Here is a 57,671-nt window from a genome sequence, read left to right on the forward strand (position 1 = left end):
GGGTCGGAGACTGTGATGTTGACGGTGTAGTTCCCGATGTCGTCATTTGTCGGTGTGAAGTTGATTTCGGCGCTCTGGTCGCCACGCGGCGTAATGTCAAACAGCGGGCAGTCCTCGGTCCAGTTGAGCCTGTCGCCGTCAGCGTCCTCTGCGAAGATGAGCAGCTTGAAGTTCTTTCCCTGGCTTGCGACCTGGTCCATTATCGGGCTCAGGACCGGGTAGCGGTTCACGTAGAGCGTCCTTGAGGCGAGCGGTGTGCCCATGAGCGCCAGCCAGACGGTGTGGCTCCCGCCATCGGGAATCCATTTGAAGTTAACCTCAGTCTCGGCCTGCGGGGCCAGAGGGAGCTCCGTTGCGCATATCTCTCGCGAGCTCTCGAAGCTCTCTCCATCGTGTAGAGAGACCCGTATCTTAATTTCATCGAGCGCAGGGTTCTCGAATGTTGCGTTTATTTCGATCCAGTCCCCCTCGTTGAGCAGCGATGGGGTCACCGAGAAGCTTGTGAATCTCACCGAGCGCTCCTCCTGCCCGATTCTCACTGCCGGCTCCACGGGTGTGTACTTCCTGACCCTGAAGTTGTCGCACCACCCGACCTCATCGTTATTCCGGTGCTGCCAGAGACCCACTCCTGTGGTTTGGACCGAGAATCCAGGGTTGGCATTGTAGCTCAGGAAATTAATATTGACCACGTTTCCGGACGCGTCAATGGTTGCGCGCATTCTGTGATAAGTGTTCAAAACGCCCCCGCTCAGGCCTGTTGATATTACAATTCCCCTCTCCGTCCCCCCGCTGACCTGCCACCTAACGAGCTCTGCGGTGGTGCTCCTCCAGTAGATCGCGTTGTAGTTGCTGGCGTCCTGATAGCCGACAATTATCCCGGGGTGGGGGTTGTTCCCGGAAACCTCGTCCGCAATGTCCGCCTCCACGATTCTCGCGCCGCTATAAGAGGCACTCCTGATGAGCGCGGCAGAACTCCCCGTATCGTCCAGCCGAACCGCCCGGCTCTTGCTCGGTGGAGTGGTCAGAATCCAATCGCCTGATATCTCCTGCCAGTTGGGAATGTTGGTTCCGTCGTTGTAGGCCTCGAAATCGTCGAAGAACTCAAATGTTGCCTCCCCGCTAGAGACTGATGTTGCGGAGGCGTTTCCATAGTACGCATAAATAATCGCGCTCGAGCGAGAGGGTATGCTGGGCACGCGGACCCAGAAGCAGCTCTCGTTCTCCATATAGTAAGCGAGCTGCTTCTTGCCTTCCTGGTCAGCGAACCTCAAGTCGCCACGGTCCACCCTCATCTTTCCGGCGGTGACCAGCGCCTGTGTGTCGAGTTTAATAAAAATTTGGAAGTCTTTCAGGGTCTCGGCATTGTTTGTGTTGTCGATTGTGATGGGTAGTCTATACAGCCAGCCATAGTCCCACCAGGAGGCGTACCTCTCGCTCGGCCCGTTGCCCCCATCTTCAAGAGCCGCCGCGGCTGGGGTGTGCAGGGAACTGATGAGCATTAATACGGCAAGCAACCAGACCATCACCACTTTCCGAACTCCTGGATTTGAACTCCTTTTCATTGTCAAGCCGTTCAGCCCCCTGTCCTTGGAGGGGAACCAGACGATGGATTAATATTGCGACATTATAATAATTTTGCTATCTCTCCCTATGTTTGAACGGGGGGCCGTTTGTAGGTGGGTTACGAGCGAAAATAATAAAGAACCGCCCGCTCCTCTCATTTTCATGGCCGGGCATCTTCCCCCATGGCTAGAGGGCTGTGTCATCGCTCCGCCCCTCCCGAGCAGGAAGAACCTCGTTTTAAAAGTGAAGTGGAGCGGAAAGACCTGCGCTGCCAAGGTCTTCGGCCCTGGCTCCGGAGGAAGGGCTGCAACGGAGTACAGGGTTCTGGGCTTGTGCAGTGAACACCGGTTGCGCACGCCTCGCCCCATCGTCTTGAGGGACGGGGTGGTCATCATGAGCTGGCTCTCGGGTATGCCGGCGTTCGAAGTCTTCCTCAGCCGCCTGCGGAGTGCGGGTGGAGCGGACTCTCGCGGGAGGGGTGCGGAGTCATTTGAGGTGGAAAGGAGCCAAGTCGCGCCCGTTCTGGACGGTGTCGCGGCCTGGCTGGCCAGGTTCCACCGCGCCTTCAGATGCGAGCTGAGGAGGGGGGACGCCATTCTGAAGAACTTCATCTGCTCTGGAAAGGTGATTTATGGAATCGACTTTGAGGAGGCGAGAGAGGGGGACCCCCTCGAAGACGTGGGGCAGCTCTGTGCCCACATCCTCGCCTCCGGAGAGCGGTTCACGACCCCGCTCTTCGATGCGGCCAGATATTTTACGCTGAGGTACTGGGCCCGCCTCGGCGAGGACAGGTCGAGTGAGCTCCCGCACGCCGTGGCCTCGGGGCTGGAGCATTACGCTCGGTACAGGAAGGACGGTTCCCTGCTGAGGCGGTGGGCGTGGAGAATTCGGGACGAGGGACTGTAGGACGTCTCTTTAAGGGAGCTTTCCGGATCATGTGCCCGACCGTTTGCCCCAATCGCACTGGGGAGCGTCGGGCACAGCAGGCGAGGTGGCATGGCACCAAGCTTCCGGGCAGCACAGGCCCGTGCTGCCCGCCCGCGAAGCCTTCTTATTCCAATTTTCTTTGCACCAATAGCACAGATAAGAAAATTGGCCAGGTGCCGGCCGTAAGCCCCCTTCTGTTCTGGCGACATTCGACTGAGCGCCCCACTCGACGGTCACGGGCAGCTCATCCCGTCCTTTCGGGCTTGCTCCGGCAGGGAAGGCCGTTTCATCAATTCCGCGCGATCTCGACTCCGCGGCGGCCGCATCATCGCTCCCGCGCGGCTGTGTCGTTTCTGCGCGTTAACCGGGACTCTCGCCCCTCCGGCTTGCGCCGGACCGCCTCGCCCTGTGGAGGGGGGACTTTCCTCAGCGCCCTCTCGGGCACCGTCGGTCGCCCACCGGCTCCTGGCATTGCGATATTAGTATGGTGATAAATAATCATTATGGAGGCTTCTTTGGTCCGAGCCCGCCAAGAATTGATGTGTCTCTTTTTACGGGGGCCCGGTGGTTCCGGACGGGCACATCATCCTGCGGAGAGCGAGCCTCAGCTCACCGCATAGATGCCGACTACGGTCCCCATTCATTATCGCTCGAGAATATCTCTTCTCCACGAAAGCTACGAGCTCTTTGCCCCTGCGCTTCCACAAGTCCAACTCACCAGCGCCAACTGCAAAAACAAGCACATACCCCCCTCTAACCAACAGCAAACGCCTCGTCTCCGATTGAATCACTTTTGTCTCATCCTTATCTGTCCCCTCTTTCTCCATGATTTCCTGGATGGTCTGGAGGGTCGCCCTGAGAAGCACACTATTCATCATATCTCTATCGGAAATAGTTTCTCGCGCAATCAACTCCCCCATCTCCCGAGACGAGGAGAGCCTCATGGACCCCGGCCGGCTCCTCTCTCGCGCTTTGAAGCAGATGCCCAAGAGTACTTGGATGGTCTACTGTAAAGGTCGCTGGAGACTCCCGAACGTGAGCGGGAGCATCCGCTCGAGCTCCGACATCTTGAGAGCTCCATGCCTCGTCAGCGTCAGCATTATAACAAGCCTTCCGGGATGCGAGACCACTCGCTTCCCGCTCAAGAGCTCATGAATGGCTCTGTCGTTCATCCATCGCACCCTTTCATTTTAAGGCGTCTCCTTAAGCTCCGCCATGCCCAGATATATGATAGGAAGGCCACTGAAGAAAATATTACGAAGCCTGAGAGGGGGAGAAAGTATTCACAGAGTAGGGTGGAGGGAAGGGTTAGGAGCATAGCCCCTCCCGTCGCTCTTTGCTTTCTGGAGCCATCAAGGCCGGATATTGACATTAGGAGATCGCCCAGGCCCACAGCAAGCTGAATACCGGGGGGAATTCCGAACAATGGTGTGAGGGCATGGATGAAGTAAATCAGAGCGATGGCCAAAATGGATGAGACAATCCATCCAAGGAGTGTACTCTTTTCAAGGTTCTTGAAGAGAACCTCAAGTTTGCTCCGGTGTTCAGGGGGCATGCGCGCCAGTGACAGTGTCATAGAGGCCTGGGCTGCTTGAATGATTTTTATGAATATAAGAAGGGTAATGATTGTTCAGAAGGCTGCATGCAGCGCTCACTCCGAGGGGGATTTAAAAAAGATATGGATGAGGAGAGAGATTCCTCCACCCATGAGCATTCCGATGACTCAAAAGAGGTAGGCCTACGCCCCCGCTTCTGTTGAAACTCTCTCTAGGCAACTGTCGATGTCCCCAATTCCTTCGAGAAGCCTCGCGTCCTCCCGGCGGTTCCTCGTCTCTGGGATGCCCCTACACTCGCCTCTCATCTTCAATGCGCGGGAGGGAAAATAAATGGTGCAGAAACTCTATTTCGCAGAGTCGCGCGACTCCTAGTCTCCGGTTCTGAACCGGATGAATCTCTTCCCAATCTCTTCCCAACATCGAGCGAAGCCTTTTTCCCCGGTAATGATTCAATGTCCCTTTATTTGTCCACCAATCTGGATTTCTTTATAAAATATACCCCGCTTCCTCCGCTCCAAAGAATCTCGGCTTCCAGAATCTCGAGCCGTTTTTTAAACATCGGGGCGTCGAGAACGAGCGTCTCGAACTCCCCGCCCTCGCCGGCGAGTGAGAACCGGTGCCTCTCGCTCAACTCCCCCAGCTCCTCAATTGCAGACACGTCGAGTTGCCTTCCCAGCCATCCCGGGCCGAGACCCTCCGCGGCCACGGCGCTCACAATAACTTTGAACTTCCGCCGAACCATCTCAGCCAGAAGCTCTCGAGCTTCACTCCCCCAGAGCGGGCTCAAGCTCGCTAATCCAAGCTCGCTGGATATCCTGTCTATCCTCCTCTTCTGGTAGCTGGAGGCCACGGCCCCGCTGAGCACGCCCTCGATTCTGTACCTCTCAACGGCCTCTCTCAGCGCTTCCCTCAAGTCCCCGAGCTCCGCCTCCCTCTCGCCCTCGGTCTCACGGTAGATGATGGGGAGACCCATCGCCTCCGCCTGGAGCGGCGCAAGATGGATGTTGGCGACATGAAACATATAGGATTCCGGGTTTTTCGAGGCTAGAGTGACCAGAGCGGAGACCTCGTGCCCCTCCTCACCTGCGAGATGGATGGACAAGGTCGAGTCCTTCCCCCCCGAGAAAAGCCCCGCGAGCCTCACGCTCCCCGAAAACCGCCGAGGGGTGTATAAACCTATGGAGTTCTTTTATCCTGTGAAAATATATATCATATAGAGGCAGATTGGGGAGCATGCACCGGGGGTGTTGATTTCCCGGGTCCGGGGGGCTAGCGACGAAGAGGAGGGCGTCGGTGGTTTTCAGAGGCCGAGTCCAGGGCGTGTGGTTCAGGGCCAACACCCGAGACAAAGCTACGGCCGCCGGCCTGAGCGGGTGGGTCCGCAATCTCCCCGACGGCTCCGTGGAGGCGGTTTTCGAGGGAGAGGAAGAAGTCATCCAGCGAGTCTTGGCCGAGATTCGATCCGGGGAGGGCATGGGCGCGGCCCGCGTGACCGACATGAAGGTCGAGTGGTCGGAGTTCAGGGGCGAGTTCAGCGAGTTCACTGTGAGAAGGTGAGGAAGGAATTCAGTTCCGGTGGTAGCGGGAGGGGGTGGAGGGTGCGGCGGCGGAATTGCTGAGAATGCGGGTGTGAGAGAGGGTCCGGGGAGATGGAATGCAGGGCGGCAATGTGTGGGCGGAGGGGAGGGGCGACTCGACTAGGGCGAACAGCCATAGGGGCCCGAGGGCGCTGGCCTTCTCTTGTAGCCCTAGGGGCCGGAGGGGGGCGACGGAACTTGTGCTCAGGAGCTTTATCAGAGGCTTTGAAGAAAGCGGGGGGGTCGCGCGCCTCCTGAACCCCTACGAGCTCAATATCGAGCCATGCAGGGGCTGCTTCGCTTGCTGGACCCGCACACGGGGGAGGTGCGTGATTGATGACGACATGGCGCGTGTCCTTGATGGTATTCAAAATGCGGACGCCATAATCCTCGCAACCCCAGTATACCATTTCACATTCTCCGAGGGAATGAAGAGGCTTCTCGAGAGAACGATGCCCCTGCTCGAGCCTCGCGTTCAGCTCTCTCCAGACGGCCGGACCCGTCACCGCAGGCTCGGCCCCCGGGGCCAGTGGGCGGTCCTCATCGCAACCTGCGGTCTCCCCGAGCTCGAAGTATTCGATTCACTGCTACTGGCCTTCAGGGAGATTTGCGACATGATGGAGTGGAATCTGCGTGCCGTGGTCCTGAGAACAATGGCGGGGCTCCTCCTCTCCAAGGATGAGCGCCACCGCGATAAAATCGAGGCTTACCTGCAGCTCGTCAGAAGCGCGGGCAAAAAGGTTGCGGGCGGGGAGGTGCTCGAATCGGGATTCCGAGCGCATCTCGAGGCGGAACTCCTCCCCCGGGAGCAGTATCTCGAGGCCACGAACAGATTCCTGGGACTCTCTCCTTAGTGGCGCGGCCTGGCTCGCCCACGCTCCTACACTGGGCGAAGGCTCGGGAACTCGGTGAAATCTGGCCCCGGGCCCTAGACGCATCTGACCCACCTCCCGGGAGCGAGGGAAATAGGGCATAATTGGTCGATTCCCGGGATACTATTAATACGCCGGAAATCGTTATTGGGTCGATGAGGCTCGAGATAGACGGCTGGGCGACTGGCCTAAGGTTCTCGGCCTGCCACTTCCTTCCCGGCCATAGGAAGTGCGGGCGGCTCCATGGACATACCTATGCCGTGAATGTCAGGTTAGAGGGAGAAAGTGGTGAGGATGGCTACATCGCCGACTTCTTCGAAGTCAAGAGCGTTTTCAGGAAAATCATTGATGGCCTGGACCATAGAGTCCTCGTTCCGGCGCGGAGCAGGAGAGTTCGGGTGACGGTGAAAGGAAGGGTGCTTCGCCTGAGCGCGGGGCGGAAGGAGTACGAATTCCCGAGGGTTGATGTGGCACTGCTCGAAATTCCCCAAGTGACCGCGGAGGAGCTCGCTAGCTATATTCTCGAGAGGGCCGCCCCCGCCGTTGAGAAACTTGCAAGGGGAAGGCTGCGTGAGCTCCATGTGGGGCTCTACGAGGGAATCGGACAGGGAGCGTGGGCGGAGAAAATATTCCGGGCCACCGGCGGGTCTGTCGCGAGTGGGGGCGGAGCGGGACGGAACCAATAATTTATATCAGCACGATTTGATAGGGATTGGAGGCGTCGCCCATGGACCTGGACCTCTTCGCCCCCGATTATAAAAAAGAGCAGAAGGCCCTCGAGAAAACCCAGGAGCTGCTGGCAAGGGCCTCAAAAGCGGAGGCGGAAAAGAGACCCAACGCTCCCGAGCTCTACATCGAGGCTCTGGAGTATCTAAACACGAAAAAAGAAATCATGCTCCAGCACAGGAACTCGTTCTCCGATTGCTTTCTGGAGATATTTTCTGCTCTCAGGAGGGCTGGGCGCAAAGATGAGGCCTTCCGTGCGCTCGAGGCCGCGGTTCAGGTTGCGCCCGAGCACGCCCCCGCATGGGCGGCGCTCGGTAGGGCCCTCCTTCAAGAGCAGAAGTTCGAGGATGCGGCGGGCTACCTTGACCGGGCGCTCGTGCTGTCCCCGCGGGACCCGGAAATCTGGCAGGCGAAGGGGGATGCCATGCGCGCCCTGATGGAGTATGGCGAGGCGCGCCTGTGCTACGCAAAGGCGCTGGAGCTCGACCCACTGGGGGTCGAGACCTATGACCTTCTTCTGGAGATTCGACCGAACGACACCGAGGTTCTTAGAGGAAAAGCTGTGGCACTGTCCCTTCTCAACAGGCACGGGGACGCCCTCGAGACCTTCAAGGAGGCGCTGGCGGCCTCGCCCGGGGACCCTGCCACGCTAACGGAAATGGGGAGGGCTCTCGCCCGCGCCGGAAGACGCGACGAGGCCCTCCCCTACTTTGACAGAGCGCTGGAGAGCAGCCCGGCCTATAAAGCGGCGGCGATCGCAAAGGGTCTCGTGCTGATTGAAATGGGGAGGAGAGAAGAGGCCCTGAAGAGCTTAGAAGCAGTCCTAAGGATCGACCCATTGGACAGGGCCGCGCTGGAGGCCGCGGCCGATGCCCTCATCGCACTCGAGCGGTACTCCGAAGCCCTGGACTACCTCGAGCGCGCGCTCGAGCTGGACCCCGGCCGCACCCAGCTCCTCCTCAAGAAGGGCTCGGCCTTCGAGCAACTCGGGAGACACCGAGAGGCGGTTAAGGTCTATGAAGACGCAATAGCATCAAGTCCCGGGGAAGCGCAGGGATGGGCGGGAAAGGGCAGATGCCTCCTCTCGCTCGGGCGGGCCGAGGAATCACTGAAGTACCTCGAGAAGGCTCTGGAGCTAGACCCCCGGAATCCACACATCGGTCTATGGAAGGGTAGAGCCCTGTGCACCCTCGGAAGACACGCCGAGGCACTAGCGGCCTACGATATCGTTTTGGAGACCGCCCCCGAGCTTGTAGATGCCATCCAGGGCAGAGCCGAGGTGCTCTGCGCGCTGGGGAGAATTGATGAGGCCATCAGGGCATTCAACAGAGCGGGGGAGCTCGCGCCCGATATCGCGGCGGTCTGGGTGGGGAGGGCGAGGTGCTCGCTCCTGAAGGAGAGGTTCGATGAGGCCATAGCGTTTCTCGACCGCGCTCTCGCGATAGAACCCGGTGCGATCGAGGCTGCTTCGCTCCGGGAGAGCGCGCGCGCGATGAAGGAGAAAATGGAGCTGGAGGGATACGCCCGGGAAATTCTCAAGTTCGAACAGAAGGCGGGAAGGATGCCAACCCGCGAGGAGGCGTTCAGGGACTGCCGCGTCCCCTTCGAGCTTCTCGACAGAGTGCTCAGCTACCTCGAGGCCCCGGAAGAGGTTGACCTGAAAAGGCTATCCCCCGCAGAGGAGGGAGAGCTAGGGGGCCTCGCCTCCGAGCTCATCAGGCGCATCCCCCCACACCAGCCCTTGCGACTCTCGGATGCCGTGAGGCTCCTCCCGGGAGTGAGCGTTCTGCAGGCGAAGAGGGTTCTCGGGTTCATCGAGAGCGTCCGGACGATGCCAGTGCAGCTCGAGACTCCCCTCCGGCCTGAGACCGAGGAGCGGAGCCGGGCCGGACTCCATTTGCCGGAGGAGGAGCGGAACCTGTTCGGTATCGTGCGGGGTCTCAACCTGCCCCTCTTGGAGGCGAGGAGGGTAGAGGAGGTTATTGCGAGGCTTAAGACCGGTGCTCCACTGTCGCCGCCCCCGCGGGTGGAGACCCCCGCTGGCGGGGAAGAGGTGCCAGAGAGCGAGTTGGAAACATCGCCCGATGTAAGGGCACCGGACAGAGCGGCTGAAAAAAGGGCGAGACGGGGAAGGAGGAGACAGGCCCAGGCTCCCGCATCACCCCCAGCAACAGAGGCACCAGAGGAAGCAACGGGCAGCGGGAACGTGGAGCTCGCCCCCGGGGAGGGGGTGGGCGAAGTGCAGGGGACGGGTCCGGCCGGAAAAGAATGGGCGAGGGGGGAGGGTGGCGCGGCGGAAACCGAGGGAGGTGGTGGGGCAGGGCCCCCGGAGGAGGCACCTGGGGTCAAGCTTGAGGAAATCTCGGACAGCCTCAGGGACATCGTGACGAGCATCGAGAGGAGAGAGACGAGGAGGGAGGAGGCGCAGAAAGCTGGGGAGAGGCAGGGGGGGAGAGCTAGGACATACTGCTCTATCTGTCATTCGATCATCGCAACGATTCACCACGGCTGCGGCGCCCATCTCTGCAGCCGATGCGTGATCGATTTCAACAAGGATAGGCGCGCTGAGAAAAACCTGTGCCCGAAATGCCTTAGGCCGATAGAGGCGGTGCCTCCCGCCCCAGGAGCGAGGGCGGCCTGGCGCGACACGCTCTGAAATCGAAGGAGGGATAATGCTTCGAACGGGCGTGGCTGAGCTGCCTCTCCACGAGGGCCGGGCTCCCCCCTGGCTTTTCAAACGTATGGTCCGCCTCGCGGGTGCGATCTCGGCGGTGATAGTAGAAGAGAAAGGGTGCGATGAGCTCCTCAGGCGAATCTCCCACCCATACTGGTTCCAGGCCTTCTCGTGCGTTCTTGGCTTCGACTGGCACAGCTCCGGGACGACAACGGTGACGATGGGTGCGCTGAAGGAGGCTCTCAAGAGGGAGGAGCTGGGGGTCAGCGTTGTGGGCGGAAAGGGCGCGCTTTCGCGCGCTCTCCCCTCCGAGCTAGAGGAGCTCGGGAGGAGGTGGGGGTTTGGAGAGGAGGATGTGGCGAGGCTCACCCGCTCGAGCAGGATGTGCGCGAAGGTCGATACCAGCGCCATCCAGGACGGTCACCAGATATACCATCACACGATGCTCGTGAGCGATAAGGGGAAATGGGCCGTCGTCCAGCAGGGGATGGATGAGAGCTCCGGGTACGCAAGGCGCTATCACTGGCTATCCGAGAATGTGAGGGATTTTGTAAGCGACTCCGGCGAATTCATCGCAGGAGCTATAAAAAAGAGGGATGGAGAGGTGCTCGACCTAACAGCACCCGCGAGCGAGGAGTGCAGGAAAATCACTCTGGACCTCGTGGCTGAGGGGCCACGGAGACTTCAGGACATGGTGCGTGTCCTGCCCGACTCCACACGGCCCTTTGGGGTGGCGGGGACCGCTTCTAAGGTAGGGCTGAGGCGCGCTGGCCAGGCCTTTCTGGAGGACTTTGGCGGAGGGGCCCCGGGCAGGGTTGTGACGTTGAGAATGCCCCGGGGAATTAACTGGGATGTCCTCAGGAAGGCGTATGAGTTCAGGCCCTGCAACTATGAAGACTTCCTCGGGCTCAGAGGTGTGGGCCCTGCGACAGTGCGCGCCCTCGCCCTGATTTCAGAAGTGGTCTATGGTGCCCCTCCGAGCTGGAAAGACCCCGTGAAGTTTTCCTTCGCCGTGGGGGGAAAGGATGGGGTGCCTTTCCCCGTCGATAGGGCGGCGATGGACCGCTCTACGGAGCTCCTGAGGGAGGCTCTTGAGGCCGCCAGGGGGATCGATGGAAGGGAGAGGCTGGATGCGATCCGGAGGCTTCGAAGGATTGTCCCTTAGGCCGCGGGCTCACGCATCCGCAGATATTGACGCAGATATTGAATTTCACTCGGAATATTCAATGGTTGCCACACGTGGTCCTCCTCCCTCGCGGCGGCAATGAAAAGCTTGTTATAATCGATATCCCTCAGGCCGTTTGGAATGAGGAACGGAGGTTGCGCGCGGCCCGCCACGGTCCTCCGGCTCCTCAGGCGCAGGTACCCTGAGGCACGGCTGGAGCCCGCCGACCCTTTCCAAACCCTGATAGCGACAGTCCTCTCCCAGAGAACGAGGGAGGAGAACACCGCCATCGCCTCCCGCAGGCTTTTCGAGCGCTTCCCCGACGCCCCCTCGCTGGCCTCGGCCCCCGTGGAGGAGGTCGAGCGTCTCATCAAGCCCTGCGGATTCTACAGGATGAAAGCCAATACAATCGTGCGCATCGCCAGAGAGCTCGTGGAGAGGCACGGGGGTTGGGTTCCGCGATGCCGTGAGGAGCTTCTAAAGCTCCCTGGCGTGGGCCGGAAGACCGCCAACTGCGTTCTCGTCTATGCCTTCGGCATCCCCGCAATACCCGTGGACACGCACGTCCACAGAATATCCAACAGGCTCGGCTGGGTCAGGACGATAACGCCGGAGGAAACCGAGAGGGAGCTCGAGCGCCTCATCCCCAGAAATCAATGGCTCGACATCAACGAGCTATTCGTACTCTTCGGTAGGGAGCTCTGCAGGCCCTTGGGCCCCAGATGCGCTGAGTGCCCCATCCGGGACTGCCCGTCAAGGGGCAGGCTGGCGGAGGGGAGGAGGCGCGGGAGGGCCTCGGCCCCCGGGCTCGCCGGGACGGTGCTGGGCGAGGTGGGGAGGCTGGCAGGCACCGGCCCCCGATAGCCCCGGTAGGGGTTCGCGCGGTCCAGCCGGGAAAGTCGGAAAGGCCCCTCGTCGAAGGAGCGCCACTGGCCCGGGCAAAGACTATCTAGTGCGAGGGGAATTCAGGTCGCATGGTAACGAGGCCTAGAAGGAGCGCGGACCTGCTCATCGTCAACGCCTCCGAGCTTGTGACCCTCGCTGGCCCCGCGAGGCCTAGGCGCGGGAGGGAGATGGAGGAGCTCGGGATAATCAAAGACGGCGCCCTCGCGATTCGGGGCGGAAGGGTCGTCGCCGCCGGCCCGACATCCGAAGTCAGGGCCTGTTTCTGTCAGAGAAGGGGTAGGCCGCTGGATGCATCCGGAAAGACAGTGATTCCCGGTCTCGTGGACCCCCACACCCACCCCGTTTTCGCTGGGTCGAGGGAGGGGGATCTCATCATGAAGCTCGAGGGCAGGAGCTATCTAGACATTCTAAAGGCGGGAGGGGGGATAATGAGCACCGTCAGGGCCACGCGGGCGGCGACGGAAGGGGAGCTCCTCGACGCCCTCCTCCAGAGGCTCGACAGGGCCCTCCTGCATGGCACAACCACAATCGAGGCCAAGTCGGGCTACGGCTTGGACGTCCCCACCGAGCTCCGCCTACTGAGAGTGTTGCGGGCCGCGGGGCGGAGGCACCCCATAACAATCGTTCCGACCTTCATGGGTGCCCACGCCCTCCCGCCGGAGTTCAGCGGGAGGCCTCATGAGTACATCGACCACCTCATACGCGAGGCCCTCCCAGAGATCGCGAGGCACCGTCTCGCGGAGTACTGCGACGTCTTCTGCGAGGAGGGCGTGTTCACGGTCGAGCAGAGCCGGAGGCTCCTTCTGGCGGCGAAGAGACTCGGTCTCTGGCCCCGAATTCACGCCGACGAGCTAGCCCGGACCGGAGGGGCTGAGCTCGCCGCGGAACTCGGGGCCGCCTCGGCAGACCACTTGCTCAGGTCCTCACAAGAGGGACTGAAGGAAATGGCGGAGGCGGGAGTTGTGGGCGTCCTCCTTCCCGCGACGGTTCTTTCATTGATGAGCCGGGAGTACCCCGACGCAAGGGGCATGGTCTCCCTCGGCATCCCCCTTGCACTGGCCACGGACCTCAACCCCAATTGTATGACCGAGTCCATGCCATTCGTCATCGCACTATCTTGCTACTGCATGAGAATGAAGCCTTCGGAGGCCCTGACCGCCTCCACAATTAACGCAGCATACGCCATTGGCAGGGGCGCGGAACTCGGGAGCCTTGAGCCCGGAAAGAGGGCTGATGCTGTCATCCTTGACGCCCCGAACTACATCCACATCGCCTACCACTTTGGCGTCAACATCGTTGACACGGTCCTCAAGGGCGGCAGGGTGGTCATCCGGGGAGGAAGGCCTGTCTGGAAAAGGCGCAGCCGCGGTCCTTAGGGGTAGAACAGGCTCCGGCGGACATCCGTCTGAGCGCCCTGAATCGGTCACGCCTGTGCCCCGAATTGGGGAGGCGTTGGAACGCGGCTGGGCAGACTGGAGAAGTGAATGGAGGTCCGCGGCTCCCCACGCGACCAAAGCTTTAATGCCCCATCTCGAATTCAGCGTGGGAGTGCCGCGGATGGACTTCAAGCTGACGCCGGAGCAGGAGGAGTTCAGGCATAGGGCGCGCGAGTTTGCGGAGAGGGAACTTGCGCCTGGGGCATCTTCAAGGAACAGGACTTCCGAGTTCCCAGCCCAACTGCTCAGGAGGCTCGGAGCGGCCGGCCTAATGGGTGTTATGGTAGCGCCTGAATACGGTGGAGCTGGCCGGGACTGCGTCTCGTATGTACTGGCGATCGAAGAGCTCTCGAGGGTGTGTGCCTCAACCGGCGTCATCGTCTCAGTAAACAACTCCCTAGTCTGCTTCCCCATAGAGCATTTCGGCTCGGAGGGGACGAAGTCCAAGTTCTTACCCCCGCTGACCTCGGGCGAGAGGGTCGGGGCCTTCTGCCTCACCGAGCCCGGCGCAGGGACCGACGCCGCCGCACAACAGACGACGGCGGTCAGGAAAGGGGACGAGTATGTGCTCGACGGGACGAAGATATTCATCACCAACGGCTCCCACGCGGGTTCCTTTGTGGTCTTCGCCATGACCGACAAAACAAAGGGCCACAGGGGCATCAGCGCCTTCGCCGTTCAGAAAGAGGCACCGGGAATACGGTCCGGCCAGCTGGAGCACAAGATGGGCATCAATGCCTCCGGAACGTCTGAGATTCTGCTCGAGGGCTGCCGCGTCCCAGCCTCAGATAGGCTCGGCGCTGAGGGCGAGGGCTTCAAAATCGCCATGATGACCCTGGACGGCGGAAGAATCGGCATCGCCGCTCAAGCTGTGGGCATAGCCCGGGCTGCGCTCGAGGCCTCAATAGAGCACCTCCGCCGGAACCCTGAGAAGGGGAGGTCCCAGGCGCTCCAGCACGCGGTGGCAGAGGTGGCGACGGAGCTCGAAGCCGCCCGACTGACCGCTCTGAGGGCCGCGTTCACGAAGGACCTGGCGGAAAAGGACCATTCACTCAGGTATTCCAAGGAGGCTGCGATCGCGAAGCTTGTTTGCGCAGAGGTCGCGGTGAAAGCTGCAACAACCGCCGTTAGAATTATAGGGCCCGCTGGAACAGCTTCATCCTCTATCGCAGAGAGGCTTTTCAGGGACGCAAAAATAACGGAGATCTATGAGGGTACCTCAGAGGTCCAGAAGATGGTGATAGCGGCCTCGCTCGGGCTGAAGTAGGGAGCTGGCTTTACCCATGACCGGCAACGCGGAGCGCAGGGAAAGCGGGGAGAGGGAGGCCAGCGGGCCCGTAGCTCCTGGAGTCCGCTCGAGGGTCCCAGCGAAGGGCAATGGGGCTGAGAAAAAGGGTGGTGTAGACCGGCTCGGCGGACGGGGCCGGGGCCCGGCGGCCAAACGGGTGACCGGCTCCGGTGGGGCGGGGCCCCTACGGTTTTACAATTTCCCGTGCCCCGTATGCGGCAGCCTCGCGAGGCCCCTGGCGGTGCAGGGCGGGGTGCGCTGCAGCCTCTGCGGCGAGGATATCACGAGAGCAGTTCTCGGAATGGCTCGAGTTACTAGAATGAGCGGGGTGGGTGGGGGAGTCTTGGGCTTCGCCGCCTGCGGCCGCTGCGGGAGTCTGGTCATTGCGCGGAGGGAGCTCGACGAAGATGAGGGCGAGCATTGGCTCTGCACGAGGTGCGGGAGGCTCGTTTTCGTGTAGCCGGTTGCGTAGCCCTCCTTGCCCCTCCACACCCCTCACCCCGGCCCCTCATTAAAGCGCCCAGCGCTGGTGCTCTCTGAGTAATATCTAAGTATCCCGGTGCCTATAACAAATTACGGTGGTCTGGGCTGAGGAGAGGCGAGGCTGGCCGGCGCTCGGGCGCTGAGCGGACCTCCCCCTCTTCGGGCCACGAGACTGTCCGCCTACCCCCGCCCGTCGCTTCGTTTCTATTCTCCTACACTCAAACGTTGAGAAGGAGGGCGGAGTTCTTCGTCATAGCCACAGTTCTAGTGACGGTTCTCTTTGTCCCGGTCCTGCAAGAGATGAGGTTCGAGACTGACCTAGAGAAGTTCCTGCCGGACGACGAGCTCATCCGCGCTGACAGAAGGGTCGAGGCCCGCTTCGGGAGGCAGGCTGAGCCCCAGTACTTCCTCGTGACCGGGGAGAACGTCCTATCCGCGCGAGCGCTCAGGGAGGAGTTGAACGTATCGCTCCATGCCGGATACGTGGAGGGCGTGGTCGGAACTCTCTCCCTAGCGGGGATTTTCGACGAGATATCGAAGTGGAGCTACTCGAATGGCTCATGGTCGAGGGACCCCTCCCGGGGCCTCCTGAACATGTCGGATGCGGAGGTCGAGGCCGTGAGGGACTTTGCGCTTCAGGTTCTCGACCCGGACCTCAACCTGAGCAACCTCCCAGTTCCGCCCGGAACCGACCTTGCCGACCTGCAGCTCCTTATCGCAGCCTTCCTTCCGGACGGTTTCAAATACGGCAACTCCTCGGCACGGCAGACAGTTGTCGTTGCCAACCTGAACGGCTCCATGCCTGCAGAGGCCCGGAAGAGTGCGGCGGCGCTCGCGGTCGAGAGGGTCCGGGCGCTCAGACTGAGTGAGGTCCGCGTCAAAGCGACTTCGACCTCCCTCTTAACAAAGAAGGTGGACGAGGCAACCGTCCGAGACAACTTACCAATCGCCATCGCGATCGTGGCCATCATCAGCGCCCTGCTCGGTATCTCGTTCCGCGGCCTGTCCTACATCCTCCTCCCCCTCGCCTCCATGGTCATGGCGGGTGTATGGACGCTAGGCACCGCAAGGCTCCTTGGAATTGCCCTCAACGCAATAGACATCGCTGTGATTCCTCTAATCGTTGGTCTGGGCGTGGACTATTTTATCCATGTATCTACAAGATATCAGGAGGAGCTCTCAAGAAACGGCCCGCCGGGAAGGGCAATGTGCGCGGCGCTCGCCGGCATCTTCCCGCCGATGTCCCTAGCTGTGGTGACCACAATGGCCTCCTTCTCCACGAACTTCTTCACCGGCATCCAGCCCATCAGGGAGTTCGGGCTGATATGCGCGCTGGGCGTGGGCTCCTGTGCGCTTCTTGGCGTCACATTCTATCCGGCCTCCCGGATTCTGGTCGATGAGAAGGCCGGAGACCCTAGGGTGAGGACGCTGCGCGACGTCCACCTCTTCAGCCTCGGGATGGCGCTCGGGGCCCAGACTGTGAGGAGGCGCCCGCGGCTCGTGGTCACGCTCGTGGTGGCCCTCTCGGCGCTCGCCCTCCTCTCCTCCATGAACCTTAGGACCGAGTTCGGTGTGGAGGACTTCGTCCAGCCCCAGTGGCCCGAGATGAGAGCGGTGGAGGAGATTCGGGAAGACTTTCAGGCGGCGAGTATGTACCAGTCCTATGTGCTCTTTGAGGGGAAAGTAGCCACAACCGAGGTCCTCAGGAACATCCACGCCACACACGCCGCTGCTGAGGACGACCGCTTTGTCGTCAGGGCAGAGGTTGGCGGTGTCAGGACGGCGAAGATTCATAGCGTGGCCTCGGTGATTCGACGCGCTGCCTCCATTGATGCTGGCCTCTGCGCGAGATTCAGGGTCTCTCCGGACGGGCTGCCGCTGGCGAACTGCACCGACGCGGACGTCGAGGCCCTCTATGATTTCCTTGCATCGAACGAGACCTATGGGAGCGCACTCAAGGAAACGGTGCACCGAGGAAAAAATGGGTACGACGCGGCCCTGGTCCGGATCTACACATTCGTCCGGGACACCGCCGAGGGCCGCAGGATGCTCGCCGAGCTTCAGGCGGACATCTCCGGAAGGGGCGTCGCCACCGGAGGAGTCATTCTCACAATCCGGACCCTCGATGCGTTCAGGGAGAGCCAGCTCTCCTCCACGCTGGTTGCGGTCGCATTCGCCGCGGTCTTCCTGGCGCTGATGTACAGGGACCTCGTCCTTGGTCTTCTCTCCATCGTGCCCGTGGGAATCTCGGCGCTGTGGATTCTGGGCACGATGTTCCTCTTCTCGATATCGCTCAACGCCCTCACCCTGACCGTGACGGCGCTCACCATAGGCCTCGGCATAGACTACACCATCTATATCATCCAGCGCTTCAGGCAGGAGCTGAAGCATAGGAGTACGGGCGAGGCGCTGCAGGAGACGATAGTGAACGTCGGGGCCGCGATATTCCTCTGCACCCTGACCACGTGGGCCGGCTTCGGCGTGCTCTGCCTCTCCCCCATGCCGATAACGCAACAGTTCGGCCTGATAACCGCGGCGACCATCGCTTACTCTTTTGTTCTCGCAGTCTTTGTCCTGCCGATTCTGCTGGTCGCCTACACAAGGGCCCGGGGACTGAAGAACAATCATGAACCGGCGCCGGCCAGAGGAATTTTCTCCGGAAGGCGGTGGAGGAGCGACCCCTAGCCGCCGGGTCCGGGAGCCCTCAGCCTCCCCTGCAGCCTTCCGGCATTGACGAAAACGCGGACGAGGGGAATCATCAGCGCCGTAGCGAGACCTGAATGTAGAGTCCCATGCCCTCTAAGTCGAGCTTGTCCCGGGGAGGGAGGTCGGTCCGGTACCAGAACTCGTAGTAGTACTCCGTCCCGTCGACGAGCGGGTCGATGAGAGAGGGGAGGAGGGTGGCGAGGAGGCCCAGAGTGACGGCCAGAATGGGCAGGAGCCCTCAGGTTTTGGTCGAGAAGGGTGGCACAACAAGAAGCGCGCTGAATGCGATCATGGGCCGTAGAAAGAGTTTATAAATCCCAAGACGAGATAGACCGGTCCAGGGAGCCCGTGGAAGAAATCGGAGGGAAAGATAGCAGCCGCTAGGATGGACGCGCCCGCTACAGCGTGGATGGCAATTGCGCCCCATCGTGGCACTCTAGCCCAGATGGGGGCAGGGTCTGGAGACGCAGGCCCATTATGAATCAGCAGTCGTCTCAGGTCGTATTAAAATACATCGTGTCCGCGATAAGCTTGGGTGTGAAGTTCCTCTCGTCGTAGCACCTCTTCCAGTCGAGATAGTTTGTCCTCGCCGCCTCGTCGAGAGGAGCGTCCGTCACTCTGTTGTCCTTCAGGCTCGCCATCCGACCAAATCTCCCCTCGTCAACGAGCCCAATCGCCTTTATGCCGAACAGCCTCCCCAGAATCATGTCGAAGGTCGAGGGTGTGCCGCCCCTCTGCAGGTGGCCTAGCACCAGCTCCCTCGCTTCGTATTTCTTATTCACATACTCCTCGAACTTGTGCCTGAGGAATAGCGCCACCCCGCCGAGATAGGTGTGGCCGAAGGCGTCTCTCTTTCCTTGCTTTATCTCCCCCACGCCCCTCAGCCTCGTTCCCTCGGCGACCGCGACAATCGTGTACCTCTCCCCCCTCCTCCCGCTCTCCTTCCTCCTGACGATCTTGTCGAAGAGGGCCTCCATGTCGACCTCGCATTCCGGCACGAGGATGAAGTGGGCACCACCGGCCATCCCGCCGTGGAAGGCAAGGTGGCCCGTGTGCCTGCCCATGATTTCGACGAAGAAGTTCATGTTGTGAGAGCCGGCGGTGTAGACCAGCCTAGTCATCGCCTCCTTGATGTAGTTGACGGCCGAATCGAATCCGAGAGTGATGTCCGTGCCACCGAGGTCCTTGTCTATTGTCTTCGGAATTCCGACCACATTCAGACCCATTTTATGGAGGCGGGCCGCGACGCCCAGAGTGTCCTCGCCCCCTATCGCGACCACCGCGTGGTACCTCTCAGATAGTGCCCGGAGGACCTTCTCGGACACATTCACAGGCTCCGAGCTCGGGCTCTCCTTGTATTTGAAGGGGTTGGTCCGGCTGCTGCCCAGAATCGTCCCCCCGTCCCTGTCTATCTTCCTCACGAATTCCTTGTCTAGGGGTGTGATACAGTCTCTACAGTCCGCGCTCTTCAGGGCAAACTCTATCGCGCCCCTCCAGCCGTAGTTTATGCCCTCGACCTCATACCTCTCCCCACGCGCTTCAGCGAGAGCGTCGTCGAGGGCCGCGTTGGTCACCCACTTTATCGCATTGTTCAGTCCCGGGCAGTCCCCTCCTCCTGTCAGGACGGCCACCCTCTTCACCATTTCCATCTCCCTGCGGGGCAGATATTGAATTGCCCCATTTAAGCCCTTTCAAAGCGCTTGGGGCATCGTCTCACCACAGTTCTCAGCCCTGCACCCCGCCGGGGCCCTGTTCCTCCCCCGCTCCCCCCTCCCCCCGCCCCTCCGTCTGAGGCTTGCCCATACGACGAGCGCGAGCATAACTAGGCCCACCAATGCCGCAACCAGCGCAACCGTGGTCCATGTAGTCCCTGGGGATATCGGCAAGGAGACGGGTGGTGGGGTGGGCATCTCCCTGACCCACAGGACAGCTGATGAGGAGTTGGTCGCGCCCTCGTCGTCCGTGACAGTCAGCGTCACCGTGTAGTTCCCCGGAGTTGAGTAGCCATGGGACACTACCGCTCCATAGCCCCTCGTACCGTCACCGAATTCCCATGACCAGTTAACTATCGAGCCGTCCGGGTCCCAGCTGAAGGTAGCGTCGAATGTGAACGTCTCATTCAGGTAGCCCGGGGGGGGACAGGCGAAGAGGGCCTCCGGAGGAAGGTTGGGTACCCTGACGGTGTGATAGAGTGTGGAGTTGTCGCCGTCGTCGTCGCTCACGGTAAGGGAGACCCTGTAGGTCCCGCTCCTCGTGTAGCAGTGGGAGACTTCGGGGCCAGTCGCGGAGACCCCGTCGCCGAAGCACCAGAGAAAGCCTAGTAACTCAGGAGGGTCGTCGAGATCCGTAGCACAGGCCCTGAATATGCCCTCCTCTCGCTTGAGCAGGTCGGAAGGTGCCGAGAGAATTGTTGCACAGGGCGGGGTGTTCTCGACTATTAGCTCTTTGCGGACGGAGGTTGAGTTCCTGCCCTGATTGAAGAAAACCGTCAGGGTTACGGTATAGACCCCGTCGTCAGAATAGCGGTGCGAGGGTGCTTGGTCGGTGGTGCTCAGGCCGTCGCCCAAGTCCCAGAGCCAGCCGCTCATTGTGTTGTCGGGGTCCTGAATCCGATAGCGGAATATGAACACCGTCGATACATTACCGGTGGGGGGGTTCCATGTGAAATCGGCGCTTGGGTCTCGTTTTGAGATATAAACCCTCGCGCTGGCGCTCGCGGAGGCGCCATCGCTGTCGGTCACCGTCAGAACGGCTTTGTAGCTGCCCTCCCTCTGGTATCTATGCCCCACCACGGGCACCGAGGCGCCCGTTCCGTCGCCGAAGCTCCAGTGATACGAGGCAATTCTGCCGTCGGGGTCGTGGGAAGCGGAGGCGTTGAACCTGACCTCCTCGGCGATTCTCGCCCTCCCGTCCTCTGGAACCATGGTGAATGAGGCCACGGGAGGCGTATTGACGGTCAGAAAGGCCGATGCGTTGTTGTTGTCCTCGTCCAGCTCATCTATCTGGTTGAAGCGGTCAACGACAAATAGGAGGGAGAGGTTCCCGGTCAGGTTGGCGACCCAGTGCAGGAAGACGAGATAGGTCCTTCCGGCCGGAATATTGCTCTCCACCGCAACTGCGAGCCGAATCTCGTCTGCGAGAACCTCCACGAGAATACCTCCCGCGGCATCCATTGTCCCGGAGTTGTCCACGCCGAACTTGAACGTAACGTCATCGCCGGGATTGGGGCGCGTTGGATAGATTTCGAGAGTGCTCAGATTGATACTGAGGTCGGGCATTGGGGGCGAGAGGCCCTCGATAACTTCGAAGAAAGAGAACCTGACCCTCTCCTCCGAATTCGAGCAGGAGCCAAGGCCCAAGCCTTTGCCGGGTAGGGGATAGGGCTCTGTCTTCGATGCGACCTGTGCCGAGTTGACGTAGAACTCGAACCCGCTCCCATTCCACAGAACCGTGAGGGTGTACCACTCATTTTTAGCAACCGGAAAGGGCTTCACGAGCCAGTTTGCATTAACCGCCCCGCCCTCGGTCCTCCGGACTCGGAAGGTCTGGTCGCGAGCGGAGAGGAGGACGAGGTAGTGGTCACCGGGGCCGTTGAAGCCGAAGAGGACCCCGCTCTCGAAGTTGCTCCCCGCGCTCCATATCATCCTTGTCCTAAGAGTCCAGTTGGACCCGGGCGCCTCAACCGGCGCGAGGATGCGGTCCAGACCCGCGCCCTCAGATATCAGGCCGCACTCGCCATCGGCGATGTCCCAGGTCCCCTCGTGCGGGTCCCAGCCCCCACACGGGCTGGAGCTGAAATTGTCGGAGAGGAGGATGGCCCCGGTCACCGCGTCTCTAACCACGATGTTGTCGAATTCGGCGGTGGAGCCCCGAGCCCCCAGCCCCACCCTGCCCTGCATGAGCTCGAGATTCGTGTGGTTCAGAACGGGCTCTCCGTCAAGGAGGAGCTCCATCGCCGTGCCGCATACCCTAACGCCGAAGTCGTGCCAGTCGCCAGCTGAGAAATTGCATGGTGCACTCTTCAGAGCGACTTCGCCCATCGCTACCCTGCTTAGCCTCGCCGTGCCCTTCCCGGAAAAGCTCGCTTGATAGTACCTCCCGTTGTTCAGGCCGTGGCTCGCCGAATTCACTCTGAAGAGCACCCCCGCCTCCCCGCCCGAGACTAGCCTGAGCCTTCCCGTTATGTGGATGTCGAGCCACTCTCCGCTCCCCGCGACAATGCGCGCGTCTGCTCCTGAGCCATTGATGACGCCATCATGATATCTCCAAGTCCCTTCAACAACCCTCCAGGAGGGGCTGTAGTCGAAATCGTCCCGGAAGCTGAGGCCTCGAGGAGCTGAGGGCGACCCCGTCCAGGCGGAGGAAGAGAGGTTGGTGAGCAGAATGAGTAGGGAGAGGAGGAGGGTGAAGGGGCGAATTCTTGCTGTGCGCGGAGTGGGTAGGGACCCGGGCCCGCTCTCTCCATCCCCGGCCTGCGCGTGAGGCTCTAATGCGACACGAAATCGTAAGGGGCCTCCAACCATATTAGGGCACCACGGCATCCTCACGCATCCCGCCCAACGGACACAATAATTGCCCTGGTAAGTATTAATATCGTTCGCTGCATTGCCATGTGAGGGGTGAATGTGAAGGGGGAATGGAGGAGGCGCCGCCTAGGTATGGTCCACGTCTACACTGGGGACGGCAAGGGCAAGACCACCGCAGCCCTGGGCCTAGGCCTGAGAGCCGTCGGCCACGGCCTCCACGTCTGCATGATTCAGTTCATGAAGGGCAGGAATCAGTACGGGGAGCAGAGGGCCGTGGCGCGCCTCCCCAATTTCGAGCTCTACCAGTTCGGGAGGAGGGGATTCGTCAGGAAAGGGGCCCCTTCCAAAACAGACAAGGCGCTGGCGCGCAGGGGGCTGGCTTTCGCTCGCGAGGCCGTATGCTCCGGGAGATACGACATCGTCATACTGGACGAGCTGAACGTAGCCCTCGACTGGGGCCTTATCTCACTAGAGGACGTCCTGGGCCTCATCCGGGGGAAGGCCCCGCGGACAGAGCTCGTCCTGACAGGCCGGTACGCCCACCCGCAGGTGATGGAGCTCGCGGACTATGTGACGGAGATGAGGGAGATCGCCCATCCCTACCAGAAGGGCTATCTTTGTCTCAAAGGAGTGGACTGTTGAATGCCGGAGAGGGTGGTGAACTTCCTCACAGGAGCTCCGCCCGAAGTGATTTTCCCCATTCCGCTCGAGACATGGGACGATTATGACCTTCAGGGCGAAGAAGTTCTGGTTTGCGAAGTCGCGCGCGTGGTCAACCAGTGGGGCGAAGTCGTGGCGGAGCCTCGGGAGAGGCTTGAGTGCAGGACCATATTCTATCAGTCGATTCTCGGCTGGACAGGTACCGGCATCGTGATTCCACAGGATTTTCTCGAGAGGCATAACGTGAAGGAGGGCTGGTACCTCGAGGTTTTTCTCTATTCTGTGAAGAGGGGAGAGGAGGAAACCCCGATATACCCGGGAGAGACGGTCGAGCACGAGATAAGGAAGGAGATTCGCGATTGAGATTGCGGACTGGGCTGCCCGGGACCCGGAAAAAGCACTCTTCCATTCAGGGCACCACCCCGGCGGATACGTCGGGGTGGCGGCCGCGCCACCCTCCCCCTCAACAACGAGCTTGCGATTCCACCTCAGAAATAAATAGAGAGCAAAACCCTGAAATACTGCCCGCCCGATGATGGGGCGGGTGGCCTGTGTGTACGACAGAAAAGCCCTTGAGGAAATCCGGGAGCATCGGAGAAAATGGGAGGAGACCACCCTCAGGGAGAGCCTCTCACGCGCGCCTGAGAGGCGGGAGCGCTTCGTCACGACCTCGAGCAAGGAAGTGAACAGAATCTACGCTCCCGACGACCTCGAGGGGTTTGACTACATGAAGAAGCTCGGCTTCCCGGGGGAATACCCGCTGACTAGGGGCATCCATCCAACGATGTACAGGGGCCAGCTCTGGACGATGAGGGAGTTCTCGGGCTTCGGCACCGCCGAGGATACCAATAAAAGATTCAAATACCTACTAGCCCACGGCGAGACCGGCCTGAGCATTGCGTTCCATCTGCCAACGATATATGGCTACGATAGCGACCACCCCTTCTCGAAGGGGGAGATTGGTAAGTGCGGCGTGGCCATAGACTCCTTGAAGGACTTCGAGATTCTCTTCTCCGGAATTCCCATGGACAGGGTCACGACCTCGATGACGATAAACGCCCCCGCGAGCGTCCTTCTCTCGATGTACATCGCGGTGGCGAAGCAACAGGGCGTGTCTCCGAAGGTGATATCAGGCACCATTCAGAACGACATTCTGAAGGAGTACATGGCGCAGAAGAGCTACATCTTCCCCCCCAGGCCCTCGATGAGGCTGATAACGGACATAATGGCTTACTGCACAAAGGAGGTCCCCCGCTGGAACACGATTTCCATCAGCGGCTACCACATTCGAGAGGCCGGGGCAACAGCGCTTCAAGAACTCGCATTCACGCTGGCAGATGGGATGGAGTATGTAAAGGCGGGCATCGAGGCCGGGCTGGATGTCGACGCATTCGCTCCTAGGCTCTCTTTCTTCTTCAATGCCCACAACGACATCTTCGAGGAGGTGGCGAAGTACCGCGCCGCGAGACGAATCTGGGCGACCGTCATGAAGGAGAGGTTCGGGGCGAAGAACCCTCGCTCCTGGTGGATGCGCTTCCACACCCAGACCGCGGGCTGCAGCCTGACCGCCCAGCAGCCTGAGAACAACATTATCCGCGTCACCCTTCAAGCCCTGGCCGCTGTCCTCGGGGGGACGCAGAGCCTCCACACCAACTCGATGGACGAGGCCTGGGCCCTGCCGAGCGAGAAGGCCGTCAGAATCGCCCTCAGGACCCAGCAGATAATCGCGCACGAGAGTGGAGCCACAAACACAATAGACCCTCTCGGGGGAGCTTTCTTCATCGAGCAGCTAACGAACGAGATGGAGGAGGGGGCCTACAGATACTTTGAGAAAATAGAGAAGCTGGGTGGCGTGATTCCGGCCATCGAGAAGGGCTTCTTCCAGCAGGAAATCGCCGACTCAGCCTACCGCTATCAGAAAGAGATAGAGAGGGGCGAGAGGGTAGTGGTCGGCGTCAATGAATACAAAATGGCCGAGGAGGAGCTGAAAATCCCCATTCTGAAGGTCCCGAAGAGGGTCGAGAGGGTCCAGCTCGCGAGGCTCAGGGCGACCCGGAGAAGCCGGGACAATCAGGAGGTCAGGAAGAGACTGGAGGCGCTCCGGGAGGCCGCGCAGGGGGATGAGAACCTGATGCCCCTGATTCTCAATTGCGTCGAGGCCTACGCCACGATAGGCGAGATATGCGGCGTCCTGCGCGAGGTTTGGGGTGAGTACCAGGAGCCGCCAGTCTACTGATGGATGCCCAGAAAGAGCTTACTTCCTGAGCGCCCTCTTGAGCATCCTCGGGATGTCCATCAGGGTCTCAGCCACAGGAACTCCGGCTTCTTTTAGCACTCTGACCTTGTTCGCGCCCGTGGGACTAGGAGCGAGGAAGGGCGGGAAGCCCCTCTCCGGCCACCTGCCCTCGGGGTAACTGACTCCCGTGATGTAGGCGACGACGGGCTTTCTCATCGTTCTGATGAATCCGGCCGCGGTCTCCTCCAGGGCCCCGCCGGGCTGGCCCGCTATGACAACGGCCTGGGTCTCCGGGTCTTCCTCGAACCTGCTCAGGACCTCCTCGTAGCCGCAGCCCGTGAAGGTGTCCGCGCCGAGGACGGCGCAGGTGCTCACGCCCATGCCCGCGAGGTCGAGCGTGTTGGCGATGTAGTAGGAAACGAGGCCGCTTCGCGAGACTATTCCGACGCTTCCGGTGGAGAAGGCGCCGGTGGGGAGCATGCCCGCGAGGGCCCTTCCAGGACTGATGACGCCGAGAGTATTCCCTCCGAGAAAAACCAGTCCCCTCTCCCACGCCTTCTTCCGAGCAAGGATAATGTCGTGGGGGGGAACGCCCTGGGTCGTCAGCACAATGAGCTTGATTCCGGCCTCGACCGCCTCCAGCACGGCGTCGCGGGCCTGACGCGGGGGAACCCAGAGTACCGTGGCCTTCACATCCGGGTGGTGGTCTTGGCACTCCCTGACCGTATTGTACACGGGTAGGCCGCAGACCGTCTCGCCGCCTCTCCCTGGCGAAACCCCCCCGACGACCTTGGTTCCGTAGGAGAGCATCAGCTTGGTGTAGTTCCTGCCGGGGGCATTGGTGATGCCCTGCACCATGACTTGGGTGCTGCCCGTGACCAGAATCGCCATTCATCCACCCCCCGCGGTGGTGCCGGAGGCGCCAGTATCCCCTCTTCCGCCCCGGCTCTCGAGCCTCTCCGGGCCACCGCCACCAGCGCCTTCGCTGCCCAAATTCTTGGTGACCCCAATCCCCCCGGTCACGGAGCGGCCGTCGTCCCTCCGGTCACCACCCTCTGCTCTGCTGTTCGCTCCGCTCCCGCTCCCCTTTGAGCCCCCGGGGGCTTTCTCATCGGAGTTGTCTCTCCTGCCGCGCTCAGCCACATCTCCCTCCGGACTCTTTCCTTCAGCGGAGGCCCGTCCCGCCCTCGACGATTCTCGTGGGCCATCCTCCACAGTGGGCTCCTCAGCCGCCCGCTCTTCCCCGAATGGGCTCTCGCCTCTCTTTATCATGTCCGTCAGGGCGACGGCCTCGCGTGCGACGTTGTCGAAGGGAGTGTTGGAGTAGAATACCCAGACCCTCTTGAACTCCTCCGGATGCTTCTCCGCCGCTTCCTCGAATAGTCTCCGGGCTTCGGCCTCGCCGTTACCCGCCACGCGCAGGACAATTGGCTTGCATGGCTTCTTCTCGATTATATAATCAATCATCAACCGGGCCCAGTCCTCCGCGCGGGTCAGCCCCGCCCAGCGGCTACAGAAAGCCGTCACGACGGCGGGGTTGTCTAATAGGAGGTTCATCATCGTCTCGAGCCTCTCTTTGGTGACCTCTCCGCCCGAGTCCATAATGTTGGCGGGGCTCCCCCCCACTCTCCTCACAATGTCCAGCGCGGCTAGCGCGAAGCCCATCCCGCCGGGCAGGAGCCCGATGTCGCCGTCGAGGTCAAGGTACAGAATTCCGGCCTCGCGGGCCCTCCTTTCTCTCTCAGTCATCCCGGGGAGCGCGGATGGTTCACCGGCGCCCTCGAGCTCCGGGTGGCGGAAGAGGGCCTCGTCACAGACCTCCACGACGGCTCTGCAGACCGCGAAGCCCTCGCCGCTTCTGCAGAACCTTACGTCCACCCAGAGTGCCTCGTGGGCAGAGAGCGCTTCGTGGGCGGCGGCGACGAGCCTCTCAAGCCTGGTCTGGTCCTGGCCGGGGAACCCAGCTCGGCGAGCGAGCTCCCTCCCTACGAAGCCACTGGCGGCCTCGCCGGGCTCAAGGTACTCTCTCGCCACCTCTCTGGGCCGGGCCTCGAGCAGGGAGCCCCAGTCTTCCACATTCCCTTTTTTCAGTAGAAGAAGAACCTTGTGGGAGGCTGGATCCAGGCCCACGAGAAGGGAGCCCTCCACATCCGGACCCCTCTCAACCCCCTCTCCATTTTTCTCGGCACTCCCATCCCCACCACCCCCGCCCCTCTCCGCCCCCGTCCCTCGCCACGCCAGGGCCGCGCCGTGCGCGGCCAGGAGTTCCATCGCCCTCTCCTCCCTAAGCCTCAGGTCCCTCACCCCTACTCGTAGCCCTTCTTGTCGTCCGAGAGGTGCTGGTTCCAGAGGTTGTAGGGAGCGTAGTCTCTTTGGGCCAGCGAGATGTCCCTCGCCACGCCCGCAAAGTATGAACCGTACCTGTCCCTGACCTGCTCCTCTACGGTCCTGGAGCGCTTCAGCGCCGCTCTAATGTGGGCCGCCTCGACCAGCTTGTCTCCCGACATCACCGCCAGATCCCCGGCGGTCCTTATTAGCCCCCCTAGCTCCCTGAGCCTGAGCGTCAGGCACCGGTCCTTTCCGTCCAAGGCCTTCGCCCTACGCCTCGCCTCCGCAATCACCTCCTCCACCCCGGCCCGGCTGACGTGCGGAATTCTCCCGTCCATTGCGACCTCCTGAGCAACAAACTGGGCTATCTTCGCCCGGTTCTCCTCTGTGTCGGGCATGTAGGTCTCCACCAGAACCTCGTACCCGGATCCAGCGATTCTCGACCTCAGGGGAGAGAGTATGTTCGGAAGATCCTGGAGATTGCACGCTCCAACGAAAATGAAGTCGCATGGCACGCCGTCGACCTTGACACTCGCGCCCGCGCTCTGCGGGTTACGGCCGGATATCGGGAAGCGCTTCTCCTGCATCGCGGTCAGTATGTACCTCTGGAGATGGCTCAGGTGGGGCAGCTCGTCAATGAAAAGAACGCCTTCATGGGCCTCGTGCACCGCCCCAGGGATGACCCTGTCGTAGGGCAGTGAGCCGAGCTGGGGGTGGCCGCCGTAGGGGTCGTGCCTGACGTCACCCAGCAGCTCCGTCTCGCTAGCCCCCGTCGCCATGACGAAGGGGTTGCGCTGGAGAGGGACTAGAACTTTGCGCGGGTTCGCCCTCTCGACCTCTCGCCTCTTCTCAAGCGCCCTCTGGTCGAGAACCTTGATTCGATCGCCGCATCGCTCGTAGACCACGACCTCCTCCCCGCCCCCACGCCTGCGCGTTGTGGTGACCCGGTTCCTCCCCGCTCCCCCGAGCTGGTTTATGGTTACCTCAACGATTCCCCCTATAAGGTCCCCGAAAGGGTTGTTGGTGCTCAAGGTGCGCAGGGGCTGGAACTTCGACCTCTCGCAGCTCGGGCAGACGGTCTCCGAAGGTGGGGAGTAGGCTCCGCAGTTCGCGCATCTGTACCCGAGCTGCTCGGCGACCTTCACAGGCGCCTCGTGTGGCTCAATCAGCTCTCCCTCCGCCCCCTCGCGGGCCTCAAGCTCCCTCCTGACGTCGAGTGCCGTCTTAACCTCCACGAATGGCCTCTCGGGAGCCTCCGGGTTGTGGACCACCTGAATCTCTTCCGAGGGCCGGGGAAGATGGAGCGATATCGCCTGCGCGATCATGGACTTGCCCGTCCCCGGAGGGCCCACGAGGAGGAAGTGGCGGTGCTGCCGGGCAGCGATTCTCGCGAGCTCCACGGCCTCGTCCTGCCCGATCACCCTCTCGAGCGGGTCGGAGGGAATTCTGATGTCGGCAGTGCTCTCTATATCCCCCAGCCTGCCCCCCTTCCTCATGTCCACAGCGTCCGAGGGCAAAGACACCACGCTCTTCACTCAAGGTCGCTCTTCGTCCATACCTCTATGCTTGCCGGCATTTTAGTGATGCTGGCGCTCTTCATCCCCACAACGCACTTCAGGCCGCCCTCAGCGGCTGCGTCTAGCACCCTCTGGGTGATGATGCCATCGAAGACCACTGAGAAACTCTCCGGCGGGGGCGACTTCAGGCCCTCTGCAAGGTCCCTGACGGGAATCTCCGAGAGCACCACTCCCTTGGCGTTGAGGATGTTGGCTTTGCCGGTCCCTCCGAGCTTGTCGAGGAGCTGCTTCATCCTATGCTGGTCGGGTGATAGCCTCTTGCCAGGCTGGGCGGGCGGCGCAGGGGGCGGGGGCTGGACCTGCGCTCTCTGCTCAGTTCTGCCCCGGTTGATTATGTTGGAGAGCCAGCCACCCCTTCCCTCCTGCGGTCCGCCCATGGAGGCAGAGGCGTCCGGTGGGGGAGCGGGAACGGGGACGCCCGGCTCGGGAACGACGGAGGGCGGCGGGGTGCGCGGGTAGTCGGGGGCCGCGGATGCTTCGGGCCTCCTCTCCTCCGGTCTCTCCGCCTCCTCCTCGGGGGGAGGGGGTAGGGGGAACTTCGCGTTCCCGTGGAGCGCGCCGGGGCCGCCTATGGACTCGAGGAACTGGTCTATGCTCATCTTGTCTCTTAGGGCCTTCATTATCTGCTTTTGTGTAAGCTCCTCAACCTCCTTGCCTCTCGGCGCTCTGGCGACGTAGTCCACCTCGGCGACCTGCAGCAGCTCCCTGAGAATCAGCTCCCCACCCCTATCCCCGTCCACAAAGGCCGTCACAATGCGCTCCTTGCTCAGGTCCTGAATGGTCTTGGGTATGTTGGTTCCGCCCACGGCTATCGCGTTCTTGATGCCGTGGCGCAAGAGGTTGAGCACGTCGGAGCGGCCCTCGACGACAATTATGGCGTCGGAGTCCACCACGTTGGGCCCGGCGTCGCAGCGGTCCTTACCGTAGGCGATGACCTCCTCCTGTTGGAGGGCGGCCCTGACCGAATTCGTCAGGTCCGCGCCACCGGCCTTGGACTTCTCCATCAGCTGCTGGAGCAGCACTTTGGCCCTCTCGATGATTTTCTTCTTCTTCTCCACCCTCACGTCCTCGATGTCCTCGACCTCGATCTTCGCCCTGCAGGGGCCTACCCTATCGATGGTCTCTAGGGCGGCCGCTAGAATGGCTGTCTCGACCTGGTCCAGGCTCGAGGGCATGGTTACCCTTCCAATCGACTTGCCCCTCTGGGACTCCACCTCGACCTCTATGCGACCCATCCTGCCGCTCTTCTGGAGGTCCCTAAGGTCGAGCTCGTCCCCGAGGAGTCCCTCGGTCTGCCCGAATATTGCTCCCACGACGTCCGGTTTCTCGACGATGCCGTCGGTCTGGAGCTTCGCGTGTATCACGTACTTCATTGCTGTTGGGTCTATATTCATCTCCTTATCCTCCTTCTCTTAGCTTCGCTCGAAGAAGAGCCCGGGGAACTCGCACTCCCCACAAGCCTCCGGCATCTCGCCGGGGCCCTATGTCCGCGCTGCGCACTGCGCGCGCGGCTCATCGGACTTGACTGATGAGAGTGAGTTGGGATTGCGTTCCGTTGTTCTTCTTCTAATTGCGCTACGACTCGGTACTATAAATAATTTGCGCTTGCGGCTCGCGGGGCCCTCGGCCCGAACTCCGATACCACCCTTCACCAGCCATCGCTCAGGGGGCTTCCGTGGCCGATGGAGTCTGAATTTGACCTATCCTCCCGGCCAAGGCGTTCCTCGCGCCGGTCTCTGAAATGGTTCACAATCCCTCCTGACACCTCCCCGGCTACCACTCCAGCCCGAGATGCGTAAGATTTCTTCGGCCCGCGGCTCTCTTCAGAAGCGCTCTCTCGTTCTATCTCGAACTCCAACCGTAAGCGAGTCCGCCCTTGCCCACCTCCGCTCATCCTTTCGCTTCGATAAACATTATTATCGTTCCCGGCAATCAGGGAAATGGGGAGCTCATGCCGAAGGAGGAAAAGGGCGAGGGCCGCTTGAGGGTCAGCGACTTCGTCATCACGGACGAGTTCGACACCGTAAGCGCGGGAACCACGGTCCGGGAAACGGTGAGGAAGCTGCTCGCCATGAAAAGGGGCGTGGTTTTGGTTAAGGACGGAGAAAATATTCTTGGGGTGGTCACAGAGCGCAAGATTCTCAGGGGCATCCTGGAGGCGCAGGGGGACCCTCTCTCGCTCGATGTCTCAAAGGTCATGGACACGCACATCCTATACGTGAGGGACACGGACGCGCTTGAGACCGCACTCGAGGAGATAAAGAAGAATCGGCCGGCGGCGGTGATTGTTCGCGATGCTCAGGACAGGTTCCGGGGTTACTTCTCTCCCATCGACTATATCGAGGCCGAGGAGAAGCTCAAGGCGATGAGGAAATGATGGTTTTTTCAAAAATCCTTTAAAACCCCACCCCCTTACGGTGCCCGAGGGAGGGGAGGCATGAAAGTACTTGACTACGACTGTCCGGAGGAGCTCTACTACCACAAAGACCACGCCTGGGCCAGGGTTGATGGGGAGCTGGTCGTCATCGGCGTGACGGACTTCGCCCAGAAGATGGCCGGGACCATCAAGCGAATCGTGACGCTCGAGGTCGGGGATGAGATCGAGCAGGACAAGCCCTTCGGGACCCTGAGCTCGGGCAAGTGGACGGGAAAGGTCCAGTCACCCATCAGCGGCGAAATCGTGGAGGTCAATGCCGCGCTCGAGGAGAGGCCGAAGCTCGTCAACGACTCGCCCTACGGCGAGGGCTGGATGATAAAGGTCAGGCCCTCCAACCTCCAAGACGAGCTCGCCAGGCTCTATCGCCCCGGCACCGAGGCTTTTACAAACTGGCTCACGGCAGAGCACAACAAGTACAAGAAGTAAGGCCGGGGCCTCGAGGGCGCCGAGGAGGCCGTCGTGAGGGGCAGAATGAGCGGCGACGCGTGTCCCGGCTCGGCTGGTTCAGGTGGAGTGGCCAGTGCGCAAAGAGGCGGGGCCGGGGGCGACTTTCGCACCCTTGCTAGTAGCCCCGGGTGAGTTGTGAGGTGGACTTCTTGCTCCTGCTCGACATCCCTCGGATGCGCTGGGACGCGACCCAGCTCGTCTACCACGCGCTGGGCAGGCTGGGCATCGAGGCCCTCGTCCTCACACGCACAATCGAGCCGTATGTGTGCGTGGGATTTTCGCAAGGCATCTCAGCCGAAGTCGACATCGAGTACTGCAGGAGGAATCGCATCGGCGTTTTCAGGAGGGAAATCGGCGGCGGGACTGTTTTCATAGACAAGAACCAGCTCCTCGTCCAGCTCGTGCTCCGCAGGGACAATCCCGCGGTCCCGGCCGGGCAGAACAATTTCTTTAGAAAATTTCTCAGTCCGATACTCGAGGTGTATAGGGGGCTGGGGCTGGAGGCGGAGCTCAGGCCCCCCTGCGACGTCCTCGTGAAGGGCCGGAAGATATCCGGCACCGGCGGAGGGGAGGTCGGGGAGTGTGCGGTTCTCGCGACCAATCTCCTCGTCGATTTCAATATCGACAGAATGACCCGTGTCTTGAGGTGCCCCGGAGTGGAGTTCCGGCGGGCGCTCCGGAACTCTCTCGAAAGGAATATAACGACCCTCAGGGCCGAGCTTGGCACTCCGCCGCCCTGGTCCGTACTCCGCAGGCTGGTCAGGGAAGGCTACGCGAATCTGCTGGGGGCCCTAGAGGAGCCTGGGAGCGCACCTCCACTGGCCCCGGGAGGGACTGGGACGGAGCGGCGGAAGTATAGAGGAGGTGGCCGGATGCGCGGAGCGATTCCCTTTTACCAGATTCGCCGGCGCAAGAGCGGAGAGGGAGATGGAGCCGCGGGAGGTAGCCCGCTAACGGAGGCGATTGCGGAGGAGATGGAGAGGGTGAGGATGGAGCTGTTTTCTAAGAAATGGCTGGGGGACCAAGGGGCGAAGAAGAGCTTCCGCGAGGTCAAGGTCAGGGAGCTGAACTACCTCGTTCAGTTCGACTGCGCCGGGACCGAGCTACTACTCGAGGTTGTCGAGGGGAGGATAGCTTCTGTCAAAAATCTGCGTAGGGCGGGGCCCGAGGGCTGGTGGAGCGGCCTGGTGGGTCTTGATTACTGCCCCGAAGAAATTATTAATATCGCCACCCGCATCGCTGGTAACGGCAGTGGGAGATGAGGAAGGGGGAATTTACGTGGTAGGGGAGGGTCCTAAGAAGAGAGAAGGTCCGAGGAGGAGCGTCCCGATGGGCCTGAGGGCGAGGCGCGAAGGGCGGGGAAATAAGGAACAGAGGGTGGCCCCGGCAAGGGGCCGGAGGGGCGTTCTTAAGGTCGGCGGGCTGCGCTTTCCGCTCGACAGGTTCTACTATGCGCGCAGGGGAGCGCACGTCTGGCTCAAGCCAGAGAGGGGCGGTGTGGTGAGAATAGGCCTGGACTCGTTCCTTGCGCGCACGGCCGGCCACATGAACTACATCGCACTAGGCCCGGGAGAAACGGCCCGCCAGGGGAGGTCCCTCGGTAGCTTCGAGTCGGCGAAGTTCGTCAGCAGGCTAATTTCGCCCCTCAGCGGAAGGGTGGTCGAGGTCAATCAGAAGGTAATGAGGGACCCGAGGCTGATAAACAGGAGCCCATACGACGCCTGGATTCTCGCGATCAGGCCGGAGAGGTTGGAGAGGGAGCTATCGTCGCCCGACATTCTGTCCGAGCCGGAGGCCCTGAAGAGCTGGATTCTGGAAGAGATGAGGAAGGCCGAAGGTTAGGTTGGGGGAAAGGGGTGCCTGAAATGGCGGTCGTGGCGCGCCGGGACAAAGGTGGAAGAATCGGGAAAACCGCACATGAGTCGCCCGATTATGTGCGGGCGAGCACGGCCGCGGCCATAACCCTTGGGTTCTACCCTGGGAGATTCTACCGGGGTGCGCGCCTCGGCGCGCTCAACCTCCTTCTCACATACGAATCGGGCTGCTACGCGAGATGCGCCTACTGCGGCCTCTCGAGCTCGCGCGAGCCCGAGAGGGACAGTTTCATCAGGGTGGACTGGCCGACCTTCCGCACCGACGAGGTGATAGAGCGCACCCTCCAGCGCGGTCGCCACCTCCAGAGAGTCTGCATATCTATGATAACCCACCCGAGAGCCCTCGCCGACCTGAACGACATAGCGGGCAGGTTCAGGGACAGCACGAATCTTGGAATATCGGGCCTCATCGCGCCGACGTTGATAAGGGGCAGGGGGCCCCTCGAAGAGATGAAGAGGGCCGGTGTGGACAGAATCGGTATTGCGATAGACGCAGCCACGCCTGAGCTCTTCGAGCGCCTTCGCGGCCGGGGGGTCCGTGGCCCGCACAGGTGGGAGCGCTACTGGAGTGTTTTGGAGGACTCTATTGCCGTCTTTGGCAGGGGCATGGTCGGGGTCCACCTCATCGTCGGTCTCGGAGAGACGGAGAGGGAGATGGTCGAAGCGATTCAGAGGGTTAGCGACCTAGGCGCCTCGACGCACCTCTTCTCGTTCTTCCCTGAAGCGGGGAGCGCGATGGAGGATTGGCCCCGACCACCCCTTGGCCAGTACAGGAGGGTTCAGCTCGCGAGGTACATCATCGATACCGGTCTGGGCAGGTTCGAGAGGATGAGCTTCAACTCGAGGGGCCAGCTCGTCGGCTTCGACCTGAGTGGCGGGGAGCTTGAGAGAGTGATCGAGTCGGGCGAGGCTTTCATGACCTCCGGCTGCCCCGGGAGGGACGGGAGGGTCGCCTGCAACAGGCCCTACGGGAACGAGAGGCCCTCGGAGAAGCTGAGGAACTTCCCCTTCCCACCAGGCAAGAGGGACATCCGGGACGCGAGGGCGCAGCTGGCGGACTATGACTGACCCGCCCCGCGAGTCTTCAATTAGCCCATCCACTCCCGAAAAAGTCCACAGGGTAGTTCTGGTGTGTTCTTCCCACGCCCCGTTCTGACCCGAGCCCGGAGGACCTCTGGCGGCACGGGAGGACTCCCAGGCCCTCGGCCTCACCTCAGGTGCTCAGGCGTCAGGGGAGACATTGCTCTCAGGCGTCTCACGATGTCCGGGAGGACTCCGACGACGTGGTCGATGTCCTCCTCTGTGATGTATCTATGTAGGGAGAATTGGAGGGTCCCGTGAGCCTCCTCGTGGGGCAGGCCGAGCGCCATCAGAACGTGGGAGGGCTCGAGGGTCTTGGATGTGCAGGCCGAGCCCGAGGAGACGGCAATGCCCTTTGCCTCCAGATTCAGAATCAGCGACTCCCCCTCGACGTACAGGAACCGGATGGAGGCGATGTTCGGGAGGCGCTTCTCCACGTGGCCGTTCAGGTATGTCTCCGGAATTCTCTCCGTGATTCCCCTCACGAGCCTGTCCCTGAGGGCCGCGAGCCTCGGCGCTTCGGCGAGCATCTCGCTCGCCGCGAGCCCCGCGGCCCTGCCGAAGCCCACGATGCCAGGCAGGTTCTCGGTCCCGGAGCGCAGTCCCCTCTCCTGCCCCCCGCCGTGAATAACGGGCTCGAGCTTGGTGCCATCTCTGACATACAGCGCTCCCACGCCCCTCGGGCCATGGATGTCGTTTGAGGAGAGGGTGAGTAGGTCCACGCCGGCCTTTTGAACGTTTATCGGCACCCTGCCCGCGGCCGCCACGGCGTCGCTGTGGAAGTACACGTCCCTCTCTGCCGCGATTTTCCCTATCTCCTCGACGGGCTGGAGGGTGCCGATCTCGTTGTTCGCCCACATCACTGAGATCAGCGATGTGTCTTTTCTGATAGCTCGCTCCACGGCGCCGGGGTCGACGATGCCATCCCTATTGGGCGGAACCTCCGTGACCTCAAAGCCGTTCTTCTGGAGGAACCTGCAGGAGTTGATGACAGACATATGCTCTATTCTGGATACAACAATGTGCTTCCCCTCACCCCGGTTTCTTAAAGCCACGCCCTTTATTGCGAGGTTGTTGGCCTCGGTCGCTCCAGAAGTGAAGACAAGCTCACCCGGTCTCGCCGCGCCGATGAGCGCTGCGACGCTCGCCCTAGCGGCCTCGAGTGCACTCCTCGCCTCCCTTCCGAACATGTGGACCGAGGAGGGGTTTCCGAACCTCTCCGTGAAGTAGGGCATCATCGCCTCGACCACTCGCGGGTCCACGGGAAGCCCCGCCGCTCCATCGAGATAGACTCTCCTTGCTTCCCCCATCTATTCCCCTCCCGAACCGGGGTCCCTCAGCCGGAGGTCTTCCGGATGATGAAGTGGTTCACGCCGTCCGCCCTGTAGAAATCGACAAGCTCGTTGCCCGTGCGCTCCACAAGGCGCGGTATGTCCTCCGCGGTCGCCGGGTCGTCAGCGACGACCTCAAGGATCTCACCGGGCTTCATATCGTCCAACTCCTGCCTCGTTCGGAATATAGGCTCGGGACAGTACAGCCCGAGCTGATCCGAGACGCGGTCCGGCACAACCCTCTGCGCGGCCATCTGAGCCCCCGCGGGAAAGTCTGGTCTTAAGATAAAATCTTTTTGGGAAGCCGGCCGGAGAGCGCGCTGAATTCCCCTCGGATAGCGGGGACCACTGGGCAGGTATAAAGAGTTAACCGGCGCTCCTTCCCCGCGGTGCGAGAGACATGCCGGCGTGGGAGCACCGGTGCGGAACTCACCCGCCCCAGTGGCACGGGAGGTCTGGGATCAGTCCAGGCTGAGCGCCTGGTTCGGGCAGGCGTCGACGCACGCGCCGCACTCGACGCAGTCGTCAGGTTTGGCGATGTGAACCTTTCCACCTTTCTTTTCAAGAACCTCGTTTGGACAAGCTTCCACGCAGGCCCCGGCCCCCTTGCACTTCTTCAGGTCCGCCTTGACTACCATCCACTATGCCTCCTTGCTCCTGGGGGCGGGAACATTTTTTTGTATATTAAGGTTTGTTCCGCTGCGCTCGTAGAATGGTGCTAGCGAGGGCCACGCGCGCCGCACAGTTCGGAGCGGTCGCGGCGCACTCTATCCACGGGAGCGAATTCCGCGCCGTGGTCTTAAGGCCCACCATCCGGACGGGTCTGGCGGTGAAATTGAGGAGACCGGGGTTCAGGAAATGCCGGGAAGCCCCCTCCGGCTCTAGCGCAACCCGCCGCGCCCGCGACCGATGCGTTTATCAGCTCGCAGTGGCATTGATTACCCGGTCATCCAGCATGTCCCCGCGCATCAGAGACCGCTTCGCCCTCACACTCGAGGAGTTGCAGGAGGACGTCGCCGATATGCTCAGGTGCGGCCTGGTGGAGCCATTCGGAAGAGAGGAGGACGGGACCCCGACCACCTTCATCCCGAGCAAGGAGCTCTACCGCGCCTTCCTGCATGAGTTCAAGGAGCGCAAGAAGACCAGTCACCCCAACTCCGCGGCGACCGGGGCGCTGATAAACGCTATGTACGACATGGCGAAGGACAGGCTCCCTGGGCTAAAGGGTGAGGAGCTCAAAAAAAGGGTCGCGGCCTTCTACTTCGTCATGGCCTTTTTCATGGAGGAGCAAGGAATTCCCTCGAGGCTCGGAGTGGATTTCTTCGACCTTGAGACGATAAGGAGGGGGCCGGAGGGGTAACGGGGCCGCGCTCCAGAAGAGCTTAATTAATTTAAAATGAATTCCAGCTCGCCCGGAGAATGACTTCCCACAGAACCTATGGCTGGCACGCGAGCTTCGAGGAGTTCTGCAGAGCAAGGCCCGCTGTTGTCAGGAACACGCTCAGGGAATTCATCAGGGACGCCTCCGGCTCCCAGCTTTCCGCATGGGACACCTCGATTCCTGTGCTGCAGCGGCAGATACGGGTGATGACAGAGACGGATGCCTGCGCCTCCGGGTATGACAACATTCTGGAATATCAACTTCCAATGGAATCCAGGCGACCCGATGTGATTCTCCTTGGAAACAGAGCCATTGTTGTCCTCGAGGATGACGGAAGAATCGCCATAAGAGTGAAGAAAGCAGGATGGTGCGGAAAAATATGAAAAATGTCCTGTGTCAATACCCCTGCAATCACCACCATGAGTCTCTCCGGAGGTGGCCTTGAGACATGGGACGCGTCGAGAAACGGCTCGTCGCAATCCAAATCGTCATCACTACAGGAGCGATGATCACGGCAGCGACTGCAGTATTTTTAAATATCAGCCCTCTCTTGTTGGCATATCTATATTTTATCGGTGGAGCGATTGCAATAACTGGACTTTTAATGGAGGAGAGACTGGAGAATCGTCAAATCGAATTGTCGCTTCCGGAGACCCCGGAGTCACGCCAGAGGTCTTACGTAATGCTTGGATATGTCAGGGTATGTTCATGTTCTCCTTCGCAGGAGTCGCATTTATCGGGGTCAAGGAAGAGGACACGCCCTGGCGGGTTATCAACTGGGCAGCTCTTTATCTTTTCATAATCATTGGCATATTCTTATTCTATATCACATATTTCTCTCAAAAGGACGTTTTCGATGAGTTCCGGGAGAGTCTCTACACTCTCAGGTATAGACCGCCCGGCGAGGTCATCGGAAACGCGTTCAGGGTGGACCCGCTCATGGAGAAGGATGTGAGCGGAATCGGAATCTGGTTCGCCCGGACGGGTCGAGTGGCTATCCCGCTCGCCGGACTCATCGTCTCCGTCTTGATGGCTGTATTGGCGGTCACACGATGGCTGGCCGACCCCTCTATTCCAGCCGGTATAGCTCTGATACTCTTCGTCTCCGCTTCGGCCTTCTTCGGCTATCGTATTGTGGTGTTCGTCAGGCGCGGACCTTCCCCGGTCGAGGCAAATTTCGTGGCCAGCGAAAAGATCCTGGTCGCAATCCAGAAAGCGCTCTCGGAAAAGCATCGTCTCGCCCCATCAACCCCCCTGACCACTTTATTTGCAAGCGAGATCCTGCCCGGCCTCCCCTCAGTCGAGTTTCGGGACGAAAGGAAGAGGACGGGCGTCCTCATAAAGAACCTGGAGCTCGTGAGGGACAGCCATGGAAGGAACAAGCACATGGTTGGGAGAATGATGCTGTTCCGGTCCGTATTCGACAATAGAGATGAGTTACGGCGGGTGATTGAGGACATCAAGGCCTGCTTCCCGGAGAAGAGGCGGGAGCAGGAGGTCTTGCTGTACTGAGACAGGCCCGGTGGCCACCGCCTGATTAAAAATTTAATAGTCGCTTCCTTCTCGTCCATCCTCCGGATGCCTGCCAATCATAGTCGTAATTATGACCACTTCTCATCGCCCCACCCGGCTCTTTCCCTCATGCCATTGCCAATCAACCACCTGCGGTGCAAGAGCGTTTCTTCTTTCCTCCCCTCCTTTCCCCCTCCTCTCCTCTCCCGGTCCCCGCCCCCCCGCCCTCTTAATCGCCTCGAGCTCATCCCTCACCCTACTCTCTATCCTCGGGCCGGTCCTTGAGAACCCGAGCGCCCTCGCGGCCTCAGCCACGATTTCGTCATCCGTTCTCAGGACGCCGTCCGAGAGAACCCAGAGCACGACCGCCCGAACCTCCTCCGGCTCTAGCTCCTCGACGCTCCCGACCCTCCGGACGGGGGGCGGGGGCCCCCTCCGCCTCGCCGGGTTCACAATTCGCCAAAGGTCGCCACCGTCTCTCAGGGCCTCCGGCCCGCCGGAGCCCACAGAGGCCTCGCCCATTCCCCGGTCCGCGTGTCCACCGGCAATTTGCGCGGACCGCTCAATTCCCTTTGCGCCCTGTTCCATCCAGCCCCGCCCGGTGGCAATGTCCCCGGGCTCCCGCGGGCCCCCCCTATCCGCGACAAAATTCGGCCATCCCTCCCGGCGCTTGGGTGCGGAGAGGTCTGTCAGAGCCGGGCTCCTCCCCACCGACAGCATTCCTGAACAGTCGAGAGCGTCCGCCGCCTCCACCGCCCTCCTGTAGGCCTCGAGCGCCCTCCGGACCTCTTCCTCGCGCCTCATGAACCAATCCAGGGACCATATTCTATGGAACCTCCAGCCCAGCGCCTCGAGCCGCTCCTGCCTGAGCCTGTCACGGTCCCGGGCCATTGGAACGGAGTGGTAGCTCGCACCGTCGCACTCTATGGCGAGGACGAACCTGCCGGGCCTCGAGGGGTGCTGGGCGGCCATGTCGATTCTGTAGCCGGATACGCCCCACTGCGGGACAAGAGGAATTCCTTTCGCCCTGAGCGTCTCGTATACATCCGCCTCAAACGCGTTGAGGGCCCCGCCGGCACCGGCTGTATCCCCGAGGGTTCTCCCATGTGTTGAGACATATTCCAGATACGCGCGCAGGAGCTGAACCCCCCTCGCATCCGACCTAGCCGGGTCCATGTCGAGGTGGCTGAACGAGGAGACGACCGTCATCCTGCACCTCGCCCTCGTTATGGCGACATTAAGCCTCCTCTCACCGCCCTTGTAAAGGAGTGGTCCGAAATGATAGTAAAGCCTCCCGTCCGGCGTTTTCCCGTAGCCTATGGAGAGGATTATCGCGTCCCTCTCGTCGCCCTGAACGCGCTCGAGGTTCTTTATAAAGAACGGCTCTCTCCTCTCTGAATTGAAGAACTCCTCGCAATCGACGCCTCTCTCCAGCACGTCATCGAGCGCCATTTGAATTCTCTTCGCGTGCTTGATACCCAACGCGATGACGCCGAGCGATTCTTCGGGGCGGTTGCGAGCATGCTCCAGAATCAGCTCCACCACTCTCCTGACCTCCTCCGCGCTGCTCTCCTCCCGGGTGTCGCGCAGGGTCGCCTCCACCAGCACGAGGGACAGCGCCGGGTCCCTCCCGCACCCCGGGAAGGTGACCAGCCTGTCGCTGTAGATGTGCCGGTTCGAAAAAGCGATGAGAGCCTCGTCCCTGCTCCTGTAGTGCCAGTCCAGACTTCTTGTCTCGACGAAAGCGCTCATCACATCCAGAATGCTCTCGAATCCGGAGGTTGTGGATGGCTCCTCCTCGAGCTCCTCGTCCCCCGTCTCCGAGAAGAAGGTCGTCGGAGGGAGCTGGTTCCTGTCGCCCGCGACAATAGCATGCCTCGCGCGCAGGAGCGTGGGAATGGCGGTCTCCGGCAGGATTTGGCTCGCCTCGTCGAATATCACATAATCGAAGTAGGTCCTCGATGCGTCGATCAGGTTGCTCACCGAGAGAGGGCTGGCCATCCAGCAGGGGCAGAGCGCCGTCAGGACATCCAGGGCCTCGGCCATCAGGGCCCGGAGGGGTTTGTGCCTCGTCGCCTTCTTCAGCTCGCGCTTGACGACCGCCGCCTGCGAGGGGAATCTGTTCATCGTGTCAATGGCCCTCAGGGCGTGCTGCCGCCTGACGCGAGCGCGCGCGAGCCTCAGCTGCTCGTCATCCAGTCTCCGGAACTCCTCTACAAGTCTGTCGTGGGCCCTCCCGTTGAAGCCCATTGTCTCTGGCGATGAAGCGCTCGCCTCCTCCAGCATCGATTCGAGCCAGGAGCGCCTGAAGACGGATGGCCAGAGTTCCGGAGAGACCCCCTTCGATATCATAAAATCAAAAACATTGCGCGTGCCCAGCGATGTCAGCTCGTCGACCATATCCTTTAAGCTCACGATTCTATATGGCGTTACGCGGTCCGCTGACAGCTCCGAGAGCAGCCCCGCCAGCTCCTCGAAACCGAGCGCTTCGAGACCCCCGGTCCTGAGCGCTGCCGAGACCGTGGAGAGGGCGCCTGCCACCGAGGCATGTTGCGCCCTCGCCCCATCAAACTCCCGGGGAACGGTGGGTTTCGCGGCCCGATTCCCTGAAATGGTCCTCCACTCCCTCCGGACCCGGGAGGCCATCAGGCAGTGCTCATAGACTCGAGAGAGCGGCTGGTGCCCGTGGCGCTCGAGGGAGAGGAGGAGTTTCCGCATCCTGCGGAATCGAGGGCTCAGGACGAGCCACCTCAGCTCCCGCAAACGGCTGCCCAGGGCCGGCCTCAGGAGCTCAAGCGCCAGCTCCAGGTCCTGGTCGAATATCATGGGCTCCACAACGGTCAGGACCTCCTCAACATGTTTCACCAATTCCAGCATCCTGCCTGCCTCAGCCGGCGAGTGCGGAGCGGGGAATCCACAGGCGGATGCGAGGGCCGCCATCCTATTTTTATATCGAGCAAACTCACCCCCGCTGAGCCAGGCCACGGTGTCCTGAACCCGGTTTGCTTCTTCGCCGCTGGAGAACCATGCGCCCCTCCAGGGAGACGCACTGGTCCCGAAGATGATGTCGGTGAGGCCAGCCATCCGGGTGAGGAGATGCTGAACCCTGTCGGCCGCGGGGCCGTCCAGTCTAAGTAGCTCAGCCCCGCGCCAGCGCACCGGACACGCGGTCTCGGGGGGCATCCGAAGGAGGCGCCCCATAATCTCGTAGAGGCTGAGTCCCGCCGGAGGCCGGGGCATGTGCATCCTCCTGTCGTGAGCATTGAGCGCCGCCCGGCGCTCCGCAAACTGTCGGTTGCATTCATCGGCGCAGACATCCGTGCTTGTTCTAAGAATCTCGTTCGAGCGCCTTAGGCCGTTGATTATTTCGCGCTTGGAGATATCGGCGGCATGAATGTCGAGCACGAGGTGGTCGAGTCCGCACTCGGTCAGCCTCTGCAGCACCACATCGAGCGCGGCGCGCTTCTCCGCCACGAAGAGAACCCTCTTCCCCTCAGCGGCCAGCACGGCTATCAGATTAGCAATAGTCTGGCTCTTCCCCGTCCCCGGGGGACCGGATATAACGAGGTGCTGGCCCCTTCTTGCAGCTTCTATCGCAACGCGCTGGCTGGAATCCGATTTAAGGATGAGCCACTCGTCCTCAGGCGGGATGCTGTCCAGTTCACGGGGATCAATTTCTCCGTGCTCACGCTGGAGCGAGGCCTGCGCGACTGGGTCCCCCGCGATGGCCGCGATCAGCTCATTCGAGACCAGGGTCTCTTCATAGTTATCGAGGTCACGGACCATCGCCATCCTCTGAAAAGCGAAGTTGCCCAGCACGAGAGTGTCGGCTATCGAGAAGCCGGGAACTTCTCTGGCTATGGCCCGGAGCTCTCCGAATATGGCTGAAATATCGGTTTGCTCCACCTCATTCTCCAGATCCGGCAGGAGAGCTTCTTCGTCCACCCTGCAGCCGAAGTCCGAGCGCAGGACCTGCACAAGGGCAGGATTCAGGCGAAGGTCCCCGACGCGCTTGATTGTCGCATTGCGCGGGTCGGAGCCTCTGTAGGAGACGGAGACGGGCATCAGAAGAACGGGAGCAGCGGGCGGGCGCCCCCCGTCGACAGCGTTCCAGCTCGCCATTCCGAATGCAAGGAAAAGCGTCTCCAGGCCCCGCTCTTCGAGATTTGATCGGGCCCTTCGCCATATCTCTCTCAGGGCGGCGGCGGCCCTCGCCCGCTCCTCCTCGGGGAACGCGCTGAGCGGAGAGACCTCGGCCCCGCCAAGGAGGGCGCGCCTCGCTCCGCCGTCGAGGCCGTCGAGCCTGAGGGTGCCGGCTCTCAGCTCCCGAAAATATAGGAGGTTGTTCCTGCGCGAGAGGTCCATGAGCTGTCTTTTCCATCCATCCCTGGCTTTGAGGACGATTTCTCGCCGCCTTGTGAGAGGGTCGTCCGGAGGGGATGGCGCGCCCGTATTCAATCCCGAGCCGTCTCCCATCTGTCACTCCCCGCATCTCAATTGCAGTCAGACTATTTTAATACCCTTGGGCTCCCTCCACAGCCCTCGCGCCTGAGTAATATTGGTCGCTCTAGAGAGAGCACGGTCTGAAAGCCACCACAAACAGGAGACTTGACAGTGGCGGGTGGGACCTCATTATGGCGGGTGGTGACGAGAGAGGGCTCCGGCGGCTGGGTGAGGGCGAGGCCGCTCTCCTCACCTCTCCGAAACCTGGAAAACGGTCCCATTTTCACGCCCTCACGTCCCTCACTCCTCCTCCCTCAGCCTCCCCAGCCTAACCTCCGGTCTCTCTGTCCTCCTGACGAAGGGCGCCAGCGTCCTCGCCACCCTTCTGTCCAGCGCGCCCTCCTCGAGCGCTCTCAGAAGGGCGTGGCTGTCGAGAACGGAGAACTGGTCCCAGAGCCCCGCGCCCCTGACCACCTCCGCAACTCTATCGTACTCCTCCTCTTCCGAGGACCGGCTCGGGAGTGCCGGGACCATGCGAACATTTACGGACGCCACGGCCGAGCTCCCGCGCACCCTCGTCACTCCCTCGCGCCTAGCGTAGTCTATCAGCCTCTGCCTCACACCTTCGAGCTCCTCGGCCAGCTCCCTCTCTCGCGCCTTGAGAGCCGCGTACCGGTTCACCAGCTCGAAGCCCTCCTCGCGGGCCGCGTCCGGGGGCTCCAGCTCCGCGATTTTGACCAAGTGCCTTTTCTCGGGGCAGTAGGACCAGTAGGGGCACCAGTCGCAGAGCGGGCCGGGCCTCGGCTTAAACTCGCGCTCGCCTTCAATCCTTTCAATGAGCGCAGCGCACTCCGCCTCCAGCGCCTCAAGCTGCTCGGGTGTCCTGGTTGAGACCAGCTCCTCCCCGAACTGGAGGAAGTGCCACACTAGCTTCACATTGGTCGCGTCGCTCCACATCCTCTGGACCCCGAGCTGGTAGAGCGCGAGCTGGCGGTCCTCATCAATCTGCGCCTGGGTCGGCAGGAAACTAGAAGTCTTGTAGTCGTGAATCTCGTATGAGCCATCGGGCATTCTATCGATTCTATCAATAACGCCCCTGACGGTGTGGGGCCCGAGCGTGAAAGAGAAGGTCCTTTCGATTCCCACCGGCGTGCCCTGGTCGAAGGGCCTGAAGCGGCTATAGTATCGCTCGATGCACCTCCTGCCCGTGTCGAAGTAGTTCTGCGGTGTGTAGCCCTTTCTGGCAATCACAATGCCGTCGTGCCAGTCCCTCTCCCACTCCCTCCTGTAAAACTCCAGGAGCTCCTCCAGCGTGTTGAGTTTTGACCTCTGGAGGTCCACATAGAGCTTCTCGAGCGCGCTGTGGACCTTCGTGCCCATGTAGGCCTCGATGCCCTCTTCCTCGACCTCTATGCGGTCTATGTAGGCTAGCTTGTACTGCAGGGGGCAGTTCTCAAAGGTCTCGAGTCTGGTGTGTGAGTAGACCGCCAACCACGTCACCCCCCTTGCTCCCGCAATCATCAATCGATTCGGGAATATATCTCACTATCCTTTCAGGCTGGGCTGTGCCCCTCCTACACATATGCCCTCATCACCTCCTCGAGCTCTCTCCGGCGGCCATCGGTCGAATCGACCGGCTTGAATATCGGTGACTTCCGCTCGCGCATCTGTAGGATAAACTGCCTAGGGTCCTCAGAGGCGACCTCGAACCCGAGCACGAGCAGGTCGCCCGCGAAGGCAGAGAGCCTCTCCCACCCTAGCTGCTTCAGGGCCTCTGGGGACATATGGTGCCTGGTCATCCTCCAGACCTCGACGATGGTCTCCAGCAAGTCTTCATGGACCTCTACCTTCAGTTCAGGCATCGCGTACCCCCCTCCTTCTCATGACATCGGCCAGGAGAATTCTCTCGCTCTTAGTGAGACCCCGGAGCCTAAGCGGACCGCCGCAGAGCCTGACCACGAGCTTCCGGCGGACCCTCCATGGCGCTCTCACCAGATCCGTGCCCCAGAAGCGAATCACCCTGTAGCCCAAGGCGAAGAGCTCCTGGTCCCGAATTCGGTCCCTGCGCATCGCCTCGCCTTGGTGGTAGGGCTCCCCGTCGGCCTCCATTATTATTTTGTACTCCGGAAAAAGGACATCGACCTCGTACCCTCGAACGCGCTGGTTGGTCAGGTACTTTCCGGCCAGCCCAAGTGAGTCCAGAATTCCGCAGAGACAGCGCTCGATGCAGGTCTTCACCACTAGTCTCCCCCCAGCGAAATACCATCATTTGCTTCCCAACCCAACTCATCAGTTGCGGCTATACCGCTGCACCGTATCATGGTTAGGTAGAAATGCGGAAAAAATAAATAACAAATAATACGTTACAAACGTTATGGAGTTGTGTATATGCCGGGGCTTTCGAATCTTAGGATCGTAGTCTCTTGTGTTACATTTGAGACTGTTATGGTTGTTAAACCCATCGAGTTCTACCGAGCCGACCGGGTCTATCTTATTCATTATGCACGGAAGCCGCCCTATACCGACTTTCTTAGGGAAGTCGAGTCCCAGCTAAAGCCTCTCGTACGAGAGTGCGAGCGAGTGGAGGTGAACGTTAATAGCTTCAGGGATGTTCTCAGGGTCCTTCTGCAAATAATCCGGAGAGAGAAGGGTGCCGGGAATCATGTTTATGTTAACATCAGCGCCGGGCCAAATGTTTATGGGGCCGCTGCGCTCGTCGCCTGTGGAATGGAGGGGGCGATTCCATTCAGCGTGGGGGTGAAGGAATATACGGTCAGGGATATGAGTGTGTATTGTGTCGATGGAAAGCTTGTCGGCCTCGCTAGGGCCGTGTACGACCCTACTCCCCTTCCTGAGTTCGAGATCAGGGCCCCGAAGCGGGAGCATGTGGCAGGGCTGGGGGTCCTAGACAAAATGCTCCGCCAGAGGGCGATATTGAGCGCCTCCAACATCGTCCGAAGGCTGGAAAGGGAAGGCTTGATGTCGGCCGTTTTCGACCAGAGAGGGAGGGTGACGCAAAGCGCTATAATGAGGTACCGCAGGAACTTTCTCGAGCCGTGGCTTAGGAACCAATGGGTCCGAGGCAAGGGGCGGGAGCTCTCGATAACCGAGCTCGGCAGAACTGTTTTGGAAATATTCGGCTGAGCTCGGGGGAGAGCAAGGCGTAGGAGCTAGCGCTCATGCGTATCCCATCCAATTTTTAATATAGGTGGTGGGAAATTGCGCAGGACGCCCGCGAGCGTCAGGGGTGCGGATATGGCGGAGGGTACCAGGGATAGGCTCAGGCTAAGCATTGATGGAAAGGCCCTTGAGGCTGTGAGGGGTCAAACGATTCTGCAGGTTGCGCGCGAGGCCGGGGTCTACATACCCGGAATCTGCTCCCATCCCGACCTCTCCTCGCTCGAGCTCGCGAAGCCTTCTCCATTCATATTTAGGGGAGACGAGAGAATCGAGGGGGACGTCCCTCCTACCGAAGTGAAGGGCTGCAAGCTCTGCCTAGTCGAGGTCGCGGGGAGGGGAATAGTCACATCCTGTACGACCCCCGTGGAGGAGGGCATGGAGGTGCGGACCGACACGCCGGCGGTCAGGGAGGAGAGGCAGAAGAATCTCGCGCGCATTCTTGCGAACCACCCCCACGCCTGCCTGACCTGTGCCCAGCAGGAGGGCTGCGTCCGCGAGCCTTGCTCCTCTAGCGTACCCATGGCGGAGAGGTGCTGCCCGAAGTTTGGGAAATGCGAGCTGCAGAGAGTAGCGAACTTCATCGGCGTCCCGCCGAGCACGCCAAAGTACGTGCCGCGTGGCCTCCCCATACTGAAGGACGACCCCCTCTTTATTCGCGACTACAACCTCTGCATCAACTGCGCGAGGTGCGTCAGGGCCTGCGCCGAAGTCAGGGGCGTCGGGGCGCTCGGATTTGTGTTCAAAAACGGTGAGAGGGTCGTGGGCACGACGCGCGCTCCAAGTCTCCGAGAGTCCGATTGCCGCTTCTGCGGCGCGTGCGTCGAGGTCTGTCCCACGGGCGCCCTGATGGACAAAGATGCATATACCGAGGGTGAGCGGGAGGCGGCGCTCGTCCCCTGCCGCTCCACATGCCCCCTCGGCGCTGACGTACCGGAGTACGTCAGACTCCTCGCGAGCGGGAGACCGGAGGAGGCGATTCGTGTCATCAGGGAGAGGGTGCTCCTGCCCCTCGTTCTGGGCCATATATGCCTCAGGCCCTGCGAGTCGAGGTGCCGGAGGGGGAAGGTGGATGAGCCCGTGTCGATTCGGGAGCTGAAGAGACACGCCGCGCTGAGGGGTGACAGAGCGTGGAGGGAGGGTCTCAACCGCTCTCCGGAGACGGGGAAGAGTGTTGCGGTCGTGGGCTCAGGGCCCGCGGGGCTCTCCGCCGCCTTTCTCCTCTCACTCAAGGGCCACTCCGTCGTCGTGCTCGAGAGGGAGGAGAGGCCCGGCGGCGTGCTCGCGTGGGGAATTCCGCCGTTCAGGCTGCCGCGTGAGGCCCTCGAGGCTGACCTCTCAGAGCTAGCGGGCGACCTCTTGATCAAAACGGGCATCGAGGTCGGGACCGCGGTGTCCCTCGAGGACCTCGTGAAGAGCTTCGACGCGGTCCTGCTCGCTCCTGGCCTCCCGCGCAGCCGGAGAATCGAGGTCGAGGGCGCGGGGCTCGACGGGGTCCTCTGGGGGCTGGACTTCCTGAGGGCCTACAACGCCGGCACAGCGCCCCATGTCGGAAGCAGGACGGTTGTGATCGGCGGCGGGAACGTAGCGGTGGATGTCGCCCGCGCGGCCCTGCGCTCAGGCGCAGAGGAGGTCGTGATGGCCTGTCTTGAATCTAGGGAGGAGATGCCCGCCTCGCCCTGGGAGCTCGAGGAGGCACTCGACGAGGGTGTTGAGATTCTGCCCTCCTGGGGCCCGCTGAGAATTCTAGGGAGGAGGGGGGGGCGAGCCGAAGCGATGGGGGCGGGCAATGTCTCGGAGGGAGGTGAGGCTGGGGCCGGGGGAGGTAGGGGAGGTGGTGAGTGCGTGGCGGGCGTCGAGCTCCGGCGCTGCACGCGCGTCTTCGACGAGCAGGGGCGGTTTAATCCTGCATTTGATGATTCTGTAAAAACATCCATCGAGGCCGACACTGTCATATTCGCGGTTGGGCAGGACGCGGACCTGCGCTTCATTCCTCCGGAGCTCGGGATAGAGACCCGGAAGTCAGCTGTGGTGGTCGACGCCTCTCAGATGACGACTAGGCCCGGCGTCTTCGCGGCCGGAGATATCGTGAAGCAGCCGGGCTCCGTGGTCGAGGCCGTGGCCTCGGGCAGGAGGGCGGCGTCTGCAATCGACAGGTACCTCGGCGGCGACGGAAACGTGGACATCACCCTCCGGAAATGGGTAGCCCCAGAGCAGAGAATCGGGAGGGTAGAGGGCTTTGCGACGCTTAGGAGGGTGAGGGCGAGGCGCAGGAGGGACAGGAAGGGCGGGCCCGCCATGGATAGGGAGCCCGTGGAGCTCCCACTGGAGCCCGGAGAGGCGATGGCCGAAGCCCGGCGCTGCCTTCAGTGCGATTTGAGGCTTCTGATTCGCAGGAACCCGCAACCCCCGGAGAGGTGGCTCGAGTTCATAGCAGAGAATATCGAGAAGGCGCCCGAGAGCGAGGGGGTCTACGTATTGCTCGATGAGAAAAAGGAGACTCTGAGAATCGCGGGTGTGCAGAACATCAGGGCCGCTCTCAGGGAGCAGCTGGCAGCCGGAGGGAGGGCCAGATTCTTCCATTTCGAAGAGGATAAGATGTACACGAAGAAGGAGAGCGAGCTCCTCCAGCAATATATCCAGCAGCACGGGAGGATGCCAGGCGGAGGGGAAGAGGACGAGCTATACTAAAGCGGCCCGTGCTCCCGTCCCAGCGAGCCGGGTCGGGCCCATGAGCCCCCGCTCTTCAACCACTGGGGGCCTGATGCTGGAACCCGGCGAAGGGCGGCGGAGAGGGTAAGGTCGGGGGGAGGGAAGAAAGGAGGAGGGTGGCTGTGATGTCTGAGCGCGGGAAGATGGGTAAAAGGGAGGCCGAGCTCGCGCGGGAGGGCTGGGTGAGGAGGAGCACCTACGACGAACCGCGGCTGAGCGAGATGGTGGAGATGTACAGGGAGCTCGGGCTCGAGGTGAGGCTCGAGGAGCCGGAGGCTGAGGAGCTCTGCGAGGCGTGCCTGAGGGGTGCGAAAGGAAGCCTGAAGACCATATACACAAGGGAGCCGCGGGCGGGGGAAAATGGGCCCGAGGAGCGTGGCGGTTAGTCCTCTGGGATATAGGACCGGGGATATAGGGGCCTGGTGCGCGGGAGGATCTGCTGCGTTTCTTGGGTCTAGTCGCTGGGGCCGGCCCCGATACCGGTGCTTGGTGGTGGTCTTTAAAGCGAAAACGAACAGAGGATGTTGAGGAATTTGAGGGAGACCCCGGAAGCTGAAAAGACCGCGGTGCTGTTCGCCGCCACCCTTGCCTCCTTCCTCACGCCATTCATGGGCTCGTCGGTGAATATCGCCCTGCCCGCGATCGGAGGGGAGTTCTCGATGGACGCCGTCGCGCTGGGCTGGGTTGCGACCTCCTACTTACTCTCCGCGGCGGTTTTCTTGGTGCCTTTCGGTAGGGCGGCGGACATTTACGGAAGGAAGAGGTTTTTCCGCTGGGGCGTGGTGATCTTCACAGCCTCCTCTCTACTCTCCGCTATCTCCAGCTCGGCCGCGCTCTTGATCTCTTTCCGGGTCGTGCAGGGCCTCGGGGGCGCGATGATATTCGGCACGTCCGTGGCCATCGTTACATCGGTCTATCCTCCGGGCGAGAGGGGAAGGGCGCTAGGGATAAACGTTGCCTCTGTCTATCTCGGTCTCTCCCTCGGCCCTTTATTGGGGGGCATCCTGACCCAGAGCCTCGGGTGGAGGAGCGTTTTTCTGGCGAGCGTGCTCCCCGGCTTGCTCGTCATCCCTGTCGTGGTGTTGAGGGTTGAGGGCGAGTGGGCCGAGGCGCGGGGAGAGGGGCTCGATGTCCCCGGCTCAGTCTTCTACGGTCTCGGTATCACGGCCCTGATGTGCGGCCTCTCCGCCCTCCCCGGGCCCTCCGGCGCGGGGCTGGTTCTGCTCGGCGCGCTGGGCGTCGCGGCCTTCGCGCTTCTGGAGTTCAGAAGCAAGAGCCCCGTGCTGGACATACGGCTTTTCGTAAGAAACCCGGTCTTCCTCCTCTCCAACCTGGCCGCGCTTATCAACTACAGCGCCACCTTCGCCGTGACCTTCCTCCTCAGTCTCTATCTACAGTACATCGGCGGTCTCGACCCCCGGAGCGCGGGGTTGGTTCTAATGGCCCAGCCGGTCACGATGGCCGCCCTCTCACCGCTGGCCGGAAGGCTCTCCGACAGAATCGAGCCCCGCATCATCGCCTCAGCCGGTATGGCAGTGACCGCGGGCGGACTCTTGCCCTTCACCCTACTGAGCGAAGGAACGAGGCCGGAATTCATCGCCACCGGTCTCATCGTCATCGGGACAGGCCTGGCGCTCTTCTCCTCACCCAACACGAACGCGGTCATGGGCTCTGTCGAAAGGAGGCATTATGGAGTGGCCTCGAGCACACTCGGAACGATGAGGCTGGTGGGTCAGATGCTCAGCATGGGAATCGCCATGCTAATCATCGCGACATGTGTTGGCAAGGTTGAGATTCTCCCGGAGCGGCACCCGGCCCTTCTGAGCGCGGTCAGAACAGGCTTCGCGGTCTTCTCCGCCCTATGCTTCGGTGGAGTGTTCGCCTCGCTCGCTGGGTGCAGCGCGCGGCGCGGGACGTCGTCGCCTCCTGCAAAACCTTTTAAACCAGCCGGCGATTAGCGTCCGGAGCCAATGGGAGGGGAGACACTGGCTGAGATGAGAGCCGCGGTTTTCAGGGAGAAGGGCCAGCCGATGAAAATCGAAAGGGTCCCTGTTCCGGAGTACGGTATTCGTGATGTTCTGGTTAGGGTCGCGGCCTGCGGCTTGTGCAGAACTGACCTGCACTACCTACATGGCCTGCCGACCGCGAAGAAACCCCCGATAATACTGGGCCACGAGATATCCGGAACGGTGGCGGAGACGGGCTCCGCGGTGACGGAGTTCAAAAAGGGCGACCGGGTCCTCATTCCGCCGGTTTTCGCCTGCGGCACCTGCCACTACTGCAGGACGGGGCGCGGGACCATTTGCGAGAGGCAGACCATGGTGGGGAACCACAGGGACGGTGGCTTCGCCGAGTTCATTTCAGTCCCGGCCTCGGACATATTCCACCTGCCCGAGCCGATTCCGCTTCAAGAGGGCTGCATCATCTCCGACGCCATCTCGACACCGTATCACGCCGTCGTCAACAGGGGCAGGGTCCTGCCGGGCGAGAGGGTCCTGGTCATCGGGTGCGGGGGAGTGGGCCTCTCTCTGGTCCAGATGGCCTCGCTCGTCGGTGCGAGCGTCATCGCGGTCGACATCTATGACGAGAAGCTGGAGCAGGCGAGGAAGCTAGGGGCCAGCGACGTCATTAACGCGAAAAAGGTGGAGAGCCTCTCGAAGGCGGTGAAGAAGCTCACGGGTGGTGGGGCGGACATCGCGTTCGAGGTCATAGGCAACCCGCCCACTATAGAGGAGGCATTCAGAGCGGTCAGGTGGGGGGGCAGAGTTGTGGTCGTGGGCTACACGCACGAGGACGTGAAGCTCAACGCGGGCAGAATCATGTTCTGCGAGATTGAGGTAAAGGGTTCGCTGGGCTGCGGCCTTCAGGACTACCCGAGAATCATCGAGCTAGCGAGGTCCGGGAAGCTCAGAGTCAAGGAGCTCGTGACGCACAAGTACAGGCTAGACGAAATCAACGAAGGCTTTAAAAAGCTCGAGAGCGGGGACCCATCCCTGATACGGTCCATCGTCGTCATGGAGTGAGGTGGCCGCCTTGGACTACAAGCACATATCCTTCGGAGTCTCCGACCACGTGGCTAGATTGGTGCTCAGAAGGCCCCCCAACAACATCCTGAACATCGAGATGATGATGGAGCTCAATGACGCTCTCGTCAGTGTCCAGAAAAGCGAAGGCCTGAGGGCGCTGGTGATATCTGCCGAGGGGAAGTACTTCTCGACGGGCGTGGACGTCGGAGAGCACACGAAGGACAAGGTCAGGGAGATGATCAAGGTATTCCACACTATATTCGAGAATCTGAACAAAATCGATACACCCACGGTGGCGCTCGTTCAGGGTGCCTGCCTGGGCGGCGGGTGCGAGCTCGCGCTCTACTGCGATATCGTTCTCGCGTCCGAGAGGGCGAGGTTCGGCCAGCCAGAGATAAAGGTCGGTGTTTTTCCCCCTCTCGCGGCCTACCTCCTCCCGAACACCACGGCCTACAAACATGCCGCCGACATTCTTTTGACCGGAGACACATACTCCGCGGCGGAGATGAAGGCGATGGGGCTCGTGAACCGCGTGTTCCCGGACGAGAGCTTCGCAGCAGAGAGCGAGGCATTCATTTCGAAGCTAACCGCGAGTAGCTCCGCAGTTCTCGCGATGGCCAAGCGAGCGATGCGCAGCGCCCTGGGCCAGACCTACTCTGAAGCGATGCCCGTCATCGAGGAGCTGTATCTGGAGAAACTTATGGCGACAGAGGACGCGAGCGAGGGGCTCGCCGCTTTTCTCGAGAAAAGGAAGCCCATCTGGAAAGACAGATAGTTCGTTGAAGTCTCCGGGAGGCCTGTTGAAATGGAACTCGAAGGGAAGAATGCAATAGTGACCGGTGGAAGCATGGGAATAGGCCGGGCAATATGCCTCGCGCTGGGGCGGGAGGGGGCGAACGTGGCGCTGAACTACAGGAGGCATGATGCCGAGGCAAAAGAGGTCGTGAGAGAGCTGGAGGCGATGGGCAGGAAGGGTCTGGCGATAAAGGCAGACGTCACCTCGTTCAAAGAAGCGGAGAATATGGTCCAGACCGTGCTGAAGGAGTGGGGCAGCATCCACATTCTCGTCTGTAATGCCGGCATCAACTGGGATAGCGTGATATGGAAAATGACGGAGGAGCAGTGGGACACGGTCATCAACACGAACCTGAAGGGCTATTTCAACTACAACCGCGCCGTCGCTGGAATATTTAAGGACCAGAGGTATGGTAAAATAGTCAACGTGACCTCGATAAACGGCCTCCGGGGCAAGTTCGGTCAGACCAACTACTCGGCTTCGAAGGGCGGCGAGATAGCGATGACGAAGGCCCTCGCTAAGGAACTCGGTAAGTTCAACGTGAACGTGAATTGCGTCGCGCCGGGCATGGTGATGACAGAGATGGCAAAGAAGATTCCTCCGGAGTTCCTCGAGAAAGCGATAGACGAGACAGTACTAGGCAGAATAGCAACACCCGAGGACGTCGCAAACGTGGTTGTGTTTCTCTGCACGGAGAAGGCGAGGCACATCACCGGGGAGGTCATCAAGGTCGACGGCGGGCAGTACATCTGAGGTGAAGGAGATGAGGGTCGCGGCGGTCGGAATCGGTCACGGGGTCTTCGGGAGGAGGAGCGACGCGAACGTGCAAGAACTGGCGTTCGAGGCGTTCAGAGAGGCACTGCGAGACGCGCGAAACCTTGAGAGAAAGGACATCGAGGCCGCTGTTCTGGGTTCCGTCCCGGAGTACCACAAGCAGAGGTCCCTCGGGGGTGTGATCGCAGAATATCTCGGACTCAATCCGAAAGCGATTTGGCTTACGGAGTGCGCCTGCGCCTCCGGCAGCGCGGCGATTCGGACCGCTTATATGGCGATAAAATCCGGGATGCATAGTGTGGTCGCGGTCATAGGCGCGCAGAAAATGACCGAGCTCACCACGCCCGAGATTCTGGCGCTGATGGGGCGTGTGGGAGAGGTCCAGTGGGAGTCGATATTCGGAACCACTTTTCCGGGCTACTACGCGATGTTCGCTAACGCCCACATGCACCGGTGGGGCACGACCAGAGAGCAGATGGCCGCTGTGGCGGTGAAGAACCATTACTACGGCTCGATGAATAAATACGCGATGTTCCAGAAGCCCGTGACGCTGGAGAAGTGTCTCGAGTCCGACCCAGTGGCCTATCCCTTCGGAATCTTCGACTGCTGCGCCAACGCCGATGGCGCCGCCTGCGTGATTCTTGCCTCTGAAGAGAGGGCCCGGGAGTTCACAGACGAGCCCGTCTGGCTCGAGGGTCTGGGCTGCGCAACGACATCGATGTCCGTTCTCCGAAGGCCCAACCATTGGAGCCTCCCGAGCGCCAGGGAGGCTGCGAGACAGGCCTACAAACAGGCGGGCGTTGGGCCAAGGGACATAAAGGTGGCGGACGTTCACGACTGCTTCACCATAGCCGAGATAATGGCATACGAGGACCTGGGCTTCTGTGAGGAGGGAAAGGGTGGAAAGTTCATAGAGGAGAAGCAGTCCTACATCGGAGGCGCCCACCCTGTCAACGTCGACGGCGGCCTGAAGGCCAAGGGCCACCCGATAGGGACAACGGGCGTCTCGATGACGGTGGAGATCGTAAAACAGCTGCGGGGCCACGCAGAGAAGAGGCAGGTCCCGGGCGCGGACATCGGCCTGACGCACAATGTCGGCGGCATAGGGCAGTACTGCTTTGTCCACATATGGAGGAGGTGAGGGCTTGTTCAAGTGGTTCGGGAAAATCAATTTCGTTCCGTACACAAAGGTTAGCGAGTTTGCGCAGCACCTGAAGGAGGGCAGAATAATGGGCACGCGCTGCAGGGGCTGCGGGGCCGTCACCTTCCCCCCGAGGGCGGACTGCGCGGAGTGCATGTCCCCGGAGTTCGAGTTCGTCCCGTACAGCGGCAAGGCGAGGCTGGTCACCTTCACGCAAATCAGCGCCGCGCCCACCGGCTTCGAGGACATCGCGCCCTACACAATCGGGCTGGCGGACCTGCCCGAGGGCGGACGCGTTCTGGCGTGGGTGAGCGGGATTGATGTCCGGGAGCTGAAAATAGGTATGGAGCTCAAACTCGTACCCCGCATCTTCGAGGAGATACCGGAGATCAAGCTCTACTACACCCTCGAGAGGCCCTAAGAAACTGCCGAAGCATATCACCTAAAAAAGGTTCCTTAGGAGGCACCGGCGCGCCCCGATATAGCCATTTATTTCTTATACCAGAACACATATCCCACATCCATAACAGCCGGGCGCCGACGGGAGCGGACGTGAAGCGGGCCGGTAGATCAGCTGGAAGATCGCCACTTTGGCATAGTGGAGGCCTGGGGTTCAAATCCCCACCGGTCCATATTACCCAATTGCACAAATTAACCAAGGTGGGGATTTGAGAGAAGGATGGGTCCGGTTCTGCGAGAGGACCCATCCTCCGAATCCTCAACGAACGGGAGCGTATGCGAGCCGTTCGTTGTGCCCGCATGGAAATCCCCACAGGTCCAATTGACCCATCGTGTTTACTAACCGTGTGGGGGATTTATGAGGGCGAGGCCAAGGAAGTACTTAAACTATTAATCTTCATACCATAATTATAATATCTCCCTCCCAATCATCTATATCCTGGAGCTGATAAAAATGAACGATATTAAAAAACAGCTCATTGCGTTTGTGGTTCTGTTTTCCCTTTTTACGGGAGGACAGGCTGGCGGCCTCAATGCCACTGCGACCGCCCCTGGCATAGATTCGGGAATCGCACCCAGTGCCGGCGAGGGCGGCCGGGCACGAGAGTACACCCCTTGGTGGAACCCCGGCTGGCTCTATCGCAGGCCAGTCACAATCAGCAACACGGGTGGCGGGGCGCTCACCGAGTATCAGGTTCTGGTAAAGGTCACGTACGACAGCCACATGAATACCGATTTCTCCGACCTGCGCTTCGTGCACTACAAATCATCCTCTGGCCAGAGCGTCGAGCTTCCGTACTGGATAGAAGAAAAGATGGACGGCTCTAGAGCGAGCGTGTGGGTAAGGGTGGACGAGATTCCCGCCAGCTCCAGCATCATCATCCACATGTACTACGGAAACGCCTCCGCGGCCTCCGCCTCGAAGGCCTCGAGCACTTACCTCTTCTTCGAGGATTTTGAGAGCGGGCAACTTGATACCACAAGATGGGAACTGATTGATGGCACATGGGAGATTGTACAAGACGGGGGGAGCCGAGTACTCAAGGCGACGGGCGCGGGGGGCTCCAACTGGGCTAGAAAGACCATGAGGCTTAAGCTGCCCAGCGACGCCACCATAAAGAATTTCGCCGCGGAGATGGACTGGCGCGTCTCCGACGACAGCACTCTAGCGAACTTCATCTACAGGGCCCAGAGCACGACCCTTCCCTCCACCGACAGGTGGTGGGTGAGGGTAGAGAGCCGGAGTAGCTACGGCCGGGGCTTCCATCTGCTGAGGTCGGTATCAGGAAGCGAGAGCTGGGAGTCTGTCGTATCCATGAGCAGCGTGACCAATTATAATCACTATATAATAAAGGTCTTTGAAAACACACACAGTCTGGAGGTCAAGGACACCGGCAATGGAGAGAGAAATTATGCCCATGTGAATCAGGCCGGCTATATGGGATACCAGGTCGAACTAAACTCGATGTACGTGGACAACATCCGGATACGTAAATATACCTCTCCGGAACCAACAGTCTCGGTTGGAGGGGAAGAGCTTCAGATACTTTTCAAATCTTTTACCCTCAGCACCGAATCTCTCGATGAGGGGGAGGAGCTGACGTTCACCGCGGTCTTCGGGAACCCCTCTGGCGCGGCACTGAGCATTCCGCTCGCAATTCGCGACGGGCCTGACCCGGAGAGCGGCCCTTTCGTTTTCTCGGACGAAGTCACTCTGAACCTCTCTGGGGACACTATTGTCAGGGTGGACTGGGTTGCCACCGGGGGTAGCCACAGATTCTGGCTTCTCGTCGCCGGCAGCCCGCTTGCATCGAAGAGTGTATACGTAAACCGCTACCCAGTCCTGAGCCCGATAATGGACCAGGTCGCGAGCCA

51 protein-coding genes, 1 tRNA gene and 1 other RNA gene (1 of these 53 running past the window's edge) are annotated in these 57,671 nt (G+C 61.0%); 34 read left to right on the forward strand and 19 right to left on the reverse strand.

From position 1 onward, the window contains the following. Positions 1-1,523 (reverse strand): DUF2341 domain-containing protein (locus tag QW379_06255; protein ID MEM2870004.1); only part of this gene is annotated, 1,523 nt, incomplete at its 3' end. Positions 1,524-1,725: 202 nt separating this feature from the next. On the opposite strand from QW379_06255, the gene QW379_06260 reads away from it, so the two are divergent. Further along, positions 1,726-2,469: a hypothetical protein gene (locus QW379_06260; protein MEM2870005.1), complete on the forward strand. Its 744-nt coding sequence runs from the start codon at positions 1,726-1,728 to the stop codon at positions 2,467-2,469. Between the two features lie 192 nt (positions 2,470-2,661). Here the strand turns inward: QW379_06260 and rnpB are convergent. After that, positions 2,662-2,957: RNase P RNA component (gene rnpB / locus QW379_06265), an RNA gene on the reverse strand. 84 nt (positions 2,958-3,041) lie between these two features. Further along, the gene (locus QW379_06270; GenBank protein ID MEM2870006.1) at positions 3,042-3,368 is read right to left on the reverse strand and encodes a hypothetical protein; all 327 of its coding nucleotides are present in this window, start codon (positions 3,366-3,368) and stop codon (positions 3,042-3,044) included. Between the two features lie 64 nt (positions 3,369-3,432). Here QW379_06270 and QW379_06275 point away from each other — a divergent pair, with 64 nt between their 5' ends. After that, positions 3,433-3,645, forward strand: a complete 213-nt coding sequence (locus QW379_06275; protein ID MEM2870007.1) for a hypothetical protein — start codon at positions 3,433-3,435, stop codon at positions 3,643-3,645. Between the two features lie 13 nt (positions 3,646-3,658). Here the strand turns inward: QW379_06275 and QW379_06280 are convergent, their stop codons facing one another. From QW379_06280 to QW379_06290, 3 genes are all read right to left on the reverse strand, one after another. Next, positions 3,659-4,066, reverse strand: coding sequence for a hypothetical protein (locus tag QW379_06280; protein ID MEM2870008.1), 408 nt, complete (start codon positions 4,064-4,066; stop codon positions 3,659-3,661). Between the two features lie 162 nt (positions 4,067-4,228). Further along, positions 4,229-4,351, reverse strand: coding sequence for a hypothetical protein (locus QW379_06285; protein MEM2870009.1), 123 nt, complete (start codon positions 4,349-4,351; stop codon positions 4,229-4,231). A 155-nt stretch (positions 4,352-4,506) separates the two neighbouring features. Next, on the reverse strand, positions 4,507-5,190 hold the full coding sequence (locus QW379_06290) for a TIGR00289 family protein (protein MEM2870010.1): 684 nt from the start codon (positions 5,188-5,190) through the stop codon (positions 4,507-4,509). A gap of 149 nt (positions 5,191-5,339) precedes the next feature. On the opposite strand from QW379_06290, the gene QW379_06295 reads away from it, so the two are divergent. The 10 genes from QW379_06295 to QW379_06340 all read left to right on the forward strand — a co-directional run bounded on the left by QW379_06295 (position 5,340) and on the right by QW379_06340 (position 17,858). Continuing rightward, positions 5,340-5,603, forward strand: coding sequence for an acylphosphatase (locus tag QW379_06295; protein ID MEM2870011.1), 264 nt, complete (start codon positions 5,340-5,342; stop codon positions 5,601-5,603). Positions 5,604-5,700: 97 nt separating this feature from the next. After that, on the forward strand, positions 5,701-6,477 hold the full coding sequence (locus QW379_06300) for a flavodoxin family protein (GenBank protein ID MEM2870012.1): 777 nt from the start codon (positions 5,701-5,703) through the stop codon (positions 6,475-6,477). 173 nt (positions 6,478-6,650) lie between these two features. Continuing rightward, positions 6,651-7,181: a 6-pyruvoyl tetrahydropterin synthase family protein gene (locus QW379_06305; GenBank protein MEM2870013.1), complete on the forward strand. Its 531-nt coding sequence runs from the start codon at positions 6,651-6,653 to the stop codon at positions 7,179-7,181. A 26-nt stretch (positions 7,182-7,207) separates the two neighbouring features. Continuing rightward, positions 7,208-9,877 carry a tetratricopeptide repeat protein gene (locus QW379_06310; GenBank protein MEM2870014.1) on the forward strand — a complete coding sequence of 890 codons (2,670 nt, stop codon included), beginning with the start codon at positions 7,208-7,210 and terminating at the stop codon, positions 9,875-9,877. A gap of 16 nt (positions 9,878-9,893) precedes the next feature. Next, positions 9,894-11,060 (forward strand): DUF763 domain-containing protein, encoded by a 1,167-nt coding sequence (locus QW379_06315; protein ID MEM2870015.1) that lies wholly within the window; start codon positions 9,894-9,896, stop codon positions 11,058-11,060. 141 nt (positions 11,061-11,201) lie between these two features. Continuing rightward, a complete protein-coding gene (gene nth, locus QW379_06320; protein ID MEM2870016.1) occupies positions 11,202-11,924 on the forward strand; it encodes an endonuclease III in 723 nt (240 codons plus the stop codon). Positions 11,925-12,034: 110 nt separating this feature from the next. Continuing rightward, positions 12,035-13,342 (forward strand): imidazolonepropionase, encoded by a 1,308-nt coding sequence (hutI, locus tag QW379_06325; protein ID MEM2870017.1) that lies wholly within the window; start codon positions 12,035-12,037, stop codon positions 13,340-13,342. A gap of 181 nt (positions 13,343-13,523) precedes the next feature. After that, positions 13,524-14,669 carry an acyl-CoA dehydrogenase family protein gene (locus tag QW379_06330; GenBank protein MEM2870018.1) on the forward strand — a complete coding sequence of 382 codons (1,146 nt, stop codon included), beginning with the start codon at positions 13,524-13,526 and terminating at the stop codon, positions 14,667-14,669. A 16-nt stretch (positions 14,670-14,685) separates the two neighbouring features. Continuing rightward, positions 14,686-15,150, forward strand: a complete 465-nt coding sequence (locus QW379_06335; GenBank protein MEM2870019.1) for a hypothetical protein — start codon at positions 14,686-14,688, stop codon at positions 15,148-15,150. 248 nt (positions 15,151-15,398) lie between these two features. Continuing rightward, positions 15,399-17,858 (forward strand): MMPL family transporter, encoded by a 2,460-nt coding sequence (locus tag QW379_06340; GenBank protein MEM2870020.1) that lies wholly within the window; start codon positions 15,399-15,401, stop codon positions 17,856-17,858. Positions 17,859-18,373: 515 nt separating this feature from the next. On the opposite strand, the gene QW379_06345 is transcribed toward QW379_06340, so the two are convergent. Together QW379_06345 and QW379_06350 are read right to left on the reverse strand one after the other, a co-directional pair. Beyond that, positions 18,374-19,522, reverse strand: a complete 1,149-nt coding sequence (locus QW379_06345) for an ATP-dependent 6-phosphofructokinase (GenBank protein MEM2870021.1) — start codon at positions 19,520-19,522, stop codon at positions 18,374-18,376. Between the two features lie 48 nt (positions 19,523-19,570). After that, on the reverse strand, positions 19,571-22,402 hold the full coding sequence (locus QW379_06350) for a PKD domain-containing protein (protein MEM2870022.1): 2,832 nt from the start codon (positions 22,400-22,402) through the stop codon (positions 19,571-19,573). Positions 22,403-22,498: 96 nt separating this feature from the next. Here QW379_06350 and cobO point away from each other — a divergent pair, with 96 nt between their 5' ends. The 3 genes from cobO to QW379_06365 all read left to right on the forward strand — a co-directional run bounded on the left by cobO (position 22,499) and on the right by QW379_06365 (position 25,301). Beyond that, the gene (cobO, locus tag QW379_06355; protein ID MEM2870023.1) at positions 22,499-23,047 is read left to right on the forward strand and encodes a cob(I)yrinic acid a,c-diamide adenosyltransferase; all 549 of its coding nucleotides are present in this window, start codon (positions 22,499-22,501) and stop codon (positions 23,045-23,047) included. Continuing rightward, entirely contained in the window at positions 23,048-23,428 is a 381-nt protein-coding gene (locus QW379_06360) for a hypothetical protein (protein MEM2870024.1), read from the forward strand. A 190-nt stretch (positions 23,429-23,618) separates the two neighbouring features. Further along, a complete protein-coding gene (locus QW379_06365; protein ID MEM2870025.1) occupies positions 23,619-25,301 on the forward strand; it encodes a methylmalonyl-CoA mutase family protein in 1,683 nt (560 codons plus the stop codon). Positions 25,302-25,319: 18 nt separating this feature from the next. Here the strand turns inward: QW379_06365 and QW379_06370 are convergent, their stop codons facing one another. From QW379_06370 to dnaG, 4 genes are read right to left on the reverse strand one after another with little or no spacing between them, the layout of a single operon-like run. Then, a complete protein-coding gene (locus QW379_06370; protein ID MEM2870026.1) occupies positions 25,320-26,192 on the reverse strand; it encodes a succinate--CoA ligase subunit alpha in 873 nt (290 codons plus the stop codon). Further along, positions 26,193-27,605, reverse strand: a complete 1,413-nt coding sequence (locus tag QW379_06375; GenBank protein ID MEM2870027.1) for a hypothetical protein — start codon at positions 27,603-27,605, stop codon at positions 26,193-26,195. 2 nt (positions 27,606-27,607) lie between these two features. After that, on the reverse strand, positions 27,608-29,125 hold the full coding sequence (locus tag QW379_06380; GenBank protein ID MEM2870028.1) for an ATP-binding protein: 1,518 nt from the start codon (positions 29,123-29,125) through the stop codon (positions 27,608-27,610). A gap of 35 nt (positions 29,126-29,160) precedes the next feature. Continuing rightward, entirely contained in the window at positions 29,161-30,600 is a 1,440-nt protein-coding gene (gene dnaG, locus QW379_06385; GenBank protein ID MEM2870029.1) for a DNA primase DnaG, read from the reverse strand. Between the two features lie 557 nt (positions 30,601-31,157). Between dnaG and QW379_06390 the strand changes: the two genes are divergently transcribed. The 5 genes from QW379_06390 to QW379_06410 all read left to right on the forward strand — a co-directional run bounded on the left by QW379_06390 (position 31,158) and on the right by QW379_06410 (position 35,032). Then, complete coding sequence (locus QW379_06390) at positions 31,158-31,583, forward strand: CBS domain-containing protein (protein MEM2870030.1); 426 nt, start codon at positions 31,158-31,160, stop codon at positions 31,581-31,583. Positions 31,584-31,643: 60 nt separating this feature from the next. Further along, positions 31,644-32,069, forward strand: a complete 426-nt coding sequence (gene gcvH, locus QW379_06395) for a glycine cleavage system protein GcvH (GenBank protein MEM2870031.1) — start codon at positions 31,644-31,646, stop codon at positions 32,067-32,069. A 161-nt stretch (positions 32,070-32,230) separates the two neighbouring features. Further along, positions 32,231-33,352 carry a hypothetical protein gene (locus QW379_06400; protein MEM2870032.1) on the forward strand — a complete coding sequence of 374 codons (1,122 nt, stop codon included), beginning with the start codon at positions 32,231-32,233 and terminating at the stop codon, positions 33,350-33,352. Continuing rightward, positions 33,342-33,932, forward strand: coding sequence for a glycine cleavage system protein H (locus QW379_06405; protein ID MEM2870033.1), 591 nt, complete (start codon positions 33,342-33,344; stop codon positions 33,930-33,932). The genes QW379_06400 and QW379_06405 overlap by 11 nt, the downstream gene beginning before the upstream one ends. Positions 33,933-33,955: 23 nt before the next feature. After that, on the forward strand, positions 33,956-35,032 hold the full coding sequence (locus QW379_06410; protein MEM2870034.1) for a radical SAM protein: 1,077 nt from the start codon (positions 33,956-33,958) through the stop codon (positions 35,030-35,032). 140 nt (positions 35,033-35,172) lie between these two features. On the opposite strand, the gene QW379_06415 is transcribed toward QW379_06410, so the two are convergent. The 3 genes from QW379_06415 to QW379_06425 all read right to left on the reverse strand — a co-directional run bounded on the left by QW379_06415 (position 35,173) and on the right by QW379_06425 (position 37,013). Further along, positions 35,173-36,354, reverse strand: coding sequence for a cysteine desulfurase family protein (locus QW379_06415; GenBank protein MEM2870035.1), 1,182 nt, complete (start codon positions 36,352-36,354; stop codon positions 35,173-35,175). Positions 36,355-36,380: 26 nt separating this feature from the next. Further along, positions 36,381-36,629, reverse strand: coding sequence for a sulfurtransferase TusA family protein (locus QW379_06420; GenBank protein ID MEM2870036.1), 249 nt, complete (start codon positions 36,627-36,629; stop codon positions 36,381-36,383). A gap of 207 nt (positions 36,630-36,836) precedes the next feature. Then, on the reverse strand, positions 36,837-37,013 hold the full coding sequence (locus QW379_06425; protein ID MEM2870037.1) for a 4Fe-4S binding protein: 177 nt from the start codon (positions 37,011-37,013) through the stop codon (positions 36,837-36,839). Between the two features lie 74 nt (positions 37,014-37,087). Here QW379_06425 and QW379_06430 point away from each other — a divergent pair, with 74 nt between their 5' ends. The 3 genes from QW379_06430 to QW379_06440 all read left to right on the forward strand — a co-directional run bounded on the left by QW379_06430 (position 37,088) and on the right by QW379_06440 (position 39,268). Next, a complete protein-coding gene (locus tag QW379_06430) occupies positions 37,088-37,735 on the forward strand; it encodes a hypothetical protein (GenBank protein ID MEM2870038.1) in 648 nt (215 codons plus the stop codon). A gap of 59 nt (positions 37,736-37,794) precedes the next feature. Next, positions 37,795-38,139: a hypothetical protein gene (locus QW379_06435; protein ID MEM2870039.1), complete on the forward strand. Its 345-nt coding sequence runs from the start codon at positions 37,795-37,797 to the stop codon at positions 38,137-38,139. Between the two features lie 319 nt (positions 38,140-38,458). Beyond that, positions 38,459-39,268, forward strand: a complete 810-nt coding sequence (locus QW379_06440; GenBank protein MEM2870040.1) for a hypothetical protein — start codon at positions 38,459-38,461, stop codon at positions 39,266-39,268. A 102-nt stretch (positions 39,269-39,370) separates the two neighbouring features. On the opposite strand, the gene QW379_06445 is transcribed toward QW379_06440, so the two are convergent. The 4 genes from QW379_06445 to QW379_06460 form a co-directional block, all read right to left on the reverse strand. Then, complete coding sequence (locus QW379_06445; protein MEM2870041.1) at positions 39,371-43,744, reverse strand: AAA domain-containing protein; 4,374 nt, start codon at positions 43,742-43,744, stop codon at positions 39,371-39,373. A 267-nt stretch (positions 43,745-44,011) separates the two neighbouring features. Continuing rightward, the gene (locus tag QW379_06450; protein MEM2870042.1) at positions 44,012-45,202 is read right to left on the reverse strand and encodes a PD-(D/E)XK nuclease family protein; all 1,191 of its coding nucleotides are present in this window, start codon (positions 45,200-45,202) and stop codon (positions 44,012-44,014) included. A gap of 83 nt (positions 45,203-45,285) precedes the next feature. Then, positions 45,286-45,573, reverse strand: a complete 288-nt coding sequence (locus tag QW379_06455) for a hypothetical protein (GenBank protein ID MEM2870043.1) — start codon at positions 45,571-45,573, stop codon at positions 45,286-45,288. Next, a complete protein-coding gene (locus tag QW379_06460; GenBank protein ID MEM2870044.1) occupies positions 45,566-45,952 on the reverse strand; it encodes a DUF559 domain-containing protein in 387 nt (128 codons plus the stop codon). Before QW379_06460 ends, QW379_06455 begins: the two co-directional genes overlap by 8 nt. A gap of 147 nt (positions 45,953-46,099) precedes the next feature. On the opposite strand from QW379_06460, the gene QW379_06465 reads away from it, so the two are divergent. The 11 genes from QW379_06465 to QW379_06515 form a co-directional block, all read left to right on the forward strand. Further along, positions 46,100-46,855: a DUF6293 family protein gene (locus tag QW379_06465; protein ID MEM2870045.1), complete on the forward strand. Its 756-nt coding sequence runs from the start codon at positions 46,100-46,102 to the stop codon at positions 46,853-46,855. Positions 46,856-46,966: 111 nt separating this feature from the next. Next, positions 46,967-49,579: an FAD-dependent oxidoreductase gene (locus QW379_06470; protein ID MEM2870046.1), complete on the forward strand. Its 2,613-nt coding sequence runs from the start codon at positions 46,967-46,969 to the stop codon at positions 49,577-49,579. Positions 49,580-49,725: 146 nt separating this feature from the next. Then, complete coding sequence (locus tag QW379_06475; protein MEM2870047.1) at positions 49,726-49,986, forward strand: hypothetical protein; 261 nt, start codon at positions 49,726-49,728, stop codon at positions 49,984-49,986. Positions 49,987-50,133: 147 nt separating this feature from the next. Beyond that, on the forward strand, positions 50,134-51,558 hold the full coding sequence (locus QW379_06480; protein ID MEM2870048.1) for an MFS transporter: 1,425 nt from the start codon (positions 50,134-50,136) through the stop codon (positions 51,556-51,558). A gap of 12 nt (positions 51,559-51,570) precedes the next feature. Continuing rightward, the gene (locus tag QW379_06485) at positions 51,571-52,623 is read left to right on the forward strand and encodes a zinc-binding dehydrogenase (GenBank protein MEM2870049.1); all 1,053 of its coding nucleotides are present in this window, start codon (positions 51,571-51,573) and stop codon (positions 52,621-52,623) included. Positions 52,624-52,633: 10 nt separating this feature from the next. After that, on the forward strand, positions 52,634-53,401 hold the full coding sequence (locus QW379_06490; protein ID MEM2870050.1) for an enoyl-CoA hydratase/isomerase family protein: 768 nt from the start codon (positions 52,634-52,636) through the stop codon (positions 53,399-53,401). Positions 53,402-53,431: 30 nt separating this feature from the next. Continuing rightward, a complete protein-coding gene (locus QW379_06495; GenBank protein MEM2870051.1) occupies positions 53,432-54,175 on the forward strand; it encodes a 3-oxoacyl-ACP reductase family protein in 744 nt (247 codons plus the stop codon). A 10-nt stretch (positions 54,176-54,185) separates the two neighbouring features. After that, positions 54,186-55,337 carry a thiolase domain-containing protein gene (locus tag QW379_06500; protein ID MEM2870052.1) on the forward strand — a complete coding sequence of 384 codons (1,152 nt, stop codon included), beginning with the start codon at positions 54,186-54,188 and terminating at the stop codon, positions 55,335-55,337. 4 nt (positions 55,338-55,341) lie between these two features. Beyond that, complete coding sequence (locus QW379_06505; protein ID MEM2870053.1) at positions 55,342-55,758, forward strand: Zn-ribbon domain-containing OB-fold protein; 417 nt, start codon at positions 55,342-55,344, stop codon at positions 55,756-55,758. Positions 55,759-55,896: 138 nt separating this feature from the next. After that, positions 55,897-55,969: transfer RNA gene (locus QW379_06510), tRNA-Ala, on the forward strand. Between the two features lie 281 nt (positions 55,970-56,250). Further along, positions 56,251-57,671 carry part of the coding region annotated (locus tag QW379_06515; GenBank protein MEM2870054.1) for a DUF2341 domain-containing protein on the forward strand (this coding region is incomplete at its 3' end). Its footprint extends 321 nt past the window's final position, so 1,421 of the 1,742 annotated nt are shown.

The organism is Thermoplasmata archaeon, assembly GCA_038851035.1.
Taxonomy (GTDB): Archaea; Thermoplasmatota; DTKX01; order VGTL01; family VGTL01; genus JAWCLH01.

What these genes read in the sequence shown, in the direction of transcription:
- QW379_06260 (MEM2870005.1), top strand. Translation starts at nt 1,726, where the DNA reads ATGGCCGGGCATCTTCCCCCATGGCTAGAGGGCTGTGTCATCGCTCCG.
- QW379_06270 (MEM2870006.1), bottom strand. Translation starts at nt 3,368, where the DNA reads ATGATGAATAGTGTGCTTCTCAGGGCGACCCTCCAGACCATCCAGGAA.
- QW379_06275 (MEM2870007.1), top strand. Translation starts at nt 3,433, where the DNA reads ATGGACCCCGGCCGGCTCCTCTCTCGCGCTTTGAAGCAGATGCCCAAG.
- QW379_06280 (MEM2870008.1), bottom strand. Translation starts at nt 4,066, where the DNA reads ATGACACTGTCACTGGCGCGCATGCCCCCTGAACACCGGAGCAAACTT.
- QW379_06285 (MEM2870009.1), bottom strand. Translation starts at nt 4,351, where the DNA reads ATGAGAGGCGAGTGTAGGGGCATCCCAGAGACGAGGAACCGCCGGGAG.
- QW379_06300 (MEM2870012.1), top strand. Translation starts at nt 5,701, where the DNA reads ATGCAGGGCGGCAATGTGTGGGCGGAGGGGAGGGGCGACTCGACTAGG.
- QW379_06305 (MEM2870013.1), top strand. Translation starts at nt 6,651, where the DNA reads ATGAGGCTCGAGATAGACGGCTGGGCGACTGGCCTAAGGTTCTCGGCC.
- QW379_06315 (MEM2870015.1), top strand. Translation starts at nt 9,894, where the DNA reads ATGCTTCGAACGGGCGTGGCTGAGCTGCCTCTCCACGAGGGCCGGGCT.
- nth (MEM2870016.1), top strand. Translation starts at nt 11,202, where the DNA reads ATGAGGAACGGAGGTTGCGCGCGGCCCGCCACGGTCCTCCGGCTCCTC.
- hutI (MEM2870017.1), top strand. Translation starts at nt 12,035, where the DNA reads ATGGTAACGAGGCCTAGAAGGAGCGCGGACCTGCTCATCGTCAACGCC.
- QW379_06330 (MEM2870018.1), top strand. Translation starts at nt 13,524, where the DNA reads ATGGACTTCAAGCTGACGCCGGAGCAGGAGGAGTTCAGGCATAGGGCG.
- QW379_06335 (MEM2870019.1), top strand. Translation starts at nt 14,686, where the DNA reads ATGACCGGCAACGCGGAGCGCAGGGAAAGCGGGGAGAGGGAGGCCAGC.
- QW379_06345 (MEM2870021.1), bottom strand. Translation starts at nt 19,522, where the DNA reads ATGGTGAAGAGGGTGGCCGTCCTGACAGGAGGAGGGGACTGCCCGGGA.
- QW379_06350 (MEM2870022.1), bottom strand. Translation starts at nt 22,402, where the DNA reads ATGGTTGGAGGCCCCTTACGATTTCGTGTCGCATTAGAGCCTCACGCG.
- QW379_06360 (MEM2870024.1), top strand. Translation starts at nt 23,048, where the DNA reads ATGCCGGAGAGGGTGGTGAACTTCCTCACAGGAGCTCCGCCCGAAGTG.
- QW379_06370 (MEM2870026.1), bottom strand. Translation starts at nt 26,192, where the DNA reads ATGGCGATTCTGGTCACGGGCAGCACCCAAGTCATGGTGCAGGGCATC.
- QW379_06380 (MEM2870028.1), bottom strand. Translation starts at nt 29,125, where the DNA reads ATGAGGAAGGGGGGCAGGCTGGGGGATATAGAGAGCACTGCCGACATC.
- dnaG (MEM2870029.1), bottom strand. Translation starts at nt 30,600, where the DNA reads ATGAATATAGACCCAACAGCAATGAAGTACGTGATACACGCGAAGCTC.
- QW379_06390 (MEM2870030.1), top strand. Translation starts at nt 31,158, where the DNA reads ATGCCGAAGGAGGAAAAGGGCGAGGGCCGCTTGAGGGTCAGCGACTTC.
- gcvH (MEM2870031.1), top strand. Translation starts at nt 31,644, where the DNA reads ATGAAAGTACTTGACTACGACTGTCCGGAGGAGCTCTACTACCACAAA.
- QW379_06410 (MEM2870034.1), top strand. Translation starts at nt 33,956, where the DNA reads ATGGCGGTCGTGGCGCGCCGGGACAAAGGTGGAAGAATCGGGAAAACC.
- QW379_06415 (MEM2870035.1), bottom strand. Translation starts at nt 36,354, where the DNA reads ATGGGGGAAGCAAGGAGAGTCTATCTCGATGGAGCGGCGGGGCTTCCC.
- QW379_06420 (MEM2870036.1), bottom strand. Translation starts at nt 36,629, where the DNA reads ATGGCCGCGCAGAGGGTTGTGCCGGACCGCGTCTCGGATCAGCTCGGG.
- QW379_06425 (MEM2870037.1), bottom strand. Translation starts at nt 37,013, where the DNA reads ATGGTAGTCAAGGCGGACCTGAAGAAGTGCAAGGGGGCCGGGGCCTGC.
- QW379_06430 (MEM2870038.1), top strand. Translation starts at nt 37,088, where the DNA reads ATGGTGCTAGCGAGGGCCACGCGCGCCGCACAGTTCGGAGCGGTCGCG.
- QW379_06435 (MEM2870039.1), top strand. Translation starts at nt 37,795, where the DNA reads ATGACTTCCCACAGAACCTATGGCTGGCACGCGAGCTTCGAGGAGTTC.
- QW379_06440 (MEM2870040.1), top strand. Translation starts at nt 38,459, where the DNA reads ATGTTCATGTTCTCCTTCGCAGGAGTCGCATTTATCGGGGTCAAGGAA.
- QW379_06445 (MEM2870041.1), bottom strand. Translation starts at nt 43,744, where the DNA reads ATGGGAGACGGCTCGGGATTGAATACGGGCGCGCCATCCCCTCCGGAC.
- QW379_06455 (MEM2870043.1), bottom strand. Translation starts at nt 45,573, where the DNA reads ATGCCTGAACTGAAGGTAGAGGTCCATGAAGACTTGCTGGAGACCATC.
- QW379_06465 (MEM2870045.1), top strand. Translation starts at nt 46,100, where the DNA reads ATGCCGGGGCTTTCGAATCTTAGGATCGTAGTCTCTTGTGTTACATTT.
- QW379_06470 (MEM2870046.1), top strand. Translation starts at nt 46,967, where the DNA reads ATGGCGGAGGGTACCAGGGATAGGCTCAGGCTAAGCATTGATGGAAAG.
- QW379_06475 (MEM2870047.1), top strand. Translation starts at nt 49,726, where the DNA reads ATGTCTGAGCGCGGGAAGATGGGTAAAAGGGAGGCCGAGCTCGCGCGG.
- QW379_06485 (MEM2870049.1), top strand. Translation starts at nt 51,571, where the DNA reads ATGGGAGGGGAGACACTGGCTGAGATGAGAGCCGCGGTTTTCAGGGAG.
- QW379_06495 (MEM2870051.1), top strand. Translation starts at nt 53,432, where the DNA reads ATGGAACTCGAAGGGAAGAATGCAATAGTGACCGGTGGAAGCATGGGA.
- QW379_06500 (MEM2870052.1), top strand. Translation starts at nt 54,186, where the DNA reads ATGAGGGTCGCGGCGGTCGGAATCGGTCACGGGGTCTTCGGGAGGAGG.